Consider the following 57,671-nt stretch of genomic DNA (forward strand, 5'->3'; position numbering starts at 1 on the left):
ACGCTGCCGCCGCAAGCCGAAGACGAGTGGGCGATCGTCACCGCCAACTGGGTCAACCCGGCCTGCGATGACCTCGATGCGGTCTACCTGAACAACTACAACGCCTGCCGCACCGCGATCCGCGCCGCCTTGACCGGCAAGCCGGAAACCGCGCAGCTCAAAGATGTGGTCAACCACATCAGCAACCCTTTCTACACGCCAAAAGCCTGAGGTCCGCGCCATGCAATACATCCGTTTGGGCAACTCCGGCCTGCAAGTTTCCCGTCTGTGCCTGGGCACCATGAACATGGGCACCCCGGACTGGAAACCGTGGATCTTCAATGAAAAACAAAGCGAACCTATCGTCGCTCACGCCCTCAACAACGGCGTGAACTTCATTGACCTGGCGGACTTCTATTCCGCCGGTGTCGGCGAGGAAGTGGTGGGGCGCATCGTCAAGCGTCTGGCCCGCCGCGAGGACTTGGTGATCACCACCAAGGTCGGCTACGGCACCCGCAACGGCATCAATGCCAGCGGCCATTCGCGCAAGCACATCATGGACAGCATCGATGCCTCGCTGAAGCGTCTGAATATGGATTACGTCGACGTGTTCATGCTGCATTACTTCGACGTGAACACCCCGGTCGAGGAAACCATGGGCGCACTGAACGACATCGTGCGTTCCGGCAAGGCACGTTACATCGGCGTCTCGACCATGCTCACCGGTCAACTGGCGAAAATCCTCATGGCCTGCGAGCGCAACGGTTGGGTCAAGCCGATCAACATGCAGCTGCAACTGAACTGCGCCTACCGCGAAGAAGAGCGCGAGATGATTCCGTTCTGCCGCGATCAGGGCATCGGCGTGTCGGTGTTCAGTCCGCTGGCCCGTGGTCTGTTGACCGGTGACGTGCAATCGACCCGCAACCAGACCGACTTCTTCACCCAGCAGATGTACAGCGACGAAGCCTCTTTCGAAATCGCTCATTCGGTGCAGCGCGTGGCCCGTGCCCGTGGCGTGTCGAACGCGCAGATCGCTCAGGCCTGGGTCGCCAATCATCCGGGCGTGGACTGCATGCTGGTCGGCGCCGACACCACGGCGCAGTTCGACAGCGCACTGGCGGCGTTGGAAACAAAACTCGATGCGGAAGAGCTGCACGAGCTGGAACGCAACTACACCCCGTGCGATGTGATCAACGATTACACCGCCGGCAAACGCATCCTGCGCACGGCCCGTCCGGGGAATGAGCGCTTCACGTTGCAGGGGGCGGTGGCATGAGCGAGTTGATCCGTCACGGCAACTTTATCGACGGTCAGTGGGGCCAGGGCGGCGCCACTTACCCGGTGCGCAACCCGGCCAACGGTGAGTTGATCACCGACGTGCAAAAGGCTGGTGCCGAGGAAACCAACCTCGCTATCGAGGCGGCCAATCGTGCCTTGCCGGCCTGGCGCAAATTCACCGCCAAAGAGCGCAGTCAGCGCCTGAAACGCTGGAGCGATCTGATGCTCGCCAATCAGCAGGATCTGGCGACCCTGCTCAGCCGCGAGCAGGGTAAACCGCTGGCCGAAGCCAAGGGCGAGGTGGTCTACGCCGCGAGTTTTCTCGAGTGGTTCGGTGAAGAAGCCAAGCGTGCCTATGGCGATGTGATCCCGACCCACAAGGCCGATGCGCGGATCATCGTGACCAAGGAGGCCATCGGTGTGGTCGCGGCGATCACACCGTGGAACTTCCCGCTGGCGATGGTCACCCGCAAGGTCGGCCCGGCGCTGGCGGCGGGTTGCACGATGATCCTCAAACCGTCGGAAGAAACCCCGCTGTCGGCGTTCGCCCTGGCGGTGCTGGCCGAGCAGGCCGGGATTCCGGCCGGTGTATTCAACATCGTCTCCGGCGACGCGGTGGCCATCGGCGGCGCGCTGCAAGCATCCAGCTTGGTGCGCAAGCTGTCGTTCACCGGCTCGACCCGCACCGGCAAATTGCTGATGCGCCAGGCTGCCGACACCCTTAAAAAGGTCTCGCTGGAACTGGGCGGCAACGCGCCGTTCATTGTCTTCGACGATGCCGACATCGATGCGGCCGTGAAGGGCGCAATGGCCTCGAAATTCCGCAACACCGGGCAGACCTGCGTGTGCGTCAACCGCTTCTTCATTCAGGACGGTGTCTACGAAGCCTTCACCGGCAAACTCGCCGAAGCCGTGGCGGCGATGCGCGTGGGCAGCGCGCTGGACGGCGAGACTGAGCAAGGTCCGCTGATCAATGCCGCTGCGCTGGCCAAGGTTGAAGCCCACGTGAGCGATGCGCTGGAGAAGGGCGCCACGCTGTTGTGCGGCGGCCGTCGTCATGCCTTGGGCGGCACGTTCTACGAGCCGACCATCCTCACCGAAGCCAACGGCGACATGCTGATCGCCCAGGACGAAACCTTCGGCCCGGTGGCCGCGTGCTTCCGCTTCAGGGACGAGGCCGAAGTGCTGGCGCGGGCCAACGACACGCCGTTCGGTCTTTCCGCGTACTGCTACAGCCGCGACATCGGCCGGGTCTGGCGTATGGCCGAAGGGCTGGAAGCCGGGATGGTCGGCATCAACGAAGGGATCATCTCCACGGAGGTGGCGCCATTTGGTGGCATCAAGGAATCGGGCCTTGGGCGTGAGGGTTCGAAGTACGGTCTGGATGACTATCTGGAGATCAAATACCTGTTGATGGGGGGGTTGTAAGCCTGCCCGAACCCTGTGGGAGCGAGCTTGCTCGCGATGGCGTCAGGTCAGTTGGCAGTTCTGTCAGCTGACACTCCGCTTCGCGAGCAAGCTCGCTCCCACAATTGAACAGCAAGAGCAATCGGTTTCTCCGTCAATAACAACAATTGGAGACGAATATGTCCGCTCAACCCGTAAAGATCGATGACCTGCCCATCGGGCGCTTCCACCTCAAGATCGCCGGCCTGACCTTCGGCGCGCACTTTACCGACGGCTACATCCTTGGCCTGATCGGCATCGCATTCACCTTGCTCAGCCCGCAGATGCACCTGGATGCGTTCTGGCAGGGCCTGATCGGCGCATCGGCGCTGATTGGCCTGTTTCTCGGCAGTCTGTTTTTCGGTTGGATCTCGGACAAGGTCGGCCGGCAGAAAATCTTCCTGGTCAGTTTCGTGCTGATAACTGTCGCTTCGGTGATGCAGTTCTACGTCGAAACGGCCATGAGCCTGTTTCTCTGCCGGGTGTTGATCGGCATTGGCCTGGGTGGCGATTTCAGTGTCGGTCACGCAATGCTCGCCGAGTTCGCGCCGAAGAAACATCGCGGCGTGTTATTGGGTTCGTTCAGTGTGATCTGGACCTTCGGTTACGTTGCAGCGACCTTTGTCGGCACCGCCATGCTCAGTCTCGGTGACGATGCCTGGCGCTGGATGCTGGCGTCGTCAGCGATCCCCGCCGGGTTGATTCTGATCGCCCGAATCGGCACCCCCGAATCGCCGCGCTGGCTGGTCAATCAGGGCCGGGTGGCCGAAGCCCGTGCCATCGTCAAAAAGCATCTGGGCGACAACGTCGAGCTGGACGAAACCCGCTCCACGGAAACCCGCTCGGGCTACGCGGTGCTGTTCAGCCGCGAATACCGCAAGCGCACGGCGTTCAACTGCCTGTTCTTCGTCTGCATCGTCATGCCGTACTTCGCCATCTACACCTTTCTGCCGTCAATCCTGCAGAAGATGGGCCTGGCCGAAGGCTTCGGCACCGAGCTGATGCTCAACATGCTGCTGATCCTCGGCGCGTTGATCGGCATCTGGTGCACCATCAAATTCACCCGACGCGGGTTCCTGATCAACTCGTTCATCATTCTGGCGGTGGCGTTGTTTCTGCTGGCGGTGCTGCCGGGCAGTGCGGCGTGGCTTATGGTGCTGGTGTTCGGTGTGTTCACGCTGGTGTTGTCGGCGGTGAGCAATCTGGTGGGCGTGTTCCCGGCGGAAAGTTTCCCGACGGAAGTGCGGGCCAGCGGGATTGGTCTGGCGACGGCGGTGAGTCGTCTGGGCTCGGCGGTCAGCACGTTCCTGTTGCCGGTGAGTGTGGCAGGGATCGGGTTGAGCCCGACGATGGGGATTCTTGCGGCGATTCTGGCGATTGGTGCTTTGCTGTCCTGGGCATGGGCGCCGGAGACCAAGTCGTTGACGTTGAGTCAGGCGTGCAAGGCGCAGAGTCCGGTGGAGGTCGGTGTTACGCCGGTCGGGAAAGTCGCCACGCCCGTCTGATGAGTGCAGGTCAGGGGTTGCTGACAACCCCTAGCCAATCGGTAAACAGCTTCACTTTCGACAGGCCTTGCTTGTCATTCGCCACATCCAGCCAATAGCCATAAGGGCCGATCACCTCAATCGGGGTGATCGGCAGCAGGCTGCCGTTGGCCAGTTCCTTTTCGATCATCTGCCGGTCGATCACCGCCAGACCGCCGCCGGCCAGCGCAGTGTGGATCACCTGATCCAGGGTGCTGAATTCCAGCCCTTGCCCGGCATCGATGTCATCCCGGCCCATCGCCGCCAGCCAGTTCTCCCAGACCTTCAAACGCTTGCCGTCGTGCAGGATGTGCAGCAGCGGAAACTGCCGCAGGTCCGGTGGCAGATCGCCGTTGAACAGCTCCGGGCTGGCCACTGCGATGTGCCGTTCCATCACCAACAATTGGCTGGAGCAATGGGGCGCTGCTGCGAGGCCGAAGCGGATGTGGCAATCGACTTCCGTAAGGCTGTCGTGGCCGATCTGGTTGGTGACGCTGAGGTTGATGTCCGGGTAGCGCTGGCAGAACGCGCGCAGGTGTGGCGACAGCCAGCGCGTGGCCCAGGTCGGTGGTGCTAGCACTTTCAAGCGCTGACGCAAGTTGGGCACGCGCACAGCTTGCAAGGCGCGCTCGATATGGTCGAAGGCTTCGGCCAGATGCGGGGAAAGATTGCTGCCGGCTTCGGTCAGTGACAGCCCTTGAGGCGTGCGCACGAACAGTGCCACGCCGAGGTAGTCTTCAAGCTGTTTGATCTGGCGACTGACCGCGCCCTGGGTGACGTTCAACCCGATGGCGGCCTGGCTGAAACTGCGATGACGGGCGACTTCTTCGAACACGCGCAAGGTGTTGAGCGAGGGCAGTTGACGCATGGAGGCGGAACTCCGGATCGGGCGGTTTATTGTTGTTTTGGAATGGGCCTATCTGACTATTGGTGGTGGGCGGATGCAAGTGTTGTTTGGGCAGATGCCATCGCTGGCAAGCGAGCTCCCACAAGTATCAAGGTGAGCACAAAGAGTGCGGCCAACATCAATCCTGTGAGAGCTGGCTTGCCAGCGATAGCTGACTGTCAGGCGCTGAAATCTCGAGCGTCAGAAGTAATACCCGACGTTCACATATAACTGGTTCTCCCACTGATCCAGCCCGCCTGCGCCAAGGCTCTGGGTGTAGCTGCCGCCGCCGATGTACGGATCGTTTTTGCCGAACAGCCATTCGGTCGCAACCCACAATTTACTCACGGAAAACGAGGTGCCGAGGATCATCCGCTCGGACGTCTTGAAGCCGCTGGCTGACTTGTCGAACGCGCTGTAGTTGGCGTACAGCTTGATCCCGCTGATCTGATCGAACAGATATTTGCCGCCCACGTCGTAACTCAGGTCGGCCACGTACAGATTGCCGCGACTGGCCACGTTGTAGGTGCCGTCGTAACCACCGAGGGTCACCAGTTCATCAGTGCCAGCGTTGCGTGGCGACATCTGCTGCCGCGCCGCCTGCAACTGCACGCCCCATGCTCCGTTCTTGCCCATGTAGTGCACGGCCACGGCATTGCGCCGACCGCCGTTATTGGTGTCCTTGTTTTCGAGGGTCGAGGTCAGGCCGGAGATCCCGACTTCGGACTTCCACGACCCCAGATCCAGCGACCTGGCCACCCGCAGCACAACGGTGTTGCGTTCCTGGTTATCACTGCCGTCGGCCACATAACTGTCGGCCCCGGATACGACGCTGGAGTAGGTCACACCCTTGCTGGTGCCTTTGCCTTGCCAGGCCGGACGCAGGTAATAACCGCCCTGAAGGTTCCAGTCGCCACTTTGCTGGATGTATTTGGCACCGACCTGTTGCACGTCTTCAAGGCCGATGACGTTGCCCAGGGTCTCGTAAAACGTGCTGCCGAAGTACGGCTGCAAACCGAATGGCACGGTGTTCAGGCCGACCTGCACTTGCTGGTCGGGATTGAGCTTGTAGCCGACCCACGCGAATTTGGCGAAGCGGATATCGCCATAGTCCTTGGTGTACTGGTACGGGTAGGAGCGACCGTAGAAGCGGTATTGCGCTTCGCCGATCCAGGTGTCGGAGTTGTATTTGGCGCTGAGGAACACCGTGTCGAGACCGAACTTCTGAATATCGCGATCCGGGTCCACGTCCCAACGGGCACGAATGGCTCCGCCAAGGTCGAGATTGTCGGTGACCTGGACCGCCATGGCCGGGGCGGCAATGCTGCAGAACAGAGCGATGGAGGTGGTGCGCAGGCGCAAAGATGCAGGGAAGGGCATGGAGCGGCTCTCGATTGTTTTTATTAGAGATGCCGCGCAGTTTTGCCATCCGCCCGTTGCAGAACAAACGATAAAAACGTCAGGGAAACCTGCGTCGAATGCATGTTACTCGGAAAATCCTGTAGGACAATTCGCCATCATCGTGGGATGCTTTGCACCTTGTCAGTGGTTTTCGAGTGCCTTGTATGAAACGCAAAATGCCCGGCCTGAATGCGCTCAAAGCATTCGAAGTGGCCGGCAGCACCGGCAGCTTTACCCGCGCTGCCGAGTTGCTCAATGTCACCCAGAGCGCGGTCAGCCGTCAGGTGCGGCAGCTGGAAGAACAGCTCGGCGAGAGTCTGCTTGAACGCCGTCATCACCATCTCGAACTTACCGGCGCCGGCAAGATTCTGCTGCGGGCGCTGCATCAGTCGTTCGACAAGATCGAGCTGACCGTGCGCAGCATCCAGCAGAAAACCCATGCCAACCGCCTGCACATCAACGCGCCACCAACGTTCACCAGCCGCTGGCTGATGCCGCGCCTCGGGCGCCTGCGCGAGCAGCATCCGGAACTGGAACTGAGCATCACCACCCGTTTACAGGACAGTCTGGCGGAAACCAGCACCCTCGATTGCGCGATCCGTTTTGGCGATGGCGAGTGGGATGGGCTCGACAGTTCACTGCTGATTCAGGAACGGCACATCGCCGTGTGCGCGCCGACCCTGTATGCGCGGGAGGGCGGCGAGCAGGGCATCGACCTCAATCGCCTGACCCTGCTGCATGTGCTGGCCCGGGAGGATCAGCGCTACCTGACCTGGAAGCATTGGCTCGACGCGGCGCGCATCAGCGGCGTCGATACCCAGGGCGGTTATGAATTCGACCTGCTGGATCTGGCGATTCAAGCGGCAGTCGATGGCTTGGGGATCACCATAGCCGACTGGCACATGGTCGCCTCGGAGCTGGCCAGCGGGCAGTTGACCCAAGTGCATAACGTCCATGTCGAGGGTCACCAGTCCTACTGGCTGGTGACCCGTCCGGAACAGACGCAGATGCCGCAATTGCAGGCGTTCAGTCAGTGGTTGCAGGAAGAGATCTGGCTGGCGCAGCGCCAACTTGAGCCTTCGAAGGCGATTTCCTGAGTAACGTGCCTTTTTCGAATGTTTGATCGCCGGATAAATCGTTTGTTGAACCCGCTGTCGATGACAAGACTGGTGGCATCGATAAAAACAAACGATGGGCGATGCACATGCGAGTCGAGCGAAATTTTGTTAACGGCCACTTCATCGAGCCGGCCAGCGCGGCGCTGATTGCGGTCTACAACCCGGCCACCGAAGCGTTGATCGGCCAGGTGTCAGCCGCCACTGCCGAAGAAGCCTTGGCGGCAGTCGACGCTGCCGCCAAGGCGCAAAAGACCTGGGGCAAACTCACCAGCATCGAGCGCGCCGAGCACCTGCGAGCGTTCGCGGCTGCCCTTGAGGACCGCGCCGAAGCCATCGGCACCGCACTCGCCGCCGAGTCCGGCAAGAGCCTGAGCGACGCCAGCAACGAAGCCCGTTATGCCGCGCAGATCACCCGCTACCACGCCGAGTGGGCGCGCCGCATCGAAGGCGAGATCATTCCCAGCGACAGCCCTGAAGAAAACCTGTTCCTGCACCGCGAGCCGATTGGCGTCGTCGCGTGCCTGATTCCGTTCAACTACCCGGTCTACACCCTGTTGCGCAAAGTCGCTCCGGCGCTGATTGCCGGCAATACCGTGGTGGTGCGTCCGAGCAACAACACCCCGACGTCGGCGTTCGAAATCGCCAAAGCCGTGGAGCAATCGGGCATGCCAGACGGCGTAATCAATATCCTGACCATGGATCACGCCACCGCTGCAGCCGTTTGCGCGCACAAAGCCGTGGGCCTGATTACCCTGACCGGCAGCGTCAACGCCGGGCGCATCGTTCTCGACTACTGCAAGGCCAACATCGCCAAGCCGTCGCTGGAACTGGGCGGCAAGACCCCGGCAATCATCGAAGCCGACGCTGATCTCGAAACCGCCGCGAGCGCAATCATCGCCTCCAAGACCACTCACTGCGGCCAGTTGTGCACGGCAGTGGAGCGGGTCTACGTGCAGGAAAGCGTCTACGAGCGTTTCCTCGCATTGCTCAAAGCGAAGATCGCCGCGGTGAAGTTCGGTGACCGCGCCACAGATGCGAGCCTGATGGGCCCGCTGGTCAACGCCAGTTCGCAGAAGAACATTCACGCCATGGTCGAACGCGCGATTGCGGACGGCGCCGTCCTCGAAAGCGGCGGTGTGTTGCCCGAAGGTCCGGGGCATTTCTACCCGCCAACGTTGCTTAGTGGTTGCCGTCAGGACATGGAAATCGTCCAGGAAGAAATCTTCGGCCCGGTGCTGCCGGTACTCAAGTACCGCGACATCGACGAAGCGCTGGCCATGGCCAACGATCACCAGTTCGGCCTGTCGTCGGTGCTCTACACCGAGAACTACCGCACCGCGCAGAAAGTCGCCAACGCCATCGAAGCCGGCGAGTTGTACGTCAACCGTACCCCGGCCGATCCGTATCAGGGCTACCACGCCGGCTGGAAACGCTCGGGCCTGGGCGGTGATGACGGCAAGCACGGCATGCTCGAATTCACCCAGACCCGCCTTGTGGTCATGAAGTACTGATCCACCGCAGCACGCCTCACGCGACACCTATAAAAACAATTATCAGGGGCGCCCGGAGCACGGGTCGCCCGAGGTCACTTCAATGTCCAAGCATGCATCCACTGCTGCCGCTGTTCAGGGTTCCAACTCGGCTTCGAAAAGCCGCAGCGACAAGGGAAGTCGCTATTTCCAGCTGATGTTGCTGGTGCTCGCCGCCGGTGCAATCTACCCGATCCTGTACCTGCGCCAGGTCTACCAGACCACCATGCTCGAGGTGTTCCAGATCAGCCACAGCGAGCTGGGCTATCTGTACTCGATGCTTGGGACGATTTTCCTGCTCAGCTACTTGCCGAGCGGCTGGCTGGCCGACCGTATCGCGCCGCGTTTCCTGATTTTCTTTTCGCTGGTGGCCACTGGCGCGCTGGGTCTGTGGTATTCGACGGCGCCGTCGATGACCGGGCTGATGATCATCTTCGGCTGCTGGGGACTGACCACCGGCCTGACGTTCTGGGCCTCGGTGCTCAAGCGCGTGAAGATGATTGCCCATCACACCGAACAGGGTCGTTTTTTCGGCATCCTCGATGGGGGGCGCGGACTGGTCGAAGCGCTGCTGGCAACGGTTGCGCTCGGGCTGTTCGCCTACGCCACCGAAACCCGTGGCGAGTCCACTGCCGAAGGTTTCAAACACGTGGTTTATCTCTACGCCTTCACCTGTATCGCCATCGGCTGTGTGCTGGTGCTGATCAAGGATCCGAAATCGATGGAGGACACGCCGCCGGTGGAGAAGGGCAAGTTCAACCTGTTCACGGATCTGGCGACGTTGGTGAAGATTCCTGAACTGTGGCTGGTTACCGCGATCGTGTTTTGCGGTTATCACATCTTCTGGGCCACCTACAGCTTCTCGGACTACCTGCAAGGCAGCGGCCTGACCGCCGTCATGGCCGGCACCATCACCACCATCAAACTGTGGATGCGTCCGATCGGCGGCATCGGCGGCGGCTGGCTCGGGGACAAGTTTTCGAACATCTCGGTGCTGATCGTCGCGCTGTTGCTGGCGAGTCTGGCAATCGTCGGGCTGATTGTGTTCCCGGCGCTCAACAGCATGGGACTGCTGATCGCGACAGTGATTTTCATCGGCCTGATGACCTACGCGATTCGCGGTCTGTACTGGGCGATCCTCGACAGCTGCAACATTCCGCTGCGCATCACCGGACTGGCCATCGGCATCGTCTCGGTGGTCGGTTACATGCCGGATGCGTTCATCCCGTTGATCAACGGCTACCTCACTGAGCATTTCCCCGGCGCCCTCGGCTACAAGCTCTATTTCGGCTACATCGCCGCTATCGGTCTGATCGGCACCCTGGCTGCCGTGACCCTGCGTGCCCGAATCAATCGCAAATCTCTGAAAAAGACAGGTGCCTGAGATGAAAATCGTCGCCCTTGAAACCCATATCGTCGCCGTACCGCCACCGCACATCGGCGGCATGTACTGGCTGTTCGTCAAGCTCAAGACAGACTGCGGCATCGAAGGTGTCGGCGAAATCTACGCCGCGACCTTCGGCCCCAAAGCCATGCTGCCGATCATCGAAGACGTGTTCGAGCGCTACTTGCTGAATCAGGATCCGCACCACATCGAACGCTTCTTTCGTCAGGCCTATTCGAGCGGTTTCACCCAGCGTCCCGACCTGACCATGATGGGCGTGGTCAGCGGTCTGGAAATGGCCTGCTGGGACATCATCGGCAAGGCTGCGAGCAAACCGGTCTACGAGCTGCTCGGCGGCAAGGTTCACGAGCGCCTGCGTTCCTACACCTACTTGTACCCGGTCAATAGCCGTGGCGAGTACGACTACGACGACCCGGACCTGGCCGCCGAATGCGCCATCGACAACATGAACAAAGGCTTCACCGCTGTGAAGTTCGATCCGGCCGGGCCGTACACCGCGTACTCCGGGCATCAGATTTCGCTGGAAGTGCTGGAGCGCTGTGAAACCTTCTGCCGCAAGATCCGCGAAGCGGTGGGCAACAAGTGCGATCTGCTGTTCGGTACCCACGGGCAAATGGTGCCGTCCTCGGCAATTCGCCTGGCCAGGCGCCTGGAGAAATACGATCCGCTGTGGTTCGAAGAACCGGTGCCGCCAGGACAGGAAGAAGCCATGGCGCAGGTCGCGGCCAAGACCAGCATTCCAATCGCCACTGGCGAGCGCCTGACCACCAAGTACGAATTTTTCAAGCTGTTGCAGGCCGGCGGTGCGTCGATTCTGCAGATGAACGTGGCGCGCTGCGGCGGCCTGCTCGAAGGCAAGAAGATTGCCAGCATGGCCGAGGCCTATTACGCGCAAATCGCCCCGCATCTGTACAACGGGCCGATTGGTGCGGCGGCGAGTTTCCAGCTCGCGGCCTGCACGCCGAACTTCCTGATCCAGGAAAGCATCGAGACCTGGGGTGGCTTCCACGCCGAGGTCCTGAAAAAGCCGTTGCAGTGGGAGGACGGTTACATCATCCCGTCCACCGAGCCGGGCCTGGGCGTGGAGCTGAACATGGACGTGGTGCGCAAGCATTCGCCGTACACCGGTGAGCGCCTGCACCTGCAAATGGCCTCGATCCCGGCCGACGTCAAAGACACATCGCCGGCCAGGGGCTGACGAGGTTTCTAACCCAACCGCAAGACCTGTGGGAGCGAGCTTGCTCGCGATAGCGTCAGTTCAGTCAGCATCAATGTTGAATGCGGCACCGCAATCGCGAGCAAGCTCGCTCCCACAAGGATAGTGCCTGGCTGACAGGCATTCTTTGTACAACGACTTACGCGGTAACCGTGCATGACATACGACTACATCATCGCTGGCGCAGGCGCCGCTGGCTGCGTGCTGGCCAACCGGCTTTCGGCCTCGGGCCAATACACGGTGCTGCTGCTGGAGGCGGGCGGCAAGGACAGTTCCCTGTGGTTCAGGATCCCGGTCGGCTTCGCCAAAATGTATTACAACCCGACCTTCAACTGGATGTATTACAGCCAGCCGCAAAAACAGTTGGGCAATCGCGAAATCTACGCCCCGCGTGGCAAGGTCCAGGGCGGTTCGGGCTCGATCAACGCAATGATCTACGTGCGTGGCCAGGCCCATGACTTCAACGACTGGGCGGCCAACGGCAACGACGGCTGGGCCTTCAAGGATGTGCTGCCGTACTTCCGCAAACTGGAAAACCATCCGCTGGGCGACAGCGAATACCACGGCGGCAGCGGCCCGATCAGCATCACCCCGATGACCGGCCAGACCCACCCGATCTGCGACGTGTTTCTCAAGGGCTGCGATGAACTAGGCTACCCACGCAGCGACGATTTCAATGGGCCGAAATTCGAAGGCGCGGGCATCTACGACGTCAACACCCGCAATGGTCAGCGCAGCTCCAGCAGCTTCGCCCATTTGCACCCGGCACTGAGCCGGCAGAACCTGACGGTCGAGCATTACGCGCTGGTTGATCGAGTGCTGTTTGATGAGAGCCAACAGCGCGCCACCGGTATTTCCATCACTCAGCATGGTGTGACGCGAACGTTCACGGCGCGCAAGGAAGTGATCCTGTGTGCCGGTGCGGTCGACACACCGAAGATCCTGCAACTGTCCGGCGTGGCCGATCGCACCCTACTGGCCAAACATCAGATTCCGCTGGTCAAACACCTGCCGGCAGTGGGGCATAACCTTCAGGATCACCTGTGCGTCAGCTACTACTACAAGGCCAACGTCCCGACTCTGAACGATGAACTCAGCTCGCTGTTCGGCCAGTTCAAACTCGGCGTGAAATACCTGCTGACGCGCAAGGGCGCGCTGGCGATGAGCGTCAATCAGGCCGGTGGATTCTTCCGTGGCAATTCGGAACAGAGCCATCCGAACCTGCAGCTGTATTTCAACCCGCTGTCGTACCAGATCCCGAAAAACAACAAGGCCAGCCTCAAGCCCGAGCCGTATTCAGGCTTCCTGCTGTGCTTCAATCCGTGCCGCCCGACCAGTCGCGGTCACATCACGATTGCCTCGAAAAATCCGCGCGATGCGGCGTTGATCGACCCGAACTATCTGAGCACGCAAAAGGACATCGACGAGGTGATCCAGGGCAGTCGCCTGATGCGCAAGATCATGGGCGCGCCTTCATTGAAGGGCATCACGGTCGATGAAGTTCTGCCGGGACCGGCAGTGGAAAGCGACGAGCAGATGCTCCAGTACTTCCGCGACAATTGCGGCTCGATCTATCACCTGTGCGGCTCCTGCGCGATGGGGGCGGACGAGCAGACTTCGGTAGTCGACAAGCGCCTCAAGGTGCATGGCCTCGACGGATTGCGGATTGTCGATGCGTCGATCTTCCCGAACGTGACGTCGGGCAACACCCATGCGGCGGTGCTGATGGTGGCGGAGAAGGGCGCGGATCTGATTCTGCAGGACGCGTAATGCGCAGTGACACTTGATCGCAAGCGTCTTTCCTGCGTGCACTAGGCTTTGAATGCCGGCCCGTTATGGGCCGGCATTGCTGTTTCTGGAGGATTGTTTTTCTGATTCAAGGAGCGACCGATCATGGATGATCTGGTGAAAGAAGTGATTCCGCTGTTGCAGTACCTGATCCCGGGGTTTGTCTCGGCCTGGATTTTCTACACCCTGACGGCGTTCAAGCGGCCGGATACGTTCGGGCAGATTGTGCAGGCGTTGATTTTCACGTTTGTGATTCACGCAATGGTGCTGGGAGTTGGAGCGGTTTGTGTGTGGGTGGGGGAGAAGGGATTTTCTGTAGGAAAATGGGATGCAAAAGCTGAAGCGTCGTGGGCATTTTTTGCTTCGCTGGTACTCGGGTTGTTGGCCTGTTGCCTGTCAGCCAATGGCAAGTTGCATCGTTGGTTGAGCAGCAGAAACGTCACGAAACAATCTTCCTACCCCAGTCAATGGTTCAGCGCATTTGCGAAATATGATCGCGTTATCACCCTGCATTTGGATGATGAAAGGCGCGTTCTAGGCTGGCCGGTGGAGTGGCCGCCCGAGTCATCCACCGGGCAGTTCCTTTTGCAATCACCGTGTTGGCTCAACAGCGATGGAACAGACGTGCCTTTTGGTGCCGAATTTTTGCTGATAGATTCCACGAAGGTTAAATGGGTTGAATTCAGCCCGATGTCAGAGGGTTCATCATGACCGCCAGAGCGCCACAACCTATGCCGCCGCACGTCGCGCGCCTGTTCTACGGGCCAGATGGGAAACAGTTGGAAAAACCATTGATCAAGGGGCCAAAGGCACCGCCACCGCTGAAATATCCCCCGTCAATGCATACCCATTCCTAACCCCATCCATCCTTCACCGCCCGGCGAATGCCTTCCAGCAACATCGCAAACGCCGGGTTGTCGTTGTTCTCCCGCCAGATCAGATGCAGTTCGCTCTGTACCCCTTCGCCCAGATCGATCTCGCGAAACACCACATTCCTGAACACCACACTGGTCGCGCAACGCGGCACCAGTGCCAGCCCCATGCCCGCATTGACCAGCGCCAGAATCGTCAAGGAAGAACCCAGCCACTGCACGTAATCCGGAGCAACCCGGGCCGAGCGCAGCATGCCGGTCAGCAATTCGTTGAACGGCGGATAGGCTGCGTGGGAATACATCAGGAACGGCTGCCCATCCAGGTCCTTCACTGACACATCGTCGGCGTTCGCCAGTCGATGACCACTCGGCACCGCCAGCACAAACGGCTCTCGCACCAGGCACTCAGTGGCGTAACCGGGCTCCAGCAACGGCGCGCGGACGATGCCCAGATCGATGCGTCGGGCGCGCAGGGCTTCGTGTTGCTGGTAGGTGTTCATTTCGGTCAGGTCGATCTTCACCTGCGGCTGCTTGAGGCGCGCCTCGGCGATAACCTTGGGCAAGAACTCATACACCGCGCTGCCGACAAAACTGATGTTCACCGAACCGATATCACCCTCGGCAAAACGCCGGGCAGTGACAGCGGCCTGTTGCGCGCGCTCCAGCAGATTCTGCGCCTCGATGAAAAATGCGCGGCCGGCAGCGGTGAGCGCCACGCTGCGTGTACTGCGGGTAAACAGTTCGACTCCCAGGTGATGCTCCAGCAACTGGATCTGCCGGCTCAATGGCGGTTGGGTCATGTTCAGCCGTTCGGCGGCACGGCGGAAATTCAGTTCGGTGGCGACGGTAGTGAAGCAGCGCAGTTGGGTCAGTTCGAACATTGATCTAATCCGGGTATCAATCGAATGCCAAGTTAGATTAGACGGGATCAATGGCTCCGTCCATGATCGCTCTACGCCTCAAAGGCCGCCGCTATCCCAACAAAAACAAAGATCGGGAGTCGCCCCTTGAATACCCTCCAGAGTTCACCGGACATCACGGTACTCGCCCGCGCCGCCGCCAAGGTCAAGCGTCATGTGCTGCCGCTGTTCGTGGTGATGTTCATCGTCAACTACATCGACCGGGTCAACATCGGTTTCGTGCGCAGTCATCTGGAAACCGATCTGGGGATCGGCGCTGCTGCATACGGCCTCGGCGCCGGTCTGTTTTTTATCGGTTACGCCTTGTTTGAAGTGCCGTCCAATATGCTTCTGCAACGCTACGGCGCCCGCGCCTGGCTGACGCGGATCATGTTCACCTGGGGCGCGGCGGCGATGGCCATGGCGTTCGTCAAGGGTGAAACCAGTTTCTATGTGTTGCGCTTCATATTGGGCGCTGCCGAGGCCGGGTTCTTCCCTGGGATCATTTATTACTTCACCCAATGGCTGCCGGCCTCGGAGCGCGGCAAGACCATGGCGGTGTTTCTCAGCGGTTCGGCGATTGCCTCGGTGATTTCCGGCCCGGTGTCCGGTGCTCTTTTGCACATCAGCGGTCTGGGCCTGCACGGCTGGCAGTGGATGTTCCTGATCGAAGGCGCTGCGTCGGTGGTGCTCTGCGGGTTTGTCTGGTTCTGGCTGCAATCTCATCCGCGCCAGGCCAAGTGGCTGAGCGAGGAGGAGCGCGAGGCACTGGTGGCCGCGATCACCGAAGAACAACGTGCACGCGAAGCAACCCACGTCGCCAAACCTTCGATGTTCAAACTGTTGGCGGACCGGCAGATCGCGCTGTTCTGCTTCATCTACTTCTCCATCGCCCTGACCATCTATGGCGCCACGTTCTGGCTGCCGAGCATGATCAAGAAAATGGGCAACCTCGGCGACTTCCAGGTCGGGCTGCTCAACTCGGTGCCGTGGATCATTTCCATCGTGGCGATGTACGGCTTCGCGTCAATGGCGGGCAAGTGGAAATTCCAGCAGGCGTGGGTCGCGCTGACCCTGGTGATCGCCGCGTTCGGCATGTTCATGTCCACCACGGGCGGGCCGATTTTCGCCTTCGTCGCCATCTGTTTCGCGGCCATCGGCTTCAAGGCAGCCTCGGCGCTGTTCTGGCCGATTCCGCAAAGCTATCTGGATGCGCGCATCGCGGCGGCGGTCATTGCGTTGATCAACTCCATCGGCAATCTCGGCGGCTTCGTTGCGCCGACCGCGTTCGGTTTTCTGGAGCAGACCACCGGCTCCATTGAGGGCGGCCTGTATGGCCTGGCGGCGACCTCGCTGGTAGCGGCAGTGGTGATCTTCTTCGCTCGGATGGCGCCCGGCGCCAAGGGTAAAAACCCGGTAAAGCCTGAACCCGAAAACGCCGTCGCGCCGACGGCCAACCCGGTGGCGAGCCACTGATTCCGTCTCAAAGGAGCGTCATTTTGAAAATCACTCGCGTCACCGTCACTCCCATTGCCTTCCGTGATCCGCCGCTGCTCAACGCCAGTGGCATCCACGAACCGTTCGCCCTGCGCTCGATCATTGAAATCGAGAGCGACAACGGCTACATCGGACTCGGCGAAAGCTATGGCGATGCTCCGGCGCTGGCGATCCAGCAACAGCTGCAATCACAGTTGATAGGCCTTGATCCCTTTAATCTCAATCAGCTGCGTCGGATCGTTCAGGCGACAGTTGCTGCCAACAAGCCTGCCAGTCTGGCCGGTGCGGAACTCGCGCCGGGTTCCCACGCCAGTAAAGCGGTGAGCAACGCATATTCGGCGTTTGAAGTGGCGTTCCTCGACTTGCAGGCCCGCTACTTGAATGTGCCGTTGGTGGACCTGTTGGGCGGGGCGGTGCGCGATGAAGTGCCGTTCAGTGCGTACCTGTTTTTCAAGTATGCGCAGCACGTCGATTCGCCGTACAAGCCGGACAACTGGGGCGAGGCGCTGAACGAGCAGCAGATCGTCGCCCAGGCTGCGCGGATGATCGAGGCCTACGGTTTCAAGAGCATCAAGCTCAAGGCCGGCACGCTGCCGCCGGAGCGCGAAGTGGCGTGCATCAAGGCGTTGAAAAAGGCCTTCCCCGGTTATCCGTTGCGCATCGATCCCAACGGCAACTGGTCGCTGGAAACCTCGATCCGCATGGCGCAGTTGCTGGGCGACGATTTGCAGTATTACGAAGACCCGACCCCGGGCCTCGACGGCATGGCCGAGTTGCACAAACGCACCGGGCTGCCGCTGGCGACCAACATGGTGGTCACCGATTTCGACGAATTCCGCCGCAGCGTTGCGTTGAACAGCGTGCAGATTGTCCTCGCCGATCACCATTACTGGGGCGGCCTGCGCGACACCCAGACCCTGGCGAAAATGTGCGACACCTTCGGCCTCGGTGTGTCGATGCATTCCAACTCACACCTGGGCATCAGCCTGATGGCGATGGCGCATGTGGCGGCCGCGGTGCCGAATCTGGACTACGCCTGCGACACCCATTACCCGTGGCAGGAGCCGGATGAAGAAGTGATCAGGGGCGGCAAGCTGCCGATCGTCGATGGCTGCGTGAAGATCACTCGTGCACCGGGCCTCGGGCTGGAACTGGATCACGATCAGCTCGGCAAGCTGCATGATCAGTACCTGACCTGCGGCATCCGCCAGCGCGATGATGTACGGCAAATGCAGCGCTACAAACCTGACTGGAAAGCGCTGAAGCCGCGATTCTGATTGAGCAAAACCAGAGGGTGTCGAACGGCGCCCTCTGTTGTTTCAGAGCGTGCGCATCAACCAGTCGCGAAACGCCTTCAGCGATGCCAGCGACTCATTACGCGCCGGGTATACCAGGTAATAGCTGCGGCGACTGCTGATCGGTTCGCCCAGCTGCAGTAACTCGCCGTTGTGTAGCTCATCCTCCACCAGAATTCTCGGCACCAGCCCGATCCCGATATTGGCGCGCACAGCCTGGATCAAGTGCGAGGTCATCTCGAAGCTCGGACCGATGCGCATACTGCGATGGGGCAAAGCGTGATGGCTGAACCACTCGGACCAGGCCTGAGCATTGCTGCTGACGTTGAGCAGCAGTTGCCCGGCAATATCTTCGTCTGCCGCACGACGCTCGGCATCGGACAGCTGCGCACTGGCAATCACCACCAGCTCTTCGGTGTGCAGACGGTGGGCGGTCAGCCCTGGCCAGTCACCGCCGCCGACGCAGATCGCGGCGTCGATTTCGCTGGTGTCGAAGTCGATGGTTTCGATGCGTGAATGCAGGTGCACCGTCATGCCGGGGTGCGCGGTGTAGAAATCCTTCAAGCGTGGCAGCAGCCATTTTGAGCCGAAGGTCGGCAGCGTCGCCAGGCGCAAACTGTGAATGCCCGAGCCAAACGCCATCGCCTGCAACGTCGCGCTGCGAATCTGGCCGAGGGCTTCGGATAGTTCGCGTTGGTACATGCGCCCGACGTCGGTGAGAATCACCCGCCGGCCTTCGCGGCTGAACAGGCGCATGCCGAGCATCTTTTCCAGAATCTGCACCTGACGGCTGACCGCGCTTTGGGTCAACGACAGTTCGTGAGCGGCGCGGGTGTAGCTTTCATGGCGCGCGGCGGCTTCAAACGCCAGCAGCAACGACATCGAGGGAGTGAGAGTTCTCGGATTCATTCGTTTTAGTCATGGATTGCGGGTCGATTTTACGGTTGTCCCGGCATCGCTCTGCAATGAACATAAGGCCTATGAGATGGCGGGAGCGTGACGCAATCATTCATTGCGCACAACTGTTCACCGCCACACGGCCCGTTTTTGACCGAGATTACACGCCCGATGATTGCCCAGCTGTCGCCTTCCACTGCGTTGAACACCGACTACCAGCAGTTTCTCAAAGCCCTTGAAACCGGCGGTTTTCGTGGCGAGATCAGCGCCGATTACGCCAGCCGCGTGGTGCTGGCCACGGACAACTCGATCTACCAGCGCTTGCCGCAAGCGGCGGTATTCCCGCGTGATGCCGACGACGTGGCGCTGCTCGCGCGCCTGATCGCCGAGCCGGCTTACCAGAAAGTCGTGATCACGCCTCGTGGTGGCGGCACCGGCACCAACGGCCAGTCGTTGACCGACGGCATCGTCGTCGACCTGTCGCGGCACATGAACCGCATTCTTGAAATCAACGTTGAACAGCGTTGGGTACGGGTGCAGGCCGGCGTGGTGAAAGACCAGCTAAACGCGGCGCTGAAATCCGCCGGACTGTTTTTCGCTCCGGAACTGTCCACGTCGAACCGCGCCACCGTCGGCGGCATGATTAACACCGACGCCAGCGGCCAGGGCAGCTGCACCTACGGCAAGACCCGCGATCACGTGCTGGAACTGCACATGGTCCTGCGTGGTGGCGAGCGTTTGCACGGCCGCCCGTTGGAAGAAAGCGAACTGGCAGCGGAATGCGCGCGTGAGGGCCGGGCCGGTGAGGTGTATCGCTGCGCGCGGCAGATCATCGATGAGCAGGGCGAGCTGATCCGGGAAACCTTCCCCGATCTCAACCGCTGCCTGACCGGCTACGACCTGGCGCACCTGCGCGAGGCTGACAACCGTTTCAACCTCAACAGCGTGCTGTGCGGCGCTGAAGGTTCGCTGGGGTTTGTGGTCGAGGCCAAGCTCAACGTGTTGCCGATTCCCAGGCACACGATGCTGGTGAACATTCGCTACGCCGGCTTCATGGATGCCTTGCGTGATGCCCGGGCGTTGATGGCGCTCAAGCCGTTGTCGATCGAAACCGTCGACTCCAAAGTGCTGTTGCTGGCGATGCAGGACATCGTCTGGCATGGCGTTGCCGAGTATTTCCCGGAAAGCGCCGAGCGGCCAACGCTGGGGATCAATCTGGTGGAGTTCTGCGGCGACGATCCCGAGGAATTGCAAGGCCGGGTCGAAGCCTTCGTCCAGCATTTGGGCACCGACGCCACGGTCGAGCGCCTGGGCCATACGCTGGCCGTCGGGCATGCGGCGGTGAACCGCGTTTATGGCATGCGCAAACGCGCGGTGGGATTGCTCGGCAACGTCGCCGGTGAAGCGCGGCCGCAGCCGTTTGTCGAAGACACCGCCGTGCCGCCGCAGCATCTGGCCGAGTACATCGCCGAACTGCGCGAGCTGCTCGACAGCCATAAGCTGCAATACGGCATGTTCGGCCACGTCGATGCCGGCGTGCTGCACGTGCGGCCGATTCTCGACATGAAGGATCCGCAACAAGCCGCGCTGGTGCGCCCTGTTTCGGACGGTGTCGCTGCGCTGACCCAGCGTTATGGCGGCCTGTTGTGGGGCGAGCACGGCAAGGGCCTGCGCTCGGAGTACGCACCGGCCTTCTTCGGCGCGTTGTACCCGGCACTGCAAGCGTTGAAGGCGGCGTTCGATCCGTTCAACCAGTTCAACCCCGGCAAGATCGCCACGCCGGATATCCCCGGCGCTGCATTGCTGAAAATCGACGAAGTGACCCTGCGCGGCGAACTGGACCGACAGATCGACGAGAAAGTCTGGCAGGACTACGGTGCGGCGATGCACTGTAACGGCAACGGCGCCTGCTACAACTTCGATCCCCACGATGCCATGTGCCCGTCGTGGAAAGCCACTCGCCAGCGCGCGCAGTCGCCCAAGGGTCGCGCCTCGCTGATTCGTGAATGGCTGCGTTTGCAGGGGGAGGCGGGTGTTGATGTATTGGCCGATGCCAGCCGTCGTCCGCCGTTTTTCAGCACGTTGCTGCAGCGTTGGCGCAACAGCCGTGCGCAGGAAAAGGACTTCTCACATGAGGTGTATGACGCCATGGCCGGGTGCCTGGCGTGCAAGTCCTGCGCAGGGCAGTGCCCGGTGAAAGTCAACGTGCCGGACTTCCGCTCGCGGTTTCTGGAGTTGTACCACACGCGTTATCTGCGGCCGGCGCGGGATTATCTGATCGCTTCGCTGGAGTACACGATTCCGTACATGGCGCGGATTCCGTTGCTCTACAACGGCTTGATGGGCGCCTCGTTCAGCCGTCGCTTGATCGAGCGTGTTGGCGGCATGGTCGATGTGCCGTTGCTCAGCCGTTTCGATTTCCACGCGGCGATGCGTCGCTGGCAGGTTCAGCCGGCGTCGGTCGAGGTGCTTTCGGCGCTGACCCAGGCGCAACGTGAGCGCAGTGTGGTGCTGGTGCAGGATGCGTTCACCCGATACTTCGAGGCGCCATTGCTGGCGGATCTGATCGAGCTGATTTCGCGACTGGGTTATCAGGTTTACCTGGCGCCGTTCAGCGCCAACGGCAAGCCGCTGCATGTGCAGGGTTTCCTTTCGGCGTTCAATCGTGCGGCATTGCGCAATGCCGGACAGCTGCGCGCACTGGCCGAGGTTGGTGTTCCGCTGGTGGGACTCGACCCGGCCATGACCCTGGTCTATCGCCAGGAGTATCTGAAGGTGCCGGAGATGGAGAAATGCCCGGAGGTGGCGCTGGTGCAGGAGTGGTTGCTCAAGGTCATGCCGGAGCAGACCGACCAGCGCCGCGCCGGCACCTTCCGCCTGCTGGCGCACTGCACCGAGAAAACCAACGCCCCGGCCGCCACCCGGCAATGGGAGCAGGTGTTCGAACGTGTCGGCCTGAAGCTGGCGACCCAGGCCACCGGCTGCTGCGGCATGTCCGGCACTTACGGACATGAAGCGCGCAATCGCGAGACGTCGGCGGTGATCTACGAACAATCCTGGGCCAAGCAGATCGAGGCCCCGGCGGAGAAGGGCGAGGCACTGGCCACGGGCTATTCCTGTCGCAGTCAGGTCAAGCGCCAGGCCGATCGACAACTGCGCCATCCGTTGCAGGTCGTGCTGGAAGTCTTGCGTAAAGCGTGATCGCTGTTTGAGAACCGCTAGCGATTGGATCGGTTTTTCATGTTATAAGGTAACGCAAATTGCGCGGCCGCTTTCGGGCGGTCGCATCGATCAACCATTCGATTGCGATACCTCCATGACGATTGCGGTTCCCCGTTCTGCCCCCTCGGCGACTGGCCGGTTGCTGTCCATTGATGCACTGCGTGGCCTGGTGATTCTGTTCATGTTGCTGGACCACGTGCGCGAAACCTTTCTGTTGCATCGTCAGGTCACCGACCCGATGGACATCGCCAGCACCGAGCCGGCGCTGTTCTTCAGCCGCACCCTGGCGCATCTGTGTGCGCCGGTGTTCGTGCTGCTGACCGGGTTGTCAGCATGGCTGTTCGGAGAAAAGTACGACGGCAAGGCTGATGTCAGTGCCTTCCTGTTCAAGCGCGGACTGTTTCTGGTAGCGCTCGAATTCACTCTGGTGAATTTCGCCTGGACGTTTCAGTTGCCACCGACCGTGATCTACCTGCAAGTGATCTGGGCGATCGGCCTGAGCATGATTGCGCTGTCGCTGCTGGTCTGGCTGCCACGCTGGCTGCTGTTGACGCTGAGCCTGGCGATCATCGCCGGACACAACCTGCTCGACGGACTGCATTTCGCAACCGAGCCGGCACTGCACGTGCCATGGGCGATCCTGCATGACCGGGGCTGGATCGAGGCGAGCGAAACCTTGCGTCTGCGCACGTCGTATCCGTTGCTACCGTGGATCGGCGTGATCGGTCTGGGTTATGCGCTGGGGCCGTGGTTCGCCCGCGCAGCCGATGCAGGGTTGCGCCAGCGCCGTTTGCTGATCGGTGGCATGGCCGGGTTGCTGGGGTTCTTGGCTCTGCGGTTGGTCAACGGTTATGGCGAGAAACCGTGGTCGATCAATGACAGCAGCCTGCAGACCCTGATGAGTTTTTTCAACATCACCAAATACCCGCCGTCGCTGTTGTTCATCACCTTGACGGTGAGCGTCGGGCTGCTGCTGTTGCTGGTGTTCGAGCGCGCGCAGGATCGACGCTGGATTCGCTGGCTGACGGTGTTCGGTTCGGCGCCGATGTTTTTCTACCTGCTGCACCTGTATGCCCTGAAGGTGTTGTACCTGATCGGCGTGGCGCTGTTCGGGCTTAATCAGGGCACGTATTTTGGTTTCTCCTCTGTGGCAGCGGTGTGGCTGGCGGCGGTGGTGCTGGCGGTCGCGTTGTTTCCGGCGGTGCGCTGGTTTTCGGCACTGAAGGCCCGACGCCGTGACATCGCCTGGTTGAAGTATTTGTAGAACGGCTCAGCTCGTTTTGCCCTCGCGAGCATTGCGGGCGAAATCGATAAACGCCTTGAGCGGCGCCGGTACGTAGCGTCGGCTCGGGTAGTACAGGTGGAGGCCGGGATAGTACGGGCACCAGTCCGCCAGTACCTGCACCAGCCGTCCGCTCGCCAAATGTTCGCGGGCCATGTCCTCGAATACATAGGCCAGTCCCAAGCCCTGTAATGCGGGGCCGATCATCAGGCTGACATCACCCAGTGTCAGCGGACCGTTGACCTCGATTTCCTGAGCGATGCCGCCACGCTCGAATTCCCAGCGATACAGCGCGCCGCTGGGAAACCGGTGACGGATGCAGGGCAGGGTGCGCAGATCCCCCGGTTTTTGTGGCGCGGCGTGCCGTTCCAGAAACTCCGGCGACGCGACCACTACCGAGCGCAGGGTCGGGCCGATCGGCAGCGACACCATGTCCGCTTGCAGTCGATTGCCGAACCGCACACCAGCATCAAAACCGCTGGCGACGATATCCACTAGCGCATCACTTTCGACCACTTCCAGGCGAATGTCCGGATAGGCCGGCAGGAACGCCCCGGCAATCGGCAGCAGCACCAGTTCGCAGGCCTGGCGCCCGGCAGTGATGCGCAGGTTGCCGGAAGGTTTGTCGCGAAAGTGATTGAGGTCTTCAAGGGCGTCGTCGATATCGCGAAACGCCGGTTTAAGCCGCGCATACAGACGCTCGCCGGCCTCGGTCAGCGCAACGCTGCGGGTGGTGCGATTGAACAGCCTCACACCGAGGCGATTTTCCAGCGCTCGCAATGAATGGCTCAGGGCCGAAGGTGTCAGGCCCAGATCCATCGCCGCACGGCTGAAATTCAGGTGCTGGGCGATGCAGAGAAAGATCGACAGGTCCGCCGTGGACGGGTTTTTCATTTGTGAACACCTTTCACAAAGTCATGCAAATTTGTTGGGATTATCACATCAGTAGCACGGCTTTAAAGTCGACTCAACTCATCAAGAAGGCCCGGCAATCTCGCAGGGTCACCGACAGGAGGAGTTGATATGCGTACCTGGCTGATTACCGGAGCTTCCCGTGGTTTTGGCGCCCTTATCACTGAACAGGCCTTGCGCGCCGGTGACGCGGTGATTGCCACTGCCCGCAACCCGCAGGACATCACCGACCGCCTCGGCGATCACCCGCATTTGCTGGCAGTGCGCCTCGATGTCACCCGCGAAGAAGAAGCCCACCAAGCGGTGGCAGAAGGCATCAAGCGCTTCGGACGCATCGACGTGCTGATCAACAATGCCGGTTTCGGCGTGTTGGGCGCCGTTGAAGAAACCAGCGCCAGCGAAACCGAGCGCCTGTTCGCCACCAACGTGTTCGGCCTGCTCAACGTCACCCGCGCCGTGCTGCCACACATGCGCGCCCAGCGCAGCGGACGGATCATCAACATCTCGTCCATCGGCGGTTATCAGGCTTACATGGGCTGGGGTGTCTACGGCTCGACCAAATTCGCGGTGGAAGGCATCAGCGAAGCGTTGCACCAGGAACTGGCGCCGCTGGGCATTCATGCCACGGTGGTTGAACCGGGTTTCTTCCGCACCGACTTCCTCGACGAGCAATCACTGGTCAAGACTGCGCTTGTATTGCCGGACTACGACGAAACCGTCGGCAAGATGCGCACGTTTGCCAAAGCGGCCAACCATGCGCAACCGGGCGATCCGCTGAAGCTCGCCGAAGCGATGCTGACACTGGTCAACACGCCGAACCCGCCGCAGCGGCTGGCGCTGGGCAGCGACACGATTGCGCGGATCGAGGCGAAGAACCGTTTGGTGGCGCAGGAGTTGGCCGAGTGGAGTGAGCTGGCGCTGTCCACGGATTTCAAGGACTGACACAAAACCTGTGGGAGCGAGCTTGCTCGCGATGGCTGCCTGACATTCAACATCAATGTTGATCGTGAAGGTGTCATCGCGAGCAAGCTCGCTCCCACATGGTTTTTGGGCTATTGGATTATTTGCGATCCAGCCACACCGTCTGCGCATTGCAGAACTCGCGCACGCCGAAGTGCGACAGCTCGCGGCCGAAACCGCTCTTCTTCACGCCGCCGAAGGTCACGCGCGGGTCGCTGGCGGAGTAGCCGTTGATGAACACACCACCGGTTTCCAGTTCACTGGTCAGTTGCTGGGCCAGGGCGACGTTGGCGGTGTAGATCGTTGCAGTCAGACCGAACTCGCTGTCGTTTGCCAGGGCCACGGCGTGGGCGCAGTCACGAGCGGTGATGATCGAGGCCACCGGGCCGAACAGTTCCTGCTTGAACGAAGTCATGCGGTCGGTGACGTCGGCCAGCACGGTCGGCTCGTAATAGTTGCCCGGGCCTTGGGCCTTGCCGCCGCCGAGCAGCAGGGTGGCGCCTTCTTCCAGGGTGGCGCGTACTTGTTGATCGAGTTCGTCACGCAGATCGAAACGGGCCATCGGGCCGATGTAGTTGTCGGCGGACAACGGGTCGCCCATCTTCAACTGGCGGGTGGCTTCGACGAACTTGCGGGTGAACTCTTCAACCACGCCTTCTTCGATGATCAGACGTTTGGCGGCGGCGCAGACTTGCCCGGAGTTCTGGTAACGACCGATGACTGCCGCTTGCACGGCTTCATCAATATCGGCGTCGTTGAGCACGATAAACGGATCGGAACCGCCCAGTTCCAGCACGCACTTCTTCAGCGCGGCACCGGCCTGTGCGCCGATGGCCATGCCGGCGCGAACGCTGCCGGTCAGGGTTACGGCGGCAATGCGCGGGTCAGCAATGGCGGTGGACACGCCTTGCGGAGTGACGTTGAGCACTTCAAACACGCCATCGGCAAAACCGGCGCGGGTGAACGCGTCGCGCAACAGATAGGCGCTGCCCATCACATTCGGCGCATGCTTGAGCACGTAAGTGTTGCCGGCGATCAGCGCCGGAACGGCGCCGCGCAGCACTTGCCAGATCGGGAAATTCCACGGCATCACGGCGAGGATCGGGCCGAGCGGACGGTATTCGATGCGCGCCTTGCCGCCTTCGACCAGAGTCGCTTCGGCGTTGAGCATGGCCGGGCCGTGTTCGGCGTACCACTCGCAGAGCTTGGCGCACTTCTCGATTTCGCCACGGGCCTGGGCGATCGGCTTGCCCATTTCCCGGGTGATCATGGTCGCCATGGCTTCGCTGCTGTCACGCAGAGCGCCGGCCAGAGCGGTCAGGGCACGGGAGCGGTCTTGCAATGGCTTGCGTTTCCACTTGTTGAAGCCGAATGCGGCGCGGGTCAGCGCAGCGTCGAGAGCCTCGGCGGATTCGAAGGCGTAGTGACCGATCTGCTCGCCGGTGGCGGGGTTGATCGAAATGGCGTGGGTCTGGCTGGAAATCGGGCTCATGGCATCGTCCTGCGAGGTCAGTGGATGCGCTCAGAGTAGGGTGGCGTTCAGTTTCTGGAAACTGAATAATAAAGATCGTTTCTTTCACGATTGGAGAATGACTGTGGATCTGGTGCAACTGGAAATTTTCAAGGCCGTTGCCGAGCACGGCAGCATCAGCGCGGCGGCGGCGCAGATTCATCGGGTGCCGTCGAACCTCACGACCCGCATCAAGCAGTTGGAGGAAGACCTGGGCGTCGACCTGTTCATCCGCGAGAAAAGCCGCTTGCGGCTGTCGCCGGCCGGTTGGAGTTTTCTCGAATACGCGCGGCGCACTCTTGATCTGGTTCAGGAAGCGCGGGCCACGGTGGCCGGCGAGGAGCCGCAAGGCGCATTTCCGCTGGGCTCGCTGGAGAGCACGGCGGCGGTACGCATTCCCGGTTTGCTGGCGACCTACAACCAGCAACATCCGAAGGTCGATCTGGACCTGTCGACCGGCCCGTCCGGGACAATGATCGACGGTGTGCTTTCCGGGCGCCTGGCGGCCGCGTTCGTCGACGGCCCGGTCTTGCACCCGGCGCTGGAAGGCATTCCGGCGTTCGAAGAGGAAATGGTCATCATCTCGCCGCTGCATCACGGGCCGATCCAGCGCGCTGCGGACGTGAATGGCGAGAACATCTATGCATTCCGTTCGAACTGCTCCTATCGCCATCACTTCGAAAAATGGTTCAGCACCGACGCTGCGGTACCGGGCAAGATTTTTGAAATGGAGTCTTATCACGGCATGCTCGCCTGCGTCAGTGCGGGCGCCGGTCTGGCTCTGATGCCGCGCAGCATGCTGCAGAGCATGCCCGGTTGCGCGACGGTGAGCGTCTGGCCGCTGGCGGCGGATTTCCGCTATCTGACGACGTGGCTGGTATGGCGGCGGGGTACGGTTTCGCGCAGTCTGAGCATGTTTGTGCGCTTGCTGGAAGAGCGTGGTGTGGTGCGCGCAGAAGAGGTTTGACACGTTGTTCAAAGAGCTCTTCGACAAGGTCGAGGCCTTCTGGCGTCAGGGCGTAACCGGTGTCGAGCTGTACCGCTACGCCACGGATCAGGCCGAGGCGATGGGCTGGAAGTTGAACCTGGACATCAAGGGCCAGCGGGTCAGTGATTTTCCGCATGCAATTTATCGGGGCGGCAATCTGGGGGACTTCGATCAGGCGCCGAATGCCGGTGTGTGGATTCTGGAAATCCAGATTAAGCACCCTGAGCTTCCGTACGGTGCCTTCTTTGAAGACTTGCTCATTTGATTGAATGAGAGTGCCCGGTTCGGTGATTTGCCGAACCGGGCATTTATTATTGGCCGTCGATAATGCGCGGCAGATCGAGTGGATTGGCATCGCGCAACACTGCCGGTAACAACGCATCGGGAAAGCCCTGATACGCCACCGGCCGCAAAAAGCGCTCTATCGAGGTCATGCCGACCGAGGTGAAGCGGCTGTCCGAAGTGGCCGGGAACGGCCCACCGTGTACGGTGGCGAAGGTCACTTCCTGCGGATGGGCGAAAGCGTTGACCACGATGCGTCCGGTGCGGCGTTCGAGAATCGGCAGCAGGCGTCGTGCCAGATCGAGGTCGCGGTCTTCAAGGTGAACGGCTGCGCTCAACTGACCCTTGAACGAACGGGCGACGGCCAGCAACTCTTCCTCATCTCTGACCGTTACCAACAATGCCGCCGGGCCGAACACTTCATGGGCCAGCGCCGGTTCACTGAGCAGGCGATGGCCGTCAACGTCCAGCAGCGCCGAGCGGCCTTCAAACTGGCCGTCCGCCGGCGCGCCGACCGCCACCCGATTTGCCCCCAGGCTTTCCATCGCCATTAATCCTTTGGCGTATGAAGCGTGAATCCCCGGCGTCAGCATCGTACGCGCCGGCGCTTCGCTGACCCGCTTGATCATGGCGCTACGTAGCGCTTGCAGACCTTCGCCTTCGCCTTCGACCGCGATCAGGATCGACGGACACAGGCAGGCCTGCCCGACATTCACCAGCATCCGCTCGATAAAACCATCGCCGATCTCACCGCCTCGTGTCGCCAGCGCTGCGGGCAAGATGAACGTCGGATTGACGCTGGTCATTTCGGTGAACACCGGAATCGGATCTGGCCGTAATTGCGCGCGGCGATAAAGCGCCATGCCGCCAAGCTCCGAACCGGTGAACGTCACCGCTTTAATCAAAGGATGATCGACCAGCGCCTCACCGATGGCATTGCCACCACCGCGCACCATGGAGAAAACCCCTTCGTGCAGGCCATGCATCTGCACCGCCTTGCGGATGGCGCGGGCCTGGATTTCCGAAGCGCCGGGATGGGCGTTGTGGGCCTTGAGTATCACCGTCGCACCGGCCGCCAGCGCCGATGCGGTATCGCCGCCGGCGACCGAATAGGAGATCGGAAAATTGCTCGCACCGAAGATCGCCACCGGGCCGATGGCGACTTTCTGCAGGCGATGATCCATCCGTGGTCGCGGCTGGCGATCAGGTTGCGCCGGGTCGATGGCCAGTTGAAGGAAGCGTCCCTTTCGCACCACCTCGGCGAACTGGCGGAACTGGGTGGCGGCCTTGACGGTTTCGCCTTCCAGTTGTGCCTGGGGCAGACCGGTTTCCAGCGCAGCACGGGCGGCCAGTTCCTCACGGACGGCGTCGAGGTTGTCGGCGATGCTTTCGAGAAACGCCACACGCTCGGCCAGCGGTGTATGGCTGTAGCTGTCGAATGCCGCGTCGGCGAGGGTTGCCGCCTGATCGACTTGCTCTGCACCGCCGAAGGCGAATTCCGGTTCGATCGGCGTATTGGTTGCCGGATTCAGCGCCTTCATCGTGCCTTCGGTAGCAGGCACGTCGGCGGCGCCGATCAGCAGATGGCCGGTCAGACTCATTTCGCGCCACCTTGCGACTGAAGGTTCGCGATCAGTTCGTCTGTGGTGGTGATGACATGGGCGAACGTCGGCCCGTTGAGTTCGTGGGCGGCGTGCATCATTTCCTCTTTGAACGCGGCGGTCGCGTCGCGCACCAGCGTGACGTGGTAGCCGAGCTCGGACGCGTAGCGTGCGGTGGCTTCGATGCAGGTATTGGCCAGCAGGCCGACAATGATGACGTGGGTGATGCCTATTTGTTTGAGGCGAAAATCCAGGTCGGTATTGGCAAATCCACTGGACCCCCAGTGTTCCTGAACCACGATGTCGCCGTCCCTCGGTGCAAAATCCGGGTGCCATTCACCGCCCCATTCGCCGCGCGCAAAGTGGTGCATGTGCATGATCTTGCATTGGGTCGGGCTTGGGTGATCCCAGTTCTCGTAGTCGCCTTTGACCCAGCGGTGATGCGGTACGATGACGACCGGAATCGGCAGGGCCCGCACGGCGCGATCGAGTTTGCGCAGGTTGTCGAGCAGGCCGTTCTGCTCGGCCATCGGTTTGATCAGCGGAAAGATCTTGCCGCCGTCGGAGAGAAAATCGTTGTACGGATCGACCAGCAGGTAGGCGGTTCTGTCGAGCGGATAGAGAGGTTTCGACATGACGGTGTACTCCGGCAATGAGAGTGATCGATGCTCAGGGCTTGTTCCCGCATCGTGTTGATATGATAATCATAGTAACTGTGAAAGAGGCAAGCCCTGATGGCTGTAAACGATAGTCTTCCCGATACGCTGTGCCCGATTTCCCGGGCCGAGGCGATCGTCGGCGACCGCTGGACGGTGCTGGTTTTGCGCGAATTGTTCATGGGCAGCCATCGCTACGACGAGATCCTGGCCCAGACCGGCGCTACGCCGCAGATGGTCGCCGCTCGATTGAAATGCCTTGAGGCAGACGGGCTCGTTGAACGTCGTCTGTATAACGAACGGCCGAAACGCTACGAGTACCACCTCACCGCGAAAGGCGAGGCGTTTTATCCGGTGGTAATTGCGTTACGCGCCTGGGGCGAGACCTGGTGCAAGTCCCCCGAGGAAGGGCTGGCGGTGAACATGATTCACAAAAACTGCAACCACAGCGCAGGCCTCGGGCCGCTGTGCGATCACTGCGGTGAAGTATTGCGCCGTGAGGATTTGATCAGTCAGCCGCAAGAGTCGTACGCCGCCGAACGACAGGCTCGGCGCGAGGCGTTCAAGACGAAATAGACGCTCCCCCACAAAGCAAAAAAGGCCCTCACATCTGAGGGCCTTCATGTGTCAGCGCGGAACGGATGGCTTACAGGCTGTTCACCAGTTTCCCGGAGGTCAGCCGCCGGCGATAAGCACTGTCACGATTTGCCAGCCAGAAATACAGCGGCGACGTCACCAGCAACCCCACCAGCCAGGAAAGGTCTGCGCCATTGATGTGGGCCGACACCGGCCCGACGTACAGTGGCGTGTTCATGAACGGAATCTGCACCACGATGCCGATCGCATACGCCAGCAAGGCTTGCGGGTTGTAACGGCCGTAGATGCCGCCGTCGACCTGGAAAATCGAACCGATGTCGTACTGGCCTTTGTGGATGGCGTAGAAGTCGATCAGGTTGATCGCGGTCCATGGCACCAACACCACCAGCAACACCAGCACCATGTCGACGAAGTGGCCGATGAAGTCTGCCGAGGCGCCGACCGCAGAGAAGCAGCAGGCCAGCAGGACGATGATCGAAATCACTGCGCGGCTCTTGGCGGTCGGGATCCAGCGGTAAGCGAAGGTCTGCACCAGCGTGATCAGCGATAGCACCGCGCCGTACAGGTTGAGGGCGTTGTGGCTGATGACGCTGAGCAGGAACAGCACCAGCATCAACGGGCCGATGGCGCCGGTGGCAAGTTTTACCGCGTCCATGGTGTCCATGCCCACCGGGGTTGCCAGCACGGCGACGGCGCCGAACACGAACGACAGGCTCGAACCCAGCGCCGATCCCAGATAGGTCGTCCAGAAGGTTGCCGCCACCGGCACGTTGGCCGGCAGGTAGCGCGAGTAGTCCGACACATAAGGCGCAAACGCGATCTGCCACAGCGCCGCCAGCGACACGGTGGCGAGCCAGCCGGAAATGTTGAAGCTGCCACGAGTGAGGAAATCATCGGTCTGGATGTGGGTGAGGATGTAGCCGAAGCCGACCACGATGCCGATCCCCAGCACCCAGGTGCCGATGCGGTTGAGCACGTGGATGAAGCGGTAACCGATGATGCCGATGATCCCCGAGCCCAGCGCACCGATGACGATGCCGACCGGCACCGGAACGCTGTCGACCACGCCATGCAGGGACTTGCCGGCGAGCACGATGTTGGAGGCGAAGAAACCGATGTACATGACGCCGGCAATCAACACCACCAGCAGCGCGCCGAGAGAGCCGAACTGTGCACGGCTCTGGATCATCTGCGGAATACCCATCTGTGGGCCTTGCGCCGAGTGCAGCGCCATCAGCACACCGCCGACCAGATGGCCGACCAGAATGGCGACGATGCCCCACACCAGATTCAGGTGAAACAGTTGTACGCCGAGGGCGCCGGTGACGATGGGCAACGGCGCGATATTGCCGCCGAACCAGAGGGTGAACAGATCCCGAACCTTTCCGTGGCGATCTTCGGGTGGCACATAGCCGATCGTGTGTTTTTCAATGAGCGGTGCGGACGTTGTTGCAGAGGTGGCCATGACGAACTCCAAGGCAAGGACGAGTACGTGGACGTACTTCAGTGAGCGCCGGCACGGACGGCGCATTTCTTGTTGGGGTGATCATGGGCAAGGAAAGGGGAGAGATAAATTAGTAGTTTTGTTGCTTCAGGCGCTAAAAAAACGAGGCTCTCCGGTCAGCTGAAAACGCTCTGTCTCGGGCCTTTCAGCGCCATGAACGACAGCGCAGCTGACCTCCATCGGAGCAGCTGTCTGTCGGTGATGCTACGGCGCGGCTGCCGACTCGAATCCCGCAGCCAGACCGCTTTTTTCACAATCGAATCGACGCCAGCATCCGTTGCAGCATCGCATCGCAGGCCTTGAGCTGATCGCGGCTGACGAACTCGTCCGGCTTGTGGCCTTGATCCATGCTGCCGGGGCCGCACACCACCGTGGCAATCCCCACCGCGTCGAACAATCCGCCTTCGGTGCCAAACGCTACGGTGCCGAAATCGTCCGAGCCACAGAACGTGGCGATCAATTGCGCAGCCTGGCTCCGGGCATCTGTGGCCAGCCCCGGATACGCCGACAACTCGCTGAAGCGGATATCGCTCTGCTCGCTGACCGCCCGCATGCGCGGCAGCATTTGCTGTTCGGCGTAGGCCTTGAGTTGCTGCGCGACGACCGCCGGATCCTGCGAGGGCAGGGCGCGGATTTCGAAGTCGAAACGGCAATCGGCGGGGACGATGTTCAATGCTTTGCCCCCGCTGATCACACCGGTTTGCACCGTTGAGTACGGCGGGTCGAAACGCGGGTCGAGGTGTTCCTCCTTGAGCTGTCGACCGATGCGCCCCAGCTCGCCGATCAACTCGGCGGCGCACTCGATGGCATTGACCCCGAGTGGCGCATAGGCCGAGTGGCAGGCATGACCCTGGACATCACAGCGCATCGCCAGTTTGCCCTTGTGTCCGAGCACCGGTTTGAGTTCGGTCGGCTCGCCGATGATGCACAGCAGCGGTTTGACCGGACGCTGCTCCAGCACCTTGAGCAGCGAGCGCACACCAAGGCAGCCGACCTCTTCGTCGTACGACAGAGCAATATGCACCGGCATACGCAAAGGTGCTTCGATCAACGACGGCACCAGCGCGAGCACGCAGGCGATATAGCCCTTCATGTCCGCCGTGCCGCGACCGTAAAGCTTGCCGTCGCGTTCGCTCAGTTCGAACGGTGGCACGGTCCACGGCTGACCATCGGCAGGCACCACATCGGTGTGCCCCGACAGCACGATGCCCGGCTGATCGGCCGGGCCGATCGTGGCGAACAGATTGGCCTTGCTGCGCTCATCGTTGTAGATCAGTTCGCACGGCACATCGAAACTTTCGAGGTAGCTGCGCACGAAGTCGATCAGTTGCAGGTTGGACTCGCGGCTGGTGGTGTCGAACCCCACCAGCGTCTTGAGCAACGCGACGCTGTTGCTCATCGGTCGTCTCCCGCGACTCCATAACCCGGCGCCTTCGCCGGGTCGAGGGCGCGGTCGATATAGTCCTGAAGCTGCGGGCGATAGGCGTCCCAGAGTTTTTGCAATTGCCCGATCGGGTCTTCATCGGCCCAGTCCACCCGCAGGTTGACGATGGGCCAGGTCAACTCGCCGACTACAACCACGGCTGCCGAATGCACCGGGCCCGCTTCGCCGCCCAAGGCCTGGGCGGCGTGCAGGGCCTTGATCAGGCGATCGGCCAATTGGCCTTCGCCTTCTTCGAACGCGCTGACCATGGCTTCGATCACCGAGCGCCCGGCGAGCATGTTGCCCGCCGCCACGCATTGCTCGCCCGACACGGCGTTGTGCACGCCAAGGGTTTGCGCGCCGCTGAAATGCGCGGTCTGGCCGAGGTGGTTGATCGCTGTGATCTGTCGATACTGGCTGTAACCATTGCGGGTCAATACCTTGTCCAGCGCGGCCTCGGGCGCCAGGCCTTGCTCCATCAGGGCGAGGACTTCCGGGCCGAGCGACGGCAAGGTGATGTTCTGGCTCGACACCGCGCCGACCCCCGGCAACAGCCACGGGCAACGGGCGCCGACGGCGATGCTGGAGGAGCTGATGGCGATGCCGAACTGACCGGTTTCGGGGCAACGGGCGGCGATGGAAAATGTCATGTGTGGCCTCCTTTCGCTAAGGTCGAATTACTCGGGAATCACCGCAACCACATCAATTTCCATCAGCCACTGCGGCTGACCCAAAGCCGACACCACCAGCCCGGTGGAGATCGGGAACACGCCTTTGAGCCATTTGCCGACTTCCTGATACACCGGCTCGCGGTAGCGCGGGTCGATCAGGTAAGTGGTGGTCTTGACGATATGGCTCAGGTCGCTGCCGGCCTCTTCGAGCAGTTGCTTGACGTTGCGCATCGCTTGTTCGGTCTGGGCGCGCGGGTCGCCGAGGCCGACCAGTTCGCCGTCGAAATTGGTGCCGACCTGACCGCGGACATACACGGTGTTGCCGGCACGCACGGCCTGACACAGGTCGTTGTCCAGCGTCTGGTTCGGGTAGGTGTCCTTGGTGTTGAACATACGAATGCGGGTGTGGGTTGGCTGACTCATGTGAGGCTCCTGACGAAATCGGACCCGGCGCGACAGGCGCCGGGATTGAAGAGGGGAATCAAGCGTCGACGGTGTCGACAGCGTTGTTGTGCAGCGCGGCTTCGCGTTGTTCGGCATCGCGATAAGCCAGGTATTTGCGTTGGGTGGCGATGTGATCGGCCACGTGCTTGGCGTCGTGCCACACGCCCCAGATGAACGACGACCCGCGTCGCGACTGCCACGGCAAGCCGAGGAAATACACGCCCGGCTCACTGGACACGCCGCGCTGGTGCTGCGGCTTGCCGTTGTCGTCGAACGCCGCGACTTTCAGCCAGGAATAGTCCACGGCAAACCCGGTGGCCCAGATGATCGAGGTGATGCCGGCGGCGGCCAGATCGAGATCGGCCAGCGGGTTTTTCACGCATTCAGGATCCGGATAAGTCTCGCGGGCTTCCGGTTCCAGCGGCAGGTCGAGACCGTTGCGCTCGATGTAGGCATCGGCGGCATCCAGCAGCGCGAGGTAGTTTTCATCGCCACGCTTGAGGTTGTCGCGCAGGTCCTGTTTGAAGGTCACCACGCCGTCGCTGAACGATTCGGTGACGCCGACCAGGGTCATGCCGCGATGGGCCAGACCACGGAAGTCGATGGTACGGCCACCGTGGGCGCCGCTGACGGCGATGGTCACGTGTTCACGGCCGGGTTTCATCGCGGCCTGATCCCACTCGCCGAGCACGCCGAGCCACCAGCAGAAATCGCGGTTGCGGTAGGCGCGAGGAGGGCGGTCGTGGGCGCCGACCGAGAGGTAAACCTGCTTGCCCGAGCGCTGCAACTCATCGGCGATCTGCACGCCCGACGAACCGGCACCGACCACCAGCACCGCGCCGGCCGGCAGTTGTTGCGGGTTGCGATAGTCGGCCGAGTGGATCTGCAGCAGACGTTCATCCTTCGGCGCAATCGCCGGGATCACCGGACGCTGGAACGGGCCGGTGGCGGCGACGACGCGCGCCGCTTCGATCACGCCCTCGGAGGTCTCGACGGTGAAACCCGGACGCCCGACATTGCGCACCACGCTTTTCACATCGACGCCGGTGCGGATCGGCGCGTTGAATTTCCTGGCGTAGGCTTCGAAGTAGTCGGCGACGCGCTCCTTGTGAGCGAAACCGTCCGGATCGACATCATCGAATTCCATCCCCGGGAAGCGGTCGTGCCACGCCGGACCGTTGGCCACCAACGAATCCCAGCGCCCGGTGCGCCAGCGTTCGGCAATGCGGCTGCGCTCCAGCACCAGGTGCGGCACACCGAGTTTGCTCAGGTGTTCACTCATGGCCACACCCGCTTGACCGGCGCCGACAACAAGCGTGTCTGTTTTTATTATTTCAGTGGTCATCTCTGATCCCTTCTCACGAGGCCGTTGGATTCAGGTCGCTGTCGACCTGTTCTCTGTGCTTGGGATCAGACTAGGGAGGGGGTGGTTATCGGTAAAATATTATTAAGCTGGCATGTGAAGATAAAAACGTGATGCAGAGGCCTGAAAGCCCCGTAAATACGGGGCTTTGGCTTGCCACCGAAATCCGGGACAAGGAAAAAAAGGGCCGCCGACAGGGTTGTCGGCGGCCCTTTTCAAGGCGCGTTCAGATCACACGGACTCAGCGATCGAGGAATGCCAGCAGGTCTTCATTCAATTGCTGCGCATGGGTGACCGCAAAACCGTGCGGCGCGCCTGCGTAGACTTTCAGCTCGGCGCCCTTGATCTGCTCAGCCGCGCGTTTGCCGGTGGTTTCAAACGGGACGATCTGATCGCCATCGCCATGAATCACCAACGTCGGTACATCGATTTTCGCCATGTCCGGGCGGAAGTCGGTTTCCGAGAATGCAGTGACGCAGTCCAGGGTGCCTTTGAGCGAGGCCAGCAGCGCCATGTTCAGGGTTTGCGTCAGCACGCCATCGGAGACTTTCTGGCCTTGGTTGGTGCCGTAGAACGGGGCGTTGAAGTCAGCGATGAACTGCGCGCGATCCTTCAGCAGCCCGGCCTTGATCCCGTCGAACACCGACTTGTCGACGCCTTCGGCGAAGTCCGGTTTCTTGCCGAACAGCGGGGTCACTGCGCCCAGCAACACCAGCCCCGCGACACGCTCGCTGCCGTGGCGCGCAATGTAGCGGCTGACATCGCCGCCGCCCATGGAGAAACCGACGAGGGTCACGTCACGTAGATCCAGGTGCTCGATCAGTTGCGCGATGTCATCGGCGAAGGTGTCGTAGTCGTAACCGGTCCATGGCTGCTCGGAGCGCCCGAAACCACGACGGTCGAAGGCGATGGTGCGGTAGCCGCGGCCGCTCAGGTACTCCATCTGGTATTCCCACATGTCGGCGTCCAGCGGCCAGCCATGGCTGAACAGCACGGGCTTGCCGCTGCCCCAGTCCTTGAAATAGATCTCGGTGCCGTCTCGGGTCGTGAAGGTGCTCATGAAAACTCCTTGGGTTGGGCTGCGTGGATGCCGTGATGGCAGCGTTCACTATCGCGACAAAGGGCATTGGCCACTTGTACGCAGGTGCTAAGTTTCGTGGCGCACGCGTTAACGGTTTGGCGGCATGAGTTGTAAGATGCAACCGCATCGAACCTGCCGTTTTACCGGAGAAACCCGAAATGAAGCGCAAAAGCCTTGCGGGCAATGCCTGCCCGATCGCCCGGACACTCGACCTGATCGGTGACTGGTGGTCGTTGCTGATCATCCGCGATGCACTGGAAGGCATCAGTCGCTTCAGCGATTTCGAGAAGAGCCTGGAAATCGCCAAGAACATGTTGAGCACCCGGCTCAAAGGGCTGGTGGAGCGCGACATCCTGCGCCTGGTGCCGGCGTCCGATGGCAGCGCTTACAAGGAATACGTGCTGACTGAAAAGGGCCGGGCGTTGCAAACCGTGATTGTTGCGCTGTCGCAGTGGGGGGGTGAGTTCATGTTCGAGCCTGGCGAACCCGGGTCGGTGATGGTGGATGCGCAAAAGCGTCAACCGATCAGGAAGCTTGAGTTGCTGTCGGCCGATGGTCGGCGGCTGGCACCGGAAGATGTGGCGACAAAACTGGCGGTTGAGCATTGAGGTGATGTGAGTCGAATCCCCGAACCGATTCACCGATGCCGTTCGTCGGCAAGACGACTTCGGTGAAACCATAAATTGACGTCAGAATAGTGGCTCATTACTATCGCGCCACTATTTTGATATCAATTTCCGTCTCGAGGGATCGAACATGTACTCACCCGCCCTTGCGGCGAGGTTGTGCCTGGCTTTGCTGTGCCTTTCTCCGCTTGAAACTGCCTTCGCCGCACCCACTCCCGGCGATACCGACCTGATCCGGGACCGCCAGAACCGTCTGCTCGAAGAGCAGCAGCGGCGTCTGGAAGAGCTCAAGGATCTGCCCGGCAAGGAAGCCAAACCGGCGCAGCCGCAAGCCCCCGCCGACACGCGTTGCTTTCAGATCAACGATATCGAGCTCAAAGGCGCCGACAGCCTGTTGGACAGTGACAGAACCCGTCTGCTCCAGCCCTATATCGGCCAGTGCCTTGGGGTGCCTCAGCTCAATGAACTGCTGAAAGTCATCACTGACCATTACATCGAGAAGGGGCTGGTCACCAGCCGCGCCTATCTGCCGCAACAGGACTTGTCCAGCGGGCACCTGAAAGTGCTGGTGGTCGAAGGCAAACTCGAAGGCTTGAAAGGCGCCGATAACAGCAAGCTTTCGGAGCGTGAGTTGTCGATGGCGTTTCCCGGCAAGACCGGTGAGCTGGTCAACCTGCGCGAGATTGAGCAGATGGTCGATCAGCTCAATCGCCTGCCCTCCAACCAGGCCAAGATGGAGCTTTCGCCGGGCAAGAACGTCGGTGGCAGTGAAGTACTGGTCAACAACACCCCGCAAAAGCCCTGGCGTGCCGGCCTGTCGCGCAGCAACGATGGCCAGCGCAGCACCGGTGAGCAGCAGTGGGGTACCACCTTCGATTGGGACAGTCCGCTGGGCCTGGCCGATCAGTTGAGCCTGCGTGGCGGTCACGATGCGATGACCGACCATCAGCACACTTCCAACAACGCCATGCTCAACTACAACCTGCCGTGGGGCTGGTGGAACTTCAGCTACACCTACAGCCAGAGCGAATACCGCTCGCAGATCGCCGCCAACGGCTTCAATTTCAAGCAGACCGGCGACAGTGAAAACCACCAGTTGCGCGCCGAGCGGGTGATCCACCGCGATTCCGTGAGCAAGACCTCCCTCAGCGCCGGTCTTTCGTACCTGCGCAGCAACAACTTCATCGAAGACAGCAAGCTCAAGCTGAGCAGCAACCGTATCAGCGAAGCACAGTTCGGCTTCAACCACGGACGGCGGATCGGCAGCGCCTTCGTCAACTTCGACGCCGGCATGCAGGAAGGCATCGGGGCGTTCGACGCACAGGGCAGCCATGATCCGGGCCCCGGCGAGCCCGACGCGCGCTATCGCAAGTACACCGCGACCCTGAGCTATCTGCAGCCATTCAAAGTGTTGGGCGAGTCCTTCACCTTCAGCAGCCTGATGACCGGTCAGCGCAGTGAAGACGTGTTGTTCAGCCCGCAACGCACCAGCCTCGGCGGGTTGTCGTCGATCCGTGGCTACAAGGACCAGTCGCTGTCCGGCGACAGCGGCGGTTACTGGCGCAACGACCTGCGCTGGTCGCGCCCGGTGAGCGCCGAATGGCTGCGCCCGGTGTTCGCCGAATACGGCACCAGCCTCGGCTACGACCAGGGCGTGATCCGTGGCGACCGCTACAACGGCGACCAGCACGGGCGGATGTCGAGCAACTCGCTCGAGCTGTTCGCCCGGGGCGAGCATGTGGCGGCAAGCGTGACCTTCGCTCATTCCCTGGAGCGGCCGGACGCACTGACCGAGCGCGAGGCACCGATCTACTTCCGTCTGGATTTTTTCATCTAATTACATTTACCCGAGACCACCGACATGGACGTTCGTCAGTACGCCTTTATTGCTCGACAGTCATCTGCAGATGTAGAAAAACACGAGCACTTCTGGGGCATGCCCAAGCGCGGACTGGCGTTCCTGCTGGCCAACGTCATGTTCTGGCAACCGATGTGGGCGCAGGCGGACGGCATCGTGGTGGCCAATCCCGGCACAAGCCTGGGTCAGGCGGGCAACGGCGTGCCTATCGTCAACATTGCCACACCCAACGCTGCAGGCCTGTCGCACAACCAATTCAATGACTACAACGTCGGTGCGCAGGGCGTCATCCTCAACAACGTGGCGGCGCAGACCGGGCAGACACAACTGGGCGGGATCATCGTCGGCAACCCCAACCTGACCAATCGGGTGGCGGCCCAGGCGATTCTCAACGAGGTAATCAGTGGCAATCCCAGTCAGTTGCGCGGCTACACCGAAGTCGCGGGGCAGTCGGCGCGGGTGATCGTCGCCAACCCTTACGGCATCACCTGTAACGGTTGCGGGTTCATCAACTCACCGCGGGTGACCCTGACCACCGGCAAGCCGGTGATCGATGGTATGGGGCGGCTGGACCGCTTTCAGGTCGATCAGGGCAGCGTCGCCATCGAAGGTGCGGGGCTCAATGCCAGTAACGTCGACCGCTTCGAGATCATCACCCGCAGCGCAAAAATCAACGCTGAAATCCAGGCACAGAACCTGACCATCGTGGCCGGTCGCAACGACGTCAACGCGCAAACCCTCGATGCTACGGCGCGAGCCGACGATGGCAGTTCCAGGCCGCAACTGGCGATCGACTCGTCCGCGCTCGGCGGGATGTACGCCGGGGCGATCAAACTGGTGGGTACCGAGGCCGGTGTCGGGGTGAAGCTGGCGGGCAACCTGGCGGCCAGTGGCGGTGATATCCAGATCGATGCCAACGGGCAACTGACCCTGGCGCAGGTTTCTGCGGCCAATGCCGTCAACATCAAGGCGTCCAGCTTAGATGCGCAAGGCCCGGTCTACGCCGGTACCAGCGCCAATGTGCAAACCCAGGGCAGTCTGACCAATCAGCAGACCATCGCGGCCCGCGACAGCATCAACCTCAGCGCCGGCGGGCTACTGACCAACAACGGCATCGTCGAAGCCGGGGTCAATGCGGATAACACCCGCAACAACGGAGGTGATGTCAACCTCAGCGCCGGCAGCCTCGGCAACGTCAACAAAAGTGTACTCGCCAGCCGCAATCTCACCGTCAACGTGGGGCAAACCCTGAACAACCAGGGCGGCACTTTGAGCTCGCAGAACACTCGGGTGTCGGCTTCGACACTGGACAACCAGAACAAGGGTCGGGTACTGAGCACCGGCGCCCTCAGCCTCAACGTCGGCCAGGCGCTCAATGGCGGCGGCCTGATCAACAGCACCGGATCACTCGACGCAACCATCGGCCAGTTCAATAACCGTGGCGGCGAACTGTCGAGCCTGCAGGATGCGACGCTGCGCATGGGGAGCCTGGACAACGTGGCAGGTCTGGTAAATGCCGGCAGGGCGCTGAGCATCACTGCCACAGGCGCGATCAACAACCAGAACGGCAGACTGACGTCGCTCGACAGCCTCTCGCTCAAGGCCGGACACGTCGATAACAGCAACAAGGGTCGGATCGCCAGCAACAAGGCTTTGGCGATGAATGCCGCCAGCCTTGATCAACATGACGGCGGTCAACTCACCAGCGATACGTCACTGACGCTGGATCTGAACAACGGCGACTTGAATAACCAGAACGGCCTGATCAACGCACCGCTGCTGGTACTGAAAAACCTGCGACAGGTTGATAACCGTAACGGCGAAATTTCCAGCGCCCAGGCCTTCACACTGGCGGCTGCAAGCCTGGACAACAGCAACGGGAAACTGCTCGGCAATCAAGCCCTGACACTGCATGTGCAACAGGCGTTGACCAATATCAAGGGGCTCATCGCTGCTGCCGGCATCGATGCTCAAACCGGCAGCCTGAACAATAACGGCGGCACATTCACCAGCCGCGCGGATCTGAATCTGCGGGCTGACGGCCGGCTCGACAATCAGGACAGGGGCCTGATCAACGCCTCCCGCAATCTCGACATCACTGCCGCGAGCGTGAACAACCAGAATGGCGGTTCGCTGCTGGGCAGTGCCATCGCCATTGATTTCAGCGGTGCGATGGGCGATCTCGACAACAGCAAGGGACTGATTACCACCAAGGGACAGTTGAGCATCAGCCACCTGCGGGATCTGAACAACCAGGGTGGCGAGCTTTCCAGCGACCTCAGCTACACGCTTACCGCACGTAACATGGACAACAGCGACGGCAAATTTTTCAGCCGTCAGCGGCTGGATTTGAACGCAGAGAGTACACGCAATCTCAATGGCCTGATTTCTGGCTGGCAGGGCCTGAGCCTGCTCGGCGGCAGCCTGGACAACCGTAACCACGGCACCCTGTCCAGCCGTGACGGCGACCTGCTGGTGGATCTCACAGGCGATATCCGTAACAGCAACACCGGCGCGCTGGTCAGTAAAGGCACCTTGAAAGTCAATGCAGGCAGTCTAGACAACTCGGACAGCGGCGTTCTCTCCAGTGAGAGCGCGCAAACCCTGACCCTCACCGGCACTTTGAACAACGCACAGGGTGGTCTGATCGACAGTGGTGCCGATCTGGGCATTACAGCCAAACGCCTCGACAACACCAAGGCGACCATCAACGCCAAGCAGGACATCCGTTTCATCGGCACTGACCTGGATAATACCGAAGGCGTTCTGGCCAGTGATGCGGCTGTCAATCTCGACCTGCTTGGCACGCTGATCAATACCAGAGGTCAGGTGGTTGCAGCCGGCCCGCTGGCGATCACCCGTGCCGCGCAGATCAATAACCAGGGCGGCAAACTGGTGAGCCAGAAACTGCTCAGTCTGTCGACCGGCGGTCTCGACAACCGTAATGGCGGAACCGTAGCTGCAAACGATAACCTCACGCTCACTGCCAGTGGTGCTGTGCAAAACAGTGGCGGCCTGATCTACAGTGATGCGGCCGATCTGCAACTGAACGCCGCCAGCCTCGACAACGCCGGGGGATCGCTGCAAAGCGAAGGCGCACTTACCGTCAAGGTCGGTGGTGCGATCGATAACCAGAAGGGTCGACTCGTTGCCAAGTCCGGCAACCTCGACGTCAATGCCGCCAGCCTCGACAGCCGCGGCGGTGTGCTTTCCAGCCTCAAAAGCGCTTTCACTGCACAGATCGGCGGCTTGTTGCGCAATGGGCAGGGAGGGGTGATCCAGGCTCAGCATGTCACACTCAAGGCCCTGGCCGGTCTCGACAACGAGAGCGGACGGATCGCTGCGCAAAGCGGTGACACGACCCTTGATCTGGGCAACACCGGCAATTTCATCAACCGCAACGGCGTGCTGGTCGCCAGGCAGCGCGTCAGCGTCACCGGCAGGGATTTCGATAATAGTGGCGACACGGGTGGCCAGATCGCCGGCCAACAAATCGATCTCAGCCTGCGCGGCGCCCTGAACAACCGCAAAGGCATCATCGAAAGCGCCAGCACCCTGAGCGTCGGCGCCGCCAGCGTCGATAACCAGACCGGTCAGTTGCGCGCACTGGGCAACACCGGCAAAGCCGCGTTCACCGTCGGCGGACTGTTCGATAACCGCAACGGCGCCGTTGAAAGCGCCAACAGTGACTTCAGCCTTGGGGCGGGTGGATTGTTGAACGCGGGCGGTAACGTGCTGCACGTCGGGAGCGGGATTTTCGACATTGCCACCGCTCAACTCGGTAGCGCCGGCGGCAGCTTCGTCACGCGTGGAGCCCTGACGCTGGCGGCGGATAGCTGGACCAACGCCAGCGTGATCCAGGCCGACCGCCTGACCGTCAACATCAACAACCTCAACCAGACCGCAAGTGGTCAATTGCTGGCGGCCAGCAAGCTGACAGGTAGCGGAGGTTACTGGAACAACGACGGGTTGATCGCCAGTGACGGATCGCTGGATCTGACCTTGTGGGGCAACTATTCCGGCAACGGTCGCACCAGCAGCCTTGGCGACCTGACGCTCAAGAGCAGTCAACTGACCCTCGGTACCGGGACCAGCATTGGCGGTGGCGGCAACACCACGGTCAATATTAACGGCCTGTTGAGCAATCAGGGGCGGCTGACATCCAGCGGCGATCTGACCCTCACTGCCGCCACCGTCAACAACTACGGCACCCTCGGCGCCGGCAAAGACCTGACCCTGACCACTGGCGCACTCCTGAACGACAGAGGCCTGATCACCAGTGGCGGTGACATGCGTCTGCTGTTGTCCAGTTTCACCAATGCCTACGGCAACGTGTACGGTCTGAGCAATGTGCACATCGGCCGGGATCGCGACAGCGGCAAGGCAGACTTGTTGGACAACCGTTCTGGTGAGATCTACAGCGCGCAGGACCTGACCATCAATGCCCTGACCGTGAACAACGTAAGGGACATTCTCGAGTACACGGCACATGAAAAGAGCTCGGTAGTCATCACGCAAATCGACTGCAACCTGATCCCGATTGCCGGGTGTGATTTTCGCAGTGGCGGCCGACGCAACGGGCACTGGGAAATCGCCGAAACCGATCGACTGAAAGTCGACAACAGCAGTGCTGCCGCGAGCCTGACCAGCGGCGGCAATATGTCGATCAACGCCCAGGCGCTGAATAACACCAGCAGCACCATCGCGGCCACCGGCAATATCAATGTGACTGCCGGCACCATCACCAACAAAGGCCTGCAAGAGCAGGAGATCATCACCAAGCGAACTTACTGGAACTACGTTGACCAGATCTTCGCCGCCGAGCCCGCCGCCAAAGCCTTCAACGACAAGAACGGCGGCACGCCTTCGGCCACCGTCGAAGCGGATTTGAGCCATTTCATCAGCCTTCTGGGCGGTGGCAAGCTGACCGAAAGCGTTTCCACCGTCACGGGTTCGGGCAGCTCCTACGACGCGGTGATACAGGCCGGCGGCAACATCCGGCTGGATGCGGCTCAGACCATCGACAACAGCGTGGTTCGGCCTTATTACAGCTACGTCGCGGCGGGCAAGACCAATACCGATACCGGCGTTGGCAACGGCTACTCCACCGTGGTCAAGATCAATCCGCAACTGCCCCCGGACCTGGCCCAGCAACAGGTCAGCCCGATCGACTTGCCGGGCTTCAGCCTGCCGACAGGTCAGAACGGACTTTTCCGTCTGAGCCAGGAGGGTGGCAGCGCGCCGGCCACTACCGGCCCGCAAAGCTGGACGCTCACCGGAGGCAAAGTCATCGGCGGCGTGTCGACCACACCGGTGACCGTCAACCGCGTACAGGGTCTGCCAAGCAACGCCGGCAAGTCCCAGCCGCACAAATACTTGATCGAAACCAACCCGGTGCTCACTGACCTCAAGCAGTTCATGAGTTCGGATTACCTGCTCCAGGGCCTGGGCTACGACGCCGATCAGAGCGCCAAGCGCCTGGGTGATGGCCTGTTCGAACAGAAACTGGTCCAGCAGGCTGTCGTCGCCCGGACGGGGCAGCGCTTCATCGACGGTCAGACCTCCGACGAAGGGGTCTTCAAGTACCTGATGGACAACGCCATCGCCAGCAAGAACAGCTTGAACCTGAGTGTGGGCGTCAGTCTCAGTGCGCAGCAGGTCGCGGCACTGACGCACGACATCGTCTGGCTCGAAGAGCGTGAGGTGAACGGCGAAAAAGTCCTGGTGCCGGTGCTGTACCTGGCCAACGCCAATAATCGCCTTGCGGCCACGGGCTCGTTGATCCAGGGCAAGGACGTCACGCTGATTGCCGGTGAAAACCTTGAAAACTCCGGCACGTTGCGCGCCAGCCAAAACCTCGATGCCACGGCTAAAAAGGATCTGGTGAGCAGCGGTCTGGTCGAAGCCGGCAACCTCTTGAAGCTGACGGCGACCGACAACCTGACGAACAAGGCCGGGGGGATCATTTCCGGTCGAGATGTCACGCTCACCGCCGAACGCGGCGACGTGATCAACGAACGCACCGTGACCACCCACCGCAGCAGTGATGGCCGTCTCAGCGAAGAAACCGACTTCGTCGACAACGCCTCGCGCATCGAAGCGGCGAACGCACTGGTTATCGGCGCCGGTCGGGACATCAACAACACCGGCAGTGTGCTCAAGAGTGGCGGCGATACCACGCTGACGGCCGGGCGTGATGTACACATCGACTCGACCGAACAGACGACAGACCGCAGCAATACCAACTATCAGTATTCGACGGTCAAGCAGCATGGCTCGGACGTCAACGTCGGCGGCACGCTCAAGGTTACGGCCCAGCGTGACGTCAGCGTTGTGGCCAGTAATGTCGAGGCCAAAGGCAATGTCGATATCAATGCCAAAGGCGACCTGACGATCAGCTCGGCGGCTGACGAATCTCATGCCAGCGGCTGGAACAAGAAGTTCCGTGCGGAGGAGGATCATGTACGTCAGCAGTCGAGCACCATCAAGGCGGGTGGGGATTTGGCCCTGAGAGCCGGCAACGACCTGACGCTCATCGCAAGCCAGGCAACGACGCAGGGTGAAGCCTTTGTCTTCGCCGGGGACAATTTGAACCTCGAGAGCGCCGCCGATACCGATTACTCCTATTACACCAAAACCAAGAAAGGTTCGTTCGGCAAGAAGAGCTCGACCATGACCGAGAGTGGCAGCGAAGAGGCGGTCGGGTCGGTCATTCAGGCTCAGGGCAAGACCATGCTGGTGGCAGCGAACGACATCAATATCGAGGGCTCGAAAGTCAATAGCGACAAGGGCGGCCTCCACTTGATGGCAGGCAATGACGTGAACGTCACGGCCGCGCAAAACAGCGCGTTCAATGCCTCGGCATCCTCCAAGTCCAGTGGTCTGGGGTTGTCGAGCACCAGCAAGGCGAGCAGTGATTCTTCGAGCAGCACCTGGCTATCCGGGTCGACCCTGGGCGGTGAGACTGTGCTGGTGCAGGCGGGACATGATCTGCTGGTCTCCGCCAGTAATGTGGTGTCGACGCGGCAGACGGATCTGCAGGCCCGCAATGACATTCGTATCGAAAGCGGTGTCGAGACCTTCAGTGCCGAGCATAGTCAGTCGACCAAAAAGTCGGGGTTGATGAGTTCCGGGGGGATTGGCGTGACCCTGGGCTCCTCCAGGCTCGCCTCCACTCAGTCCACTCATACCGAGACCCAGAAGGGCAGTACGGTGGGCAGTGTGCTGGGTAACGTGAACATCACCGCGGGGAAAAACCTCACCATTAAAGCGTCGGACGCTATTGCCGGTGGCGATATCAGCCTGGCCGCTCAAAACGTCAATATTCTTGCTGCGCAGAACGAAAGCACCACTCGACAGACTCAGGAAAGTAAAAAAAGCGGTCTGACGCTGGCGTTGTCGGGTGTTGTCGGAGAGGCCGTGAATACTGCCTATCAGACTGCGCAGGCAGCCAGGCATGAAGATGACACGCGTCTGGCAGCACTTCAGGGCGTCAAGGCAGGGCTTTCAGGCTATCAGGCTTACCAGGCTGCGCAGGCATTGAGCTCGGGCGCCGAGGCTGGCAGTTTCGCAGGCATCAGTTTGTCTCTGGGCACGCAGAAATCCACCTCGACTCAAGTCCAGGAACAAAGTGTCAGTCAGGGCAGTACGCTGACCGCCGGCAAAAACCTGTACATCGTTGCGACGGGCAGTGGCAAGGCCGGTTTCGCTGACGGTGACATCAACATCCAGGGCAGCAAACTGCAAGCCACCAACGACATGGTGGTGGTTGCCAATCGTGACGTTAATCTTCTGGCTGCGGCCAACACGCAGAAGGTTGAAGGATCGAATTCCAGTAGCGGCGGCGCTGTCGGTATCAGTCTTGGGGTTGGCTCCAGCGGTGCCGGGCTGAGTATCTTTGCCAATGGCAACAAAGGCGTAGGCAAGGAATCCGGCAACGGCACGACATGGACCGAAACCACGCTGGATGCGGGCAACAAACTGAAGATCGGCAGTGGGCGCGACACCAATCTGATCGGCGCTCAGGCCAATGCCCAGCAGGTGGTGGCGAATGTCGGCCGCAACCTGACGCTGACCAGCCTGCAGGACACTGACCGCTACGACTCCAAACAGACCAATGTCAGTGGGGGCGCCAGCTTTACCTTCGGTTCGATGACGGGCAGTGGATCGCTCAGCGTCAGCAAGGACAAGATCAAATCCAACTTTGACAGTGTGCAGGAACAGACAGGGATTTATGCCGGCAAGGGCGGTTTCCAGCTGGAGGTCGGCGGACATACTCAGCTCAACGGCAGTGTCATCGCCAGCACCGCGACCGCTGACAAAAACATCCTGAGTACCGGAACGCTAGGCTGGGCGGACATCGACAACAAGGCTGACTTCTCCAGTCAGCACCAAAGCGTCAGTGCCAGCAGCAGCGGTGGTGCGGGTGCCCAGCTTCTCGGGAACATGGGCAGCATGCTGCTTGTCGGCAGCAACAACAGCGGTCACGCCAGCAGCACCACGAACTCGGCGATTTCCGGTGCAACGCTGCTCATCCGTGACAAGAACAATCAGCAGCAGGACGTGTCGACGCTCAGTCGCGATGTGGAGAATGCCAACAACGCGCTGAGTCCGATCTTCAACAAGGAGAAAGAACAGCAACGACTTCGTCAGGCGCAACTGATCGGTGAGATCGGCAGCCAGACGATGGACATCGTTCGAACCCAGGGCATGATTGCAGCCAGCAAGGCTGCCGAGGCAGAGCTGACACCGGAGCAACGCAAGATGCCGGGCGCCAGTCCGGATGCTTCCTATGAAGATCGCCAGGCTTACATTGCCGTGCTTCAAGCGACCAACGCCTACAAGAACACTATGTCCAGCTATGGCACCGGTGGCAGTTTCCAGCAGGCTGCACAGGCGGTGACCGCAGCGATCCAGGGTCTGGCAGGTGGCAACATTGCGCAGGCGCTGGTGGGGGCTTCCGCTCCCTACCTGGCTGAAACCATCAAGAAGATGACTGCGGGCAATGAAGAGGCCAGGGTCATGGCCCACGCCGTTCTCGGCGCATTGACTGCGGCCGTTCAAGGCAGCAATGCCGCGGCAGGTGCCACCGGTGCGGCCGTCTCGGCGGTGAGTACCGATCTGATCATGCAGGCGTTGTATGGCACGACGGATGTGAGGTCGTTGACCGAAAGTCAGAAGCAGAGCGTATCGGCGTTGGCCACCCTGGCCAGCGGCATTTCCGGTGGCATCATCGGGGGTGATACCGCATCTGCTGTCGCAGCTGCGCAGGCCGGGAAAAACGCGGCCGAAAACAATGACATGTTCCTGATACCATCGGGAGCTGCAGCAATGTCCCTTGCCGAGTGGGCCGTCGGACAGGGTTACTCGAATGAGCAAATCGCCAAAGTACTGAAGGACGAGCGAGAAGGCGTCGGCTTTGAGGGGCCGACTGCAAAAGGGATGATCCAGGGCTACCTGATCTTTACGGCCGGTCCGCTGGTCGGAACCGAGCTGACTGCAGGTCTCGTCGCCATGGCGGCGGGGGCAGCCATATCGGGCGGGGCGAATGTCAGCTATCAACTGACCAAAGGAGAGAAATTCAGCTATTCCGATGCATTCATTGCGACGCTGGTCGGTGCCTTGACTCAAGGCAAGGGCTTTGTCGCTACCCAGAGTGTGGGGCTTAGCGGCGCCTATGCCGGCAGTTTGATCAAGGGTGAAGATCCAATCCTGCCGATGATCGGCTCGTTTGCCGGGACGACCATCGGGTTCAAGGGGGGGCCTGTTATCAGCAATACACTCAAGCCTTACCTCGGCGACACGGCGGCGACGACCGTGGGCAATTCGGCGGTGTCTTATGGTTCTGAGGCTATCGGAGATTATATTCAAGATCTGGGTGGCAAAAAGTGAAGACTGACAAAATCAGTATCCGCCAGATTGTCGGTTTATTGATCCGAACCTATATGCTCTTTGTTTTGGTAGGCGCCTGTGTCGTGGCGATAGCCACAGTTGCTTATTACTTTAAACATGGTGAGTGGGCGTTTAGCCTGAAGGGGGTCATCAGAACATTGATAGGGGCCGGAATTTACTCATCTTTCGCTGTCGTGTCCTTGTTCTTACAAGCATTCCTTGCCAGGCGCAAAATCAGACACGAAAAGCAAAAAGACTGAGCCCTGGAAGAATGCCTCCCCCTAAAAAAACGCCCCGAACCTGTCGGGGCGTTTTTTATTGTGGATACCCCCTGCGGCGTATCACCGAAACGCCGGCACCACTTGCTTGATAAACAGCTCCAGCGACTTCTTCTTCTCCGCATGCGGCAAGCTGTTATCACACCAGAAGCTGAACTCATCCACCCCCAGTTCCTGGTAGTACTTGATTCGCGGAATGATCTCTTCCGGCGTGCCGATCATCGCCGTCTTGTGCAGGCTCTCCAGCTCAAACTCCGGCCGTCCGGCAAACTTCTCTTCCGGGCTCGGTGCGAGGAAGCCGTTCACCGGTACTTCCTTGTTGCCGAACCACGCATCGAACGTGCGATAGAAACGTGAGATGGCTTTTGCGCCGACCTTCCAGCCTTCCGGATCATCCGCCGAGTGCACGTGGGTATGACGCAGCACCATCAATTGCGGACGCGGCACGTCGGGGTTGTTGTCCAGCGCAGTCTGGAACTTGTTCTTCAGATCGAGGACTTCTTCGTCGCCCTTCATCAACGGCGTGACCATCACGTTGCAGCCGTTGGCCACGGCGAAGTTGTGCGAGTCCGGGTCGCGGGCGGCGATCCACATCGGCGGATTGGGCTTTTGGATCGGTTTCGGCACGCTGGTGGAGGTGGGGAATTTCCAGATCTCGCCGTTGTGGGCGTAGTCGCCTTGCCACAGGGCGCGGACCACTGGGACCATTTCCCGTAGGGCCTGGCCGCCGCTGGAGGCGGGCATGCCGCCGGCCATGCGATCGAATTCCACCTGATAGGCACCGCGCGCCAGGCCCACTTCCATCCGGCCGTTGCTGATCACATCGAGCAACGCGCATTCACCGGCAACCCGCAGCGGATGCCAGAACGGCGCGATGATGGTGCCGGCGCCCAGGTGAATGGTGGTGGTCTTGGCCGCGAGGTAGGCCAGCAGCGGCATCGGGCTCGGCGAGATGGTGTATTCCATCGCGTGGTGTTCGCCGATCCACACGGTGCTGAAACCGCCGGCCTCGGCCATCAACGTCAGTTCGGTCAGGTCTTCGAACAGTTGACGGTGGCTGACGCTTTCGTCCCAGCGTTCCATGTGTACGAACAGGGAAAATTTCATGACGCTACCTCGAATCTCTTGTGGTCGGCCGGTCGCTTGCCGGCCTGTTTAAGTGCAATCGTGCGGATCAGGCGAAGGCAGGCAGGGCGCCCATCTTGCCGTGGCAATACACCAGCGGGCCGGCGTCCTGCTGAGGGACGATGAGATTTTTCACCGCGCCGACCATGATCGCGTGGTCGCCGCCTTCGTATTCGCGCCACAGCTCACATTCGATGATAGCTGTCGCGTTGGCCAGGATCGGATTGCCCAGTTCGCTCAGCGTCCACTCGATGCCCTGCGCCTTGTCCTTGCCTTTGCGGGCGAACGCATAGGCTTCGCCTTGTTGACCGCCGGACAACACGTGAATGGCAAAGCGTTTGTTCTTGATCAGGACGGGATAGGAATCGGAACTGTAATTGGGGCAGAACAGCACCAGGGCGGGGTCCATCGACAGCGAACTGAAGGCGCTGGCGGTCAGGCCGACGATCTGGCCGTCGTCATCCAGCGTGGTGATGACGGTAACGCCGGACGGGAACGAGCCCATGACTTGTTTGTAGACGGCAGCATCGATCATTGGTCAATCCTCGAGTGCGGTGAAGCGTGTTTTTATTCGTTTGTGGGTCTGATGGTATACCGTAATACATCGATTGCAAGCGCTTTTTTGGTGAAACGATAAACGTGGTTCATCCGTCGGAAAGTCAGCATTTACAGGGCTTTGCTCTAGCCGTGAACGCTGGCTATCAGGGAGTATGCCGGATCAGATGCCGTCGCAAACAGCGGATCAGTCTTGTGAAAAGTTTGGAATACCATAATATGGTCTGCATCTGAGGGGCGGCCAAGAAGCACCCCCGGTTTGGCTTCATACAACGATAAGAACAGACCCAATCGAGTTCATTTTTATGTCCCAGATGTCCCGGCAAGATCCGTTGATCGAGAATCACACGGTCGACTACGTCCCACTCGCGGAACGCCACGGGAAGGCCCGCGACCTTTTCACCCTTTGGTTCAGCACCAACATTGCGCCACTGCCCATTGTCACCGGCGCCATGGTGGTCCAGGTGTTTCATCTCGACCTGTTCTGGGGGCTGCTGGCGATTGCGCTGGGGCACATGATCGGCGGCGTGGTGATCGCCCTGGCGTCGGCGCAAGGCCCGCGCATGGGCATTCCGCAGATGGTCCAGAGTCGGGGCCAGTTCGGGCGTTACGGTGCGCTGTTGATCGTGTTCTTCGCGGCGATCATCTATATCGGCTTCTTTATTTCCAACATTGTGCTGGCCGGCAAGTCCATCGTCGGCATTGCGCCGTCGGTACCGGCGCCGCTGAGCATCCTGATCGGCGCCCTCAGTGCCACCGCCATCGGCGTGATCGGCTACAACTTCATCCACACGCTCAACCGCATCGGCACCTGGGTGATGGGCAGTGCGCTGCTGGCCGGTTTCATCTACATCTTTGCCCATGAGTTACCGGCGGACTTCTTCACCCGAGGCAGCTTCAATCTGTCCGGTTGGCTGGCGACGGTGTCGCTGGGGATCATCTGGCAGATCAGTTTCTCGCCGTACGTCTCGGACTACTCTCGTTACCTGCCGGCGGACATCGGGATCGGCAAACCCTTTATCGCGACTTATCTGGGCGCCACCCTGGGCACGATTCTGTCGTTCACCTTCGGCGCAGTGGCGGTTTTGGCGACGCCGGAAGGCACCGAAGCGATGGCGGCGGTCAAGCAGTCCACCGGTTGGCTGGGGCCGATTCTGATGGTGCTGTTCCTGCTCAACATCATCAGCCACAACGCGCTGAATCTGTATGGCGCGGTGCTGTCGATCATCACCTCGATTCAGACCTTCGCCAGCCAGTGGACGCCAAGCATCAAGGTGCGGGTGATCTTGTCGAGCGTGGTGCTGGCGGGCTGCTGTGTGGTGGCGCTGGGGGCATCGGCGGATTTCATTTCCGAGTTCATCGGGCTGATTCTGGCGTTGCTGCTGGTGTTGGTGCCGTGGGCGTCGATCAACCTGATCGACTTCTACCTGATCAAGCGCGGCAGCTACGACATCGCCTCGATCTTCCGCGCCGACGGCGGCATTTATGGGCGCTTCAACCTGCACGCGATCATTGCCTACTTCATCGGCATCATCGTGCAGCTGCCGTTCGCCAATACATCGTTGTATGTCGGGCCGTACGCCAATCTGGTGGAAGGCGCGGACCTGTCGTGGCTGGTCGGCCTGATCGTCACCTGCCCGCTGTATTACTGCCTGGCGACCCGTGGCCAGACCCAGCAGAGCAGGGCGGCGCGGTTGGGTTTTACTGATTGATCTTCTGCAGTCTTCTCAAACAATGCCCGGCACTTTGTCGGGCATTGTTGTTTCCGCATCCCGGCGGTCACGCAAATTGGCCATTTCGATCCCCTTTTGGCCAATGGGCTACTGTGCTGCGTCTACGCTGTCAGGAAGAATCGAAGCCACAACAAAATGCTGCACCTTCCTTGCCCTTGGCTGATCTGACAGCCGCTGCCGTGTACAGAACATAAAAACCATCGACTCACGCTGCATTCGGGGAAACACAATATGGTCACGATGAAACGCATTCTGGGCGCCACTGTTTGCGGGCTGACGCTGCTGGCCGGCGCCGTGCAGGCCGAACAGCGCGAACTGCGGGTGTACAACTGGGCGGATTATATTCTGCCGTCGGTGCCCAAGGACTTCGCCGCCAAAAGCAACATCAAAGTGACCTGGGACACCTTCGACACCAACGAATCCCTCGAAGCCAAGCTGCTGACCGGCAACTCCGGCTACGACCTGGTGGTGCCGTCGAACCAGTTCCTCGAGACCCAGATCAAGGCCGGCGTGTTCCAGAAACTCGACAAGTCCAAGCTGCCGAACTGGAGTCACCAGGATCCGGCGTTGCTCAAGTTGCTCGACGCCAACGACCCCGGTAACCAGTACGGCGTGCCCTACATGGTCGGTACGGTGCTGATCGGTTTTAACCCGGCCAAGGTCAAGGCAGCGCTCGGCGAGAATGCACCGGTGGACAGTTGGGATCTGGTGTTCAAACCGGAGAACATGGAGAAGCTGAAATCCTGTGGCGTGGCGATGCTCGATTCCCCATCGGAAATTCTGCCGCTGGCCTTGCATTATCTGGGCCTCGATCCGAACAGCCAGAACCCGGCCGACTATGAGAAAGCCAAGGACCTGATGCTCAAGGTTCGCCCTTACGTCACTTACTTCAACTCGGCCAAGTACATGACCGACATCGCCAACGGCGACATCTGCGTGGCCATCGGTTATTCCGGCAGCTTCTACCAGTTCGGCAACCGCGCCAAAGAAGCGAAAAACGGCGTGGTGGTCGACTGGCGCTTGCCGAAGGAGGGCGCACCGATCTGGTTCGACACCTTCGCCATTCCGAAGAGCGCGAAGAACGTTGAAGAAGCCCACGAATTCCTCAACACCTTGCTCGATCCGAAGGTCATCGCCTCGATCAGTGATTTTCTTGGCTACCCGAACGCCAACAAGGATTCGCTGCCGCTGATCAACAAGGAAATCACTGGCAACCCCAACCTGACGCCGACCAGCGAAGCGCTGAAGAAACTGTACGTGGTGCAGCCGTTGCCTCAGAAGCTGGAGCGGGTGCGGACGCGGGTGTGGACCAGCATCAAATCCGATAAATAGGTTAAAAGCCGAGGGAGCGAATTCGCTCCCTCGGCCATTATTTCGCCTGACTTTCCTCGGGCGACTTGTCCTTCGTCAGGATCAGACTCAGCAACACCGATGTCAGAATCACCCCGCCGACAATCGCCAGCGACCACTCCACCGGCATGTGAAACCACGGCATAACCGTCATCTTCCCACCGATAAACACCAGCACCAGCGCCAGCCCGTATTTGAGTAGATGAAAGCGGTCGGCCATGTCTGCCAAAAGAAAGTACAGCGCCCGCAAGCCCATGATCGCGAAGATATTCGAGGTAAAAATGATGAACGGATCGGTGGTCACCGCGAAGATCGCCGGGATGCTGTCGACCGCGAACATCAGGTCACTGGCCTCGATCAGCACCAGCACCAGAAACATCGGCGTGGCCCAGCGCACGCCGTTTTGCAACACGAAAAAGCGCTCGCCGTGGAAGCTATTGGTGATGCGTAAATGTCCACGGGCCCAACGCACGATCGGATTTTTTTCAAGATCTGGCTGCTGATCGGCGAACATCAACATCTTGATCCCGGTAATGATCAGGAACACACCGAACACGTACAGCAGCCACGTAAACTGCGACACCAGCCACACCCCGGCAAAAATCATCGCCGCGCGCATCACGATCGCTCCCAGTACGCCGTACAGCAACACCCTGCGCTGCAACTCCGGCGGCACGGCGAAGTAGCTGAAGATCATCACGAACACGAACATGTTGTCGATCGACAGCGACTGTTCGATCAAATAGCCGGTGAGGAATTCCAGGGTCTTGACCTTGGCGATGTCGGGACCGAATTCGCCGTTCAGATACCACCAGAGCAACCCGGCGAAGGCCATCGCCAGCATGCACCAGGCGATCACCCAGGATGAGGCTTCCCGCACAGAGACCCGATGCGCCTTGCGCCCACCGAAGACGAACAGGTCGACGGCCAGCATGGCGAGGACAAAAACGATGAAGGCGACCCACATCCAGGGTTCGCCGATGTTGATGGGGTGCATGCCGTTCTCCCTGTCGTTATGTTTTTCGGGGTAGACGCGGCCATCCTAGTAGGAGCCTTCCGGCAAAGAAAAATCGTTTATTTCGTGGGTATTGTTCGTTAAAAACGAAATGTCGGACGACAGGGCAGGCGCGGGTAATACTTCGTTCAACGCTTCTTTGCTAACCTCGCTGTCGAGCCAGTTCACCACTTCGGGAGTCACGATCATCGACACGCCAGATCCTCAAGCCGTCTGCAGCCCGATCACCAGCGCTGCCATATTCATCGTGGCCACTCTCAACGCCGAGGCCGAGGCCGCTGAAAAAGTCCGTGGCTGGTGCGCCGATATCGCGGGCCTGACGCGCTCGGTCGGCAAGCGCGTTCCATCGGGAAATCTGTCCTGCGTGTGCGGATTTTCTTCCAGCGCATGGGATCGACTGTTCGGCAGTCCACGCCCCGCGTCCCTGCATGATTTTCGCGAGTTCGGTGTAGAAGGGCGGCGGGCTGTTTCCACGCCTGGCGACTTGCTGCTGCACATTCGAGCCGATCAGATGGACCTGTGTTTCGAACTGGCGACGCAGTTGATGTCAGCGCTGGACGGCGCCGTGGCGGTGACCGACGAGGTGCAGGGTTTCCGCTATTTCGACATGCGCAGCATCATCGGTTTCGTCGACGGCACGGAAAATCCGGTCGGCCGCAAAGCCGAGCATTTCACTCTGGTCGGCGATGAAGATCAGCCGTTCAGTGGCGGCAGTTACGTGCTGGTGCAGAAGTATCTGCACAACATGAAGGCCTGGAACGAATTGTCGGTTGAGGCGCAGGAGAGGGTGATCGGGCGTACCAAACTGTCCGATATCGAACTGGACGACTCAGTCAAACCGAGCAATTCCCACAGTGCGTTGACGACCATCACCAAGGATGGCGAAGAGGTGAAGATCCTGCGCGACAACATGCCGTTCGGCCGGCCAGGGGCAGGCGAATTCGGCACTTACTTCATCGGGTACGCGCGCTCCCCGGAGCCGCTGGAGCAGATGCTGGAGAACATGTTCGTTGGCAAGCCGCCCGGCAATTACGACCGCTTGCTGGACTTCAGCACGGCCGTCACGGGCAGTCTGTTCTTCGTGCCTTCGGCGGATTTGCTGCAAGAGCTGGCAGAGCGATAAAAAACGGCGGGATCAATTGATCCCGCCGTTTTGCATTTACTTGCCTGTCGCCAGTGCTGGCGTACGTGGCGGTATCCGTCGTTTCGAACCGGTCGCCTCGAACGCCGCAGCAAGGCGCAGCAACGTCGAATCATCATAGGCGCGACCAGCGAAGGTCAGGCCGACCGGCATGCCGATGTCTGCCATCACGCCCATCGGTACCGTGACGGTCGGTACGCCGAGGTGGCGGATCGCGAGGTTGCCGTTGGCGACCCAGATGCCGTTGCTCCAGGCGATGTCCGCCGAAGCCGGGTTGACGTCGGCGTCAGCCGGGGCAACGTCGGCGTTGGTCGGGAACAGCACGGCGTCGAGGCCCAAGCGATCCATCCAGTCTTCGAGGTCGAGCTTGCGGGTCTTTTCCAGGCCGCGCAGGCCGTCCGGCAGGGTCGGGATCTGATCCCACGGCGTGATGCCACGCTCGGCCATGCGCACGTATTCGTCCATGCCGGCGGCGAGGTCGCCTTCGCGGTTGGGCAGTGTGCCGGGGTCGTGCGGGAAGATTTTCGGGCCGTCGACGTCCGCCAGTCGATTGAGTTTCGGATCACCGTTGGCG

41 protein-coding genes and 1 pseudogene (2 of these 42 running past the window's edge) are annotated in these 57,671 nt (G+C 60.6%); 24 read left to right on the forward strand and 18 right to left on the reverse strand.

Going from position 1 to position 57,671, the window contains the following annotated elements:
* From fae to MKZ87_RS00885, 4 genes are all read left to right on the forward strand, one after another.
* Nucleotides 1-210, forward strand: partial view of a formaldehyde-activating enzyme gene (gene fae / locus MKZ87_RS00870; RefSeq protein WP_085698261.1) — the 3' portion only. 303 nt of this gene lie to the left of the window's left edge; only the last 210 of its 513 coding nucleotides appear in the window; its start codon lies beyond the left edge, outside the window; the stop codon is at nt 208-210.
* Between the two features lie 10 nt (nt 211-220).
* Entirely contained in the window at nt 221-1,255 is a 1,035-nt protein-coding gene (locus tag MKZ87_RS00875) for an aldo/keto reductase (RefSeq protein WP_085703619.1), read from the forward strand.
* Nucleotides 1,252-2,685, forward strand: coding sequence for an NAD-dependent succinate-semialdehyde dehydrogenase (locus MKZ87_RS00880; RefSeq protein WP_085703618.1), 1,434 nt, complete (start codon nt 1,252-1,254; stop codon nt 2,683-2,685). The genes MKZ87_RS00875 and MKZ87_RS00880 overlap by 4 nt, the downstream gene beginning before the upstream one ends.
* 158 nt (nt 2,686-2,843) lie before the next feature.
* Nucleotides 2,844-4,208, forward strand: a complete 1,365-nt coding sequence (locus tag MKZ87_RS00885) for an MFS transporter (RefSeq protein WP_085703617.1) — start codon at nt 2,844-2,846, stop codon at nt 4,206-4,208.
* A 10-nt stretch (nt 4,209-4,218) separates the two neighbouring features.
* Here the strand turns inward: MKZ87_RS00885 and MKZ87_RS00890 are convergent, their stop codons facing one another.
* Together MKZ87_RS00890 and MKZ87_RS00895 are read right to left on the reverse strand one after the other, a co-directional pair.
* Nucleotides 4,219-5,094, reverse strand: a complete 876-nt coding sequence (locus MKZ87_RS00890; protein ID WP_085703616.1) for a LysR substrate-binding domain-containing protein — start codon at nt 5,092-5,094, stop codon at nt 4,219-4,221.
* A gap of 219 nt (nt 5,095-5,313) precedes the next feature.
* Entirely contained in the window at nt 5,314-6,492 is a 1,179-nt protein-coding gene (locus MKZ87_RS00895) for a hypothetical protein (RefSeq protein ID WP_085703615.1), read from the reverse strand.
* A gap of 185 nt (nt 6,493-6,677) precedes the next feature.
* Here MKZ87_RS00895 and MKZ87_RS00900 point away from each other — a divergent pair, with 185 nt between their 5' ends.
* The 6 genes from MKZ87_RS00900 (at nt 6,678) to MKZ87_RS00925 (ending at nt 14,280) form a co-directional block, all read left to right on the forward strand.
* Complete coding sequence (locus tag MKZ87_RS00900) at nt 6,678-7,610, forward strand: LysR substrate-binding domain-containing protein (protein ID WP_085698267.1); 933 nt, start codon at nt 6,678-6,680, stop codon at nt 7,608-7,610.
* A gap of 107 nt (nt 7,611-7,717) precedes the next feature.
* Nucleotides 7,718-9,142, forward strand: a complete 1,425-nt coding sequence (gene aldA, locus MKZ87_RS00905) for an aldehyde dehydrogenase (protein WP_085703664.1) — start codon at nt 7,718-7,720, stop codon at nt 9,140-9,142.
* An 82-nt stretch (nt 9,143-9,224) separates the two neighbouring features.
* A complete protein-coding gene (locus tag MKZ87_RS00910; RefSeq protein WP_085703614.1) occupies nt 9,225-10,544 on the forward strand; it encodes an MFS transporter in 1,320 nt (439 codons plus the stop codon).
* Nucleotide 10,545: 1 nt separating this feature from the next.
* Nucleotides 10,546-11,763, forward strand: coding sequence for a mandelate racemase/muconate lactonizing enzyme family protein (locus MKZ87_RS00915; RefSeq protein WP_085703613.1), 1,218 nt, complete (start codon nt 10,546-10,548; stop codon nt 11,761-11,763).
* Between the two features lie 174 nt (nt 11,764-11,937).
* Nucleotides 11,938-13,551 (forward strand): GMC family oxidoreductase, encoded by a 1,614-nt coding sequence (locus MKZ87_RS00920; protein WP_085703612.1) that lies wholly within the window; start codon nt 11,938-11,940, stop codon nt 13,549-13,551.
* 123 nt (nt 13,552-13,674) lie between these two features.
* On the forward strand, nt 13,675-14,280 hold the full coding sequence (locus MKZ87_RS00925) for a DUF6338 family protein (protein ID WP_085703611.1): 606 nt from the start codon (nt 13,675-13,677) through the stop codon (nt 14,278-14,280).
* 142 nt (nt 14,281-14,422) lie between these two features.
* On the opposite strand, the gene MKZ87_RS00930 is transcribed toward MKZ87_RS00925, so the two are convergent.
* Nucleotides 14,423-15,322 (reverse strand): LysR substrate-binding domain-containing protein, encoded by a 900-nt coding sequence (locus MKZ87_RS00930; protein WP_085698272.1) that lies wholly within the window; start codon nt 15,320-15,322, stop codon nt 14,423-14,425.
* 126 nt (nt 15,323-15,448) lie between these two features.
* Between MKZ87_RS00930 and MKZ87_RS00935 the strand changes: the two genes are divergently transcribed.
* Both MKZ87_RS00935 and MKZ87_RS00940 read left to right on the forward strand, forming a co-directional pair.
* On the forward strand, nt 15,449-16,816 hold the full coding sequence (locus MKZ87_RS00935; RefSeq protein ID WP_234205550.1) for an MFS transporter: 1,368 nt from the start codon (nt 15,449-15,451) through the stop codon (nt 16,814-16,816).
* Nucleotides 16,817-16,839: 23 nt separating this feature from the next.
* Nucleotides 16,840-18,114 carry a glucarate dehydratase family protein gene (locus tag MKZ87_RS00940; RefSeq protein WP_085703609.1) on the forward strand — a complete coding sequence of 425 codons (1,275 nt, stop codon included), beginning with the start codon at nt 16,840-16,842 and terminating at the stop codon, nt 18,112-18,114.
* A 42-nt stretch (nt 18,115-18,156) separates the two neighbouring features.
* Here the strand turns inward: MKZ87_RS00940 and MKZ87_RS00945 are convergent, their stop codons facing one another.
* Nucleotides 18,157-19,041, reverse strand: a complete 885-nt coding sequence (locus MKZ87_RS00945) for a LysR substrate-binding domain-containing protein (RefSeq protein ID WP_085698275.1) — start codon at nt 19,039-19,041, stop codon at nt 18,157-18,159.
* Nucleotides 19,042-19,200: 159 nt separating this feature from the next.
* Here MKZ87_RS00945 and MKZ87_RS00950 point away from each other — a divergent pair, with 159 nt between their 5' ends.
* A complete protein-coding gene (locus tag MKZ87_RS00950; RefSeq protein WP_266200274.1) occupies nt 19,201-22,230 on the forward strand; it encodes an FAD-binding and (Fe-S)-binding domain-containing protein in 3,030 nt (1,009 codons plus the stop codon).
* Between the two features lie 115 nt (nt 22,231-22,345).
* Entirely contained in the window at nt 22,346-23,515 is a 1,170-nt protein-coding gene (locus tag MKZ87_RS00955) for a DUF1624 domain-containing protein (protein WP_085703607.1), read from the forward strand.
* Between the two features lie 6 nt (nt 23,516-23,521).
* On the opposite strand, the gene MKZ87_RS00960 is transcribed toward MKZ87_RS00955, so the two are convergent.
* Nucleotides 23,522-24,427: a LysR family transcriptional regulator gene (locus MKZ87_RS00960; protein ID WP_266200076.1), complete on the reverse strand. Its 906-nt coding sequence runs from the start codon at nt 24,425-24,427 to the stop codon at nt 23,522-23,524.
* A gap of 129 nt (nt 24,428-24,556) precedes the next feature.
* On the opposite strand from MKZ87_RS00960, the gene MKZ87_RS00965 reads away from it, so the two are divergent.
* Nucleotides 24,557-25,387 (forward strand): oxidoreductase, encoded by an 831-nt coding sequence (locus MKZ87_RS00965; protein ID WP_085703605.1) that lies wholly within the window; start codon nt 24,557-24,559, stop codon nt 25,385-25,387.
* Nucleotides 25,388-25,505: 118 nt separating this feature from the next.
* Here the strand turns inward: MKZ87_RS00965 and MKZ87_RS00970 are convergent, their stop codons facing one another.
* On the reverse strand, nt 25,506-26,897 hold the full coding sequence (locus tag MKZ87_RS00970) for an aldehyde dehydrogenase family protein (protein ID WP_085698278.1): 1,392 nt from the start codon (nt 26,895-26,897) through the stop codon (nt 25,506-25,508).
* A 103-nt stretch (nt 26,898-27,000) separates the two neighbouring features.
* Between MKZ87_RS00970 and ptrR the strand changes: the two genes are divergently transcribed.
* Both ptrR and MKZ87_RS00980 read left to right on the forward strand, forming a co-directional pair.
* Complete coding sequence (gene ptrR / locus MKZ87_RS00975; protein WP_266200275.1) at nt 27,001-27,882, forward strand: putrescine utilization regulator PtrR; 882 nt, start codon at nt 27,001-27,003, stop codon at nt 27,880-27,882.
* A gap of 10 nt (nt 27,883-27,892) precedes the next feature.
* Nucleotides 27,893-28,168 (forward strand): annotated as a pseudogene (locus MKZ87_RS00980) ((Fe-S)-binding protein); the annotation flags it as partial.
* Between the two features lie 46 nt (nt 28,169-28,214).
* On the opposite strand, the gene MKZ87_RS00985 reads toward MKZ87_RS00980, so the two are convergent.
* Nucleotides 28,215-29,786, reverse strand: coding sequence for an aldehyde dehydrogenase (NADP(+)) (locus MKZ87_RS00985; RefSeq protein ID WP_085703604.1), 1,572 nt, complete (start codon nt 29,784-29,786; stop codon nt 28,215-28,217).
* On the reverse strand, nt 29,783-30,421 hold the full coding sequence (locus tag MKZ87_RS00990; RefSeq protein WP_085703603.1) for an isochorismatase family cysteine hydrolase: 639 nt from the start codon (nt 30,419-30,421) through the stop codon (nt 29,783-29,785). The genes MKZ87_RS00985 and MKZ87_RS00990 overlap by 4 nt, the downstream gene beginning before the upstream one ends.
* 99 nt (nt 30,422-30,520) lie before the next feature.
* Here MKZ87_RS00990 and MKZ87_RS00995 point away from each other — a divergent pair, with 99 nt between their 5' ends.
* A complete protein-coding gene (locus MKZ87_RS00995) occupies nt 30,521-31,018 on the forward strand; it encodes a winged helix-turn-helix transcriptional regulator (RefSeq protein ID WP_085698281.1) in 498 nt (165 codons plus the stop codon).
* Between the two features lie 70 nt (nt 31,019-31,088).
* Here the strand turns inward: MKZ87_RS00995 and MKZ87_RS01000 are convergent, their stop codons facing one another.
* The 6 genes from MKZ87_RS01000 to MKZ87_RS01025 all read right to left on the reverse strand — a co-directional run bounded on the left by MKZ87_RS01000 (nt 31,089) and on the right by MKZ87_RS01025 (nt 37,504).
* Nucleotides 31,089-32,504 (reverse strand): purine-cytosine permease family protein, encoded by a 1,416-nt coding sequence (locus MKZ87_RS01000; protein ID WP_085703602.1) that lies wholly within the window; start codon nt 32,502-32,504, stop codon nt 31,089-31,091.
* 289 nt (nt 32,505-32,793) lie between these two features.
* Nucleotides 32,794-33,942 (reverse strand): acetylornithine deacetylase, encoded by a 1,149-nt coding sequence (gene argE, locus MKZ87_RS01005; RefSeq protein WP_085703601.1) that lies wholly within the window; start codon nt 33,940-33,942, stop codon nt 32,794-32,796.
* Entirely contained in the window at nt 33,939-34,616 is a 678-nt protein-coding gene (locus MKZ87_RS01010) for a DUF1028 domain-containing protein (protein ID WP_039766940.1), read from the reverse strand. Before MKZ87_RS01010 ends, argE begins: the two co-directional genes overlap by 4 nt.
* Nucleotides 34,617-34,643: 27 nt before the next feature.
* Nucleotides 34,644-35,060 (reverse strand): RidA family protein, encoded by a 417-nt coding sequence (locus tag MKZ87_RS01015; protein ID WP_007950460.1) that lies wholly within the window; start codon nt 35,058-35,060, stop codon nt 34,644-34,646.
* A 58-nt stretch (nt 35,061-35,118) separates the two neighbouring features.
* The gene (locus MKZ87_RS01020) at nt 35,119-36,426 is read right to left on the reverse strand and encodes a flavin-containing monooxygenase (protein ID WP_085698285.1); all 1,308 of its coding nucleotides are present in this window, start codon (nt 36,424-36,426) and stop codon (nt 35,119-35,121) included.
* Between the two features lie 259 nt (nt 36,427-36,685).
* On the reverse strand, nt 36,686-37,504 hold the full coding sequence (locus MKZ87_RS01025) for an alpha/beta fold hydrolase (RefSeq protein ID WP_085703600.1): 819 nt from the start codon (nt 37,502-37,504) through the stop codon (nt 36,686-36,688).
* Nucleotides 37,505-37,683: 179 nt separating this feature from the next.
* Here MKZ87_RS01025 and MKZ87_RS01030 point away from each other — a divergent pair, with 179 nt between their 5' ends.
* The 3 genes from MKZ87_RS01030 to MKZ87_RS01040 all read left to right on the forward strand — a co-directional run bounded on the left by MKZ87_RS01030 (nt 37,684) and on the right by MKZ87_RS01040 (nt 49,900).
* Entirely contained in the window at nt 37,684-38,133 is a 450-nt protein-coding gene (locus MKZ87_RS01030; protein ID WP_085703599.1) for a winged helix-turn-helix transcriptional regulator, read from the forward strand.
* Nucleotides 38,134-38,281: 148 nt separating this feature from the next.
* Nucleotides 38,282-39,988, forward strand: a complete 1,707-nt coding sequence (locus tag MKZ87_RS01035; RefSeq protein WP_085703598.1) for a ShlB/FhaC/HecB family hemolysin secretion/activation protein — start codon at nt 38,282-38,284, stop codon at nt 39,986-39,988.
* 24 nt (nt 39,989-40,012) lie between these two features.
* Nucleotides 40,013-49,900 carry a hemagglutinin repeat-containing protein gene (locus tag MKZ87_RS01040; protein WP_266200078.1) on the forward strand — a complete coding sequence of 3,296 codons (9,888 nt, stop codon included), beginning with the start codon at nt 40,013-40,015 and terminating at the stop codon, nt 49,898-49,900.
* Nucleotides 49,901-50,241: 341 nt separating this feature from the next.
* On the opposite strand, the gene MKZ87_RS01045 is transcribed toward MKZ87_RS01040, so the two are convergent.
* Nucleotides 50,242-51,285, reverse strand: coding sequence for an LLM class flavin-dependent oxidoreductase (locus tag MKZ87_RS01045; RefSeq protein ID WP_085703595.1), 1,044 nt, complete (start codon nt 51,283-51,285; stop codon nt 50,242-50,244).
* A 67-nt stretch (nt 51,286-51,352) separates the two neighbouring features.
* Nucleotides 51,353-51,838 (reverse strand): flavin reductase family protein, encoded by a 486-nt coding sequence (locus tag MKZ87_RS01050; RefSeq protein ID WP_085703594.1) that lies wholly within the window; start codon nt 51,836-51,838, stop codon nt 51,353-51,355.
* Nucleotides 51,839-52,163: 325 nt separating this feature from the next.
* On the opposite strand from MKZ87_RS01050, the gene MKZ87_RS01055 reads away from it, so the two are divergent.
* On the forward strand, nt 52,164-53,570 hold the full coding sequence (locus MKZ87_RS01055; protein WP_134023946.1) for a purine-cytosine permease family protein: 1,407 nt from the start codon (nt 52,164-52,166) through the stop codon (nt 53,568-53,570).
* 252 nt (nt 53,571-53,822) lie between these two features.
* The gene (locus tag MKZ87_RS01060) at nt 53,823-54,923 is read left to right on the forward strand and encodes a polyamine ABC transporter substrate-binding protein (RefSeq protein ID WP_085703592.1); all 1,101 of its coding nucleotides are present in this window, start codon (nt 53,823-53,825) and stop codon (nt 54,921-54,923) included.
* Nucleotides 54,924-54,960: 37 nt separating this feature from the next.
* On the opposite strand, the gene MKZ87_RS01065 is transcribed toward MKZ87_RS01060, so the two are convergent.
* The gene (locus MKZ87_RS01065) at nt 54,961-55,938 is read right to left on the reverse strand and encodes a TerC family protein (protein WP_085698293.1); all 978 of its coding nucleotides are present in this window, start codon (nt 55,936-55,938) and stop codon (nt 54,961-54,963) included.
* Nucleotides 55,939-56,047: 109 nt separating this feature from the next.
* On the opposite strand from MKZ87_RS01065, the gene MKZ87_RS01070 reads away from it, so the two are divergent.
* Nucleotides 56,048-57,079, forward strand: coding sequence for a Dyp-type peroxidase (locus MKZ87_RS01070; protein ID WP_416383533.1), 1,032 nt, complete (start codon nt 56,048-56,050; stop codon nt 57,077-57,079).
* A 36-nt stretch (nt 57,080-57,115) separates the two neighbouring features.
* Here the strand turns inward: MKZ87_RS01070 and MKZ87_RS01075 are convergent, their stop codons facing one another.
* Nucleotides 57,116-57,671: the 3' end of an amidase gene (locus MKZ87_RS01075; protein WP_266200079.1), read on the reverse strand. 1,157 nt of this gene lie beyond the right edge of the window; only the last 556 of its 1,713 coding nucleotides appear in the window; the start codon falls outside the window, past its right edge — the gene reads right to left on this strand; the stop codon is at nt 57,116-57,118.

The sequence above is a fragment of the Pseudomonas sp. MCal1 genome (assembly GCF_026341415.1).
GTDB lineage: Bacteria > Pseudomonadota > Gammaproteobacteria > Pseudomonadales > Pseudomonadaceae > Aquipseudomonas.

What these genes read in the sequence shown, in the direction of transcription:
- MKZ87_RS00915 (WP_085703613.1), top strand. Translation starts at nt 10,546, where the DNA reads ATGAAAATCGTCGCCCTTGAAACCCATATCGTCGCCGTACCGCCACCG.
- MKZ87_RS00960 (WP_266200076.1), bottom strand. Translation starts at nt 24,427, where the DNA reads ATGAAAAACCCGTCCACGGCGGACCTGTCGATCTTTCTCTGCATCGCC.
- MKZ87_RS00925 (WP_085703611.1), top strand. Translation starts at nt 13,675, where the DNA reads ATGGATGATCTGGTGAAAGAAGTGATTCCGCTGTTGCAGTACCTGATC.
- MKZ87_RS00930 (WP_085698272.1), bottom strand. Translation starts at nt 15,322, where the DNA reads ATGTTCGAACTGACCCAACTGCGCTGCTTCACTACCGTCGCCACCGAA.
- MKZ87_RS00920 (WP_085703612.1), top strand. Translation starts at nt 11,938, where the DNA reads ATGACATACGACTACATCATCGCTGGCGCAGGCGCCGCTGGCTGCGTG.
- MKZ87_RS00945 (WP_085698275.1), bottom strand. Translation starts at nt 19,041, where the DNA reads ATGAATCCGAGAACTCTCACTCCCTCGATGTCGTTGCTGCTGGCGTTT.
- MKZ87_RS01020 (WP_085698285.1), bottom strand. Translation starts at nt 36,426, where the DNA reads ATGACCACTGAAATAATAAAAACAGACACGCTTGTTGTCGGCGCCGGT.
- MKZ87_RS01035 (WP_085703598.1), top strand. Translation starts at nt 38,282, where the DNA reads ATGTACTCACCCGCCCTTGCGGCGAGGTTGTGCCTGGCTTTGCTGTGC.
- MKZ87_RS01040 (WP_266200078.1), top strand. Translation starts at nt 40,013, where the DNA reads ATGGACGTTCGTCAGTACGCCTTTATTGCTCGACAGTCATCTGCAGAT.
- MKZ87_RS01000 (WP_085703602.1), bottom strand. Translation starts at nt 32,504, where the DNA reads ATGGCCACCTCTGCAACAACGTCCGCACCGCTCATTGAAAAACACACG.
- MKZ87_RS01065 (WP_085698293.1), bottom strand. Translation starts at nt 55,938, where the DNA reads ATGCACCCCATCAACATCGGCGAACCCTGGATGTGGGTCGCCTTCATC.
- MKZ87_RS00985 (WP_085703604.1), bottom strand. Translation starts at nt 29,786, where the DNA reads ATGAGTCTGACCGGCCATCTGCTGATCGGCGCCGCCGACGTGCCTGCT.
- argE (WP_085703601.1), bottom strand. Translation starts at nt 33,942, where the DNA reads ATGAGCAACAGCGTCGCGTTGCTCAAGACGCTGGTGGGGTTCGACACC.
- MKZ87_RS00875 (WP_085703619.1), top strand. Translation starts at nt 221, where the DNA reads ATGCAATACATCCGTTTGGGCAACTCCGGCCTGCAAGTTTCCCGTCTG.
- MKZ87_RS01060 (WP_085703592.1), top strand. Translation starts at nt 53,823, where the DNA reads ATGGTCACGATGAAACGCATTCTGGGCGCCACTGTTTGCGGGCTGACG.
- MKZ87_RS00880 (WP_085703618.1), top strand. Translation starts at nt 1,252, where the DNA reads ATGAGCGAGTTGATCCGTCACGGCAACTTTATCGACGGTCAGTGGGGC.
- MKZ87_RS00995 (WP_085698281.1), top strand. Translation starts at nt 30,521, where the DNA reads ATGGCTGTAAACGATAGTCTTCCCGATACGCTGTGCCCGATTTCCCGG.
- MKZ87_RS00885 (WP_085703617.1), top strand. Translation starts at nt 2,844, where the DNA reads ATGTCCGCTCAACCCGTAAAGATCGATGACCTGCCCATCGGGCGCTTC.
- MKZ87_RS01050 (WP_085703594.1), bottom strand. Translation starts at nt 51,838, where the DNA reads ATGATCGATGCTGCCGTCTACAAACAAGTCATGGGCTCGTTCCCGTCC.
- MKZ87_RS01070 (WP_416383533.1), top strand. Translation starts at nt 56,048, where the DNA reads ATGTCGGACGACAGGGCAGGCGCGGGTAATACTTCGTTCAACGCTTCT.
- MKZ87_RS00990 (WP_085703603.1), bottom strand. Translation starts at nt 30,421, where the DNA reads ATGTCGAAACCTCTCTATCCGCTCGACAGAACCGCCTACCTGCTGGTC.
- MKZ87_RS00965 (WP_085703605.1), top strand. Translation starts at nt 24,557, where the DNA reads ATGCGTACCTGGCTGATTACCGGAGCTTCCCGTGGTTTTGGCGCCCTT.
- MKZ87_RS00910 (WP_085703614.1), top strand. Translation starts at nt 9,225, where the DNA reads ATGTCCAAGCATGCATCCACTGCTGCCGCTGTTCAGGGTTCCAACTCG.
- MKZ87_RS00955 (WP_085703607.1), top strand. Translation starts at nt 22,346, where the DNA reads ATGACGATTGCGGTTCCCCGTTCTGCCCCCTCGGCGACTGGCCGGTTG.
- MKZ87_RS01045 (WP_085703595.1), bottom strand. Translation starts at nt 51,285, where the DNA reads ATGAAATTTTCCCTGTTCGTACACATGGAACGCTGGGACGAAAGCGTC.
- MKZ87_RS01015 (WP_007950460.1), bottom strand. Translation starts at nt 35,060, where the DNA reads ATGAGTCAGCCAACCCACACCCGCATTCGTATGTTCAACACCAAGGAC.
- MKZ87_RS01055 (WP_134023946.1), top strand. Translation starts at nt 52,164, where the DNA reads ATGTCCCAGATGTCCCGGCAAGATCCGTTGATCGAGAATCACACGGTC.
- MKZ87_RS01025 (WP_085703600.1), bottom strand. Translation starts at nt 37,504, where the DNA reads ATGAGCACCTTCACGACCCGAGACGGCACCGAGATCTATTTCAAGGAC.
- MKZ87_RS00900 (WP_085698267.1), top strand. Translation starts at nt 6,678, where the DNA reads ATGAAACGCAAAATGCCCGGCCTGAATGCGCTCAAAGCATTCGAAGTG.
- MKZ87_RS00970 (WP_085698278.1), bottom strand. Translation starts at nt 26,897, where the DNA reads ATGAGCCCGATTTCCAGCCAGACCCACGCCATTTCGATCAACCCCGCC.
- aldA (WP_085703664.1), top strand. Translation starts at nt 7,718, where the DNA reads ATGCGAGTCGAGCGAAATTTTGTTAACGGCCACTTCATCGAGCCGGCC.
- MKZ87_RS00890 (WP_085703616.1), bottom strand. Translation starts at nt 5,094, where the DNA reads ATGCGTCAACTGCCCTCGCTCAACACCTTGCGCGTGTTCGAAGAAGTC.
- MKZ87_RS01010 (WP_039766940.1), bottom strand. Translation starts at nt 34,616, where the DNA reads ATGACATTTTCCATCGCCGCCCGTTGCCCCGAAACCGGTCAGTTCGGC.
- MKZ87_RS00950 (WP_266200274.1), top strand. Translation starts at nt 19,201, where the DNA reads ATGATTGCCCAGCTGTCGCCTTCCACTGCGTTGAACACCGACTACCAG.
- MKZ87_RS00895 (WP_085703615.1), bottom strand. Translation starts at nt 6,492, where the DNA reads ATGCCCTTCCCTGCATCTTTGCGCCTGCGCACCACCTCCATCGCTCTG.
- MKZ87_RS01030 (WP_085703599.1), top strand. Translation starts at nt 37,684, where the DNA reads ATGAAGCGCAAAAGCCTTGCGGGCAATGCCTGCCCGATCGCCCGGACA.